This window comes from Microbacterium sp. 22242, from assembly GCF_052045495.1.
GTDB lineage: Bacteria > Actinomycetota > Actinomycetes > Actinomycetales > Microbacteriaceae > Microbacterium.
In genome coordinates this window covers 115,344-171,590 of record NZ_JBQEOZ010000003.1, presented here as the reverse complement: position 1 = coordinate 171,590, position 56,247 = coordinate 115,344, and the positions used below count along the sequence as shown (strand labels likewise).

Genomic DNA, 56,247 nt, shown 5'->3' with positions numbered 1-56,247 from the left:
ACTCCTGGGCGGGCTCGCTCAGCCCCGCCGACTACCGCGCGTTCGTCGCGCCGCACTCGGCCGCCGCCGTGGACGGGATCGACGTGCCGGTGATCCACTTCGGCGTCGGCACCGGACCGTTCCTGGCCGACATGCGCCTGGACGGACGGGCCGACGCGGTCGGCGTCGACTGGCGGCTGCCGCTCGACGAGGCCGCAGCGGTGCTCGGCGACGACGTGACCGTGCAGGGCAACATCGACCCCGCCCTGCTGACCGCGCCGTGGCCCGTGCTGGAGGCGCACGTCCGCGACGTGCTGCACCGTGGCGGGGCCGCGCGCGCACACATCCTGAACCTCGGTCACGGCGTGCCGCCGGAGACCGACCCCGGCGTCCTCACCCGCATCGTGGAACTCGTGCACCTCGTCGGCGCGGAGAGGGCCACCGCGGGAGCCTCACGGTGACCGGGCACCCGGCGCCCGAGCAGCACCCGGCGCCCGAGCTCGCCGAGAAGGCCGGGCGCCTGCACGTCGCGGTGATCGGCGGAGGCGTCGCGGGGCTCGTCGCGGCCGAGTCGATCGCCGCGATCGGAGCGCACGCGACCGTGTTCGAGGCCGAGGAGCACGCGGGCGGCGCGGTCCGCCGCGGCGAGGCGGACGGGCTCGCCTTCGACGCGGGGGCGGAGAGCTTCGCGGTGCGCGGCGGCCATGTGCGGGCGCTGATCGACGAGCTCGGGCTGGGGGAGCTCGTGGCTTCGCCGGAGCCCGGCGGCGCCTGGGTCGCTGGCATCCCGGGCGGGGCCGCGCCGCTGCCGAAGGGCGGCCTGCTCGGCATCCCGGCGAACCCGTTCGCGGAGGACGTGCGCCGCGTGATCGGCTGGGGCGGCACCTGGCGGGCCTGGCTGGACCGGCTCCGGCCACCGCTCACGATCGGCCACGACCGCAGCCTCGGCCGGCTCGTGCGCAAGCGCATGGGCGAGCGCGTGCTGGACCGCCTGGTCGCCCCGGTGAGCACCGGCGTGTACTCGGCGCATCCCGACGACATCGACGTCGACGTCGCCGCCCCGACCCTGAACGCGGCGCTGACCCGCGCCGGATCGCTCTCCGGCGCGGTCACCGAGGTCACCGGCGGAGCGGAGCGCGCCCCCGGCGCGGCCGTGCAGGGGCTGTCCGGCGGCATGTCCGCCCTCGTCGACGCGCTGACCGCCCGCATCGAGCTGCTCGGATCCGAGGTGCGCACGGCCGCCCCGGTGGAGGCGCTGGAGCGCGACGGGGACGGCTGGATCGTGCGGACCGCGGAGGGATCCCTGCGCTCGGGCGAGGACGCCGCAGGCGACCAGGACGGAACGGCGCCCGGCCCGGTGGGCGACCGCGGTGAAGGGGCGCCGGCGATCGACCCCGAGCGCTTCGACGCCGTGATCCTGGCCGCCGACGAGACGACCGCGCGCCGCCTGCTTGCCCCGCACGTGCCCGGCCTCGACGACGTGGCCGCCGGATCGTCCCCGCGGATCGAGATCGTCACGCTGGTGCTGGACGCCCCCGCGCTCGACGCCGCCCCGCGCGGATCCGGCGTGCTCACCGTGCCCGGCTCGCACACGGCCAAGGCGCTCACGCACAGCACGGCGAAGTGGCGCTGGCTGCGCGACGCGGCCGCCGGCCGGCACGTCGTGCGGGTGTCGTTCGGGTCGCAGGGCGAGGATCCCGCCACCGCCGCTCTCGACGACGAGGCCGCCGCCGGGCTCGCCCTCGCCGAGGCCTCGGCGCTGCTGGGCGTGGCACTGCACCCGGAACAGCTGCGCGGCAGCCACCGCGCCCGCTTCGTGCAGGCGCAGCCCTCCGCGGTGCTCGGCGCCGCCGAGCGGCGGGCCGCCGCAGCCGCCGCGATCGCGGCCGTCCCCGGCGTCGCCGCGACCGGCGCGTGGCTGAGCGGCACGGGCCTGGCCCAGGTCGTCCCGCACGCCAGGGCCGAGGCCGAACGCCTCCGGCACGCGCTGCTCTGGGGCTGACCGCCCCGGAGTCGCTCCGGGGCTGACCGCCCGCGCCGGACGCATCGCGGTGCCGGGCGGCGGAACGTGACAGCCCCTGCTCCGGAAGTCAACCCCCTGCGCCCGATAGATGCCGAAAACGGAATACAGGGCTACGCTGGAGGTCCGCAAGGTCGACCACATCGTGAGGAGACCCCATGAAGGGGAAGATCGGACTCGTCGTCGGACTGGGCGTCGGATACGTGCTGGGCACTCGGGCAGGGCGCGAGCGCTACGAGCAGATCAAGAAGCAGTGGCTCAAGGTCTGGAACCGTGAGCCGGTGCAGGCGCAGGTGCACAAGGTGCAGGAATTCGCGAAGTCGCAGGCCGCTGCCGTGCCGCAGGCGCTGTGGAACGCCGGTGTCAAGGTCGTCAAGGCGGCCACCTCCGAGGGCACCCCGGGGCAGCGTGTCGACACGACCATCGCAGCGGGCAAGTCGTCCGCCGAAGAGGTCAAGCGCGTCGTGGAGGAGACCGTCGAGGACGCCGAGAAGAAGCGCACGGGTGGCGCCGGCTCCGGCACGCCCTCCGGGCACGACGGCGAGTGACATGGTCAAGGACTACCGGGATCGCGCCGACGACAGCCTGCTGACGCTCCTCGGCGACCTCCCCGACCTGGTCAGCAGGCTCGTCAAGGCCGAGATCGACGCCGCGAAGACCTGGATCTCGCGGACCGCGAAGGACGCCGGGATCGGCAGCGTGTGGTTCCTCATCGCGCTGTTCTTCCTGTTCTGGACCGTCCCGGTGATCCTCGTGTTCGCGATCGCCGGGCTCTCGTCGTGGTTCCCGGTATGGCTGTCCGCGATCATCACGTTCGGGATCCTGCTGCTCGCGGTCCTCGTATTCGCGGCGCTCGGGATCCTGAAGTTCCGCAAGGTCCTGCGCCGGGAGAACCCCGCCCAGGCCGTCGCCACCGACGTCCGCATCGTGAAGGAGGCCGGCAATGGCCGCTGAGGCTCGAAAGCCCGACGCCGAACTGCCCCGCACCGCGGTGCCGTACGGGATCACCGACCCCGTGCTCGCGGCGCGCGCCGAGTTGAAGGCCGCGCTGCTCGCGATCGAGGAGAAGGGCAACGTCCCCCGCCAGCTGCAGAAGGCCGGGGTCAGAGCCCGTGTCTACGCGCGCCGCAACCCGGTCGGCGCGGCCGGCATCGCCCTCGGCGTCGCGGCCGCGGTCGGCGGCATCGTCTGGGCCGTCGCGCGCAGCATCGCGCGCTGAGCGGGCCGTCACGGCGGATCCGGTTCACAGCCGGAGGGGGCAGACTGGAGGCATGGCCGAAGCTGCTGAGACGCCCGTGCCCGCCCCCGCCGAGAACGGCGCCGACTCGCCCCAGGGTTTCACCCTCTGGGCCGTGTGGCGTCGCAATCCGGTCGCCCCGGTGGTCGAGACCGACGCCACAGAGCTCGAGGACATCGTCGGGCTGATCGAGCAGGGCGGGATCACCGTCCGCGGCTTCTACGACGTCTCCGGACTCAAAGCCGACGCCGATCTGCTGGTGTGGCTGCACGGCCCGAGCCCGGAAGAGCTGCAGAAGGCCCTGCGCCGGCTGCGGCGCACCGAGCTGCTACGCACCCTGCTGCCGGTGTGGAACGTGATGGGCGTGCATCGCGACGCCGAGTTCAACCGCCAGCACGTGCCAGGGTTCCTGCGGGGCGTCGCGGCCAAGGACTGGCTCTGCCTCTACCCGTTCGTGCGCACCCCGGAGTGGTACCTCCTCGACGAGGACGAGCGCCGCCGCATGCTCGCCGACCACGGACGCAAGGGCGCCGCCTTCCGCGGCGTCATCGCGAACACCGTCGCCGCCTTCGCGCTCGGCGACTACGAGTGGCTGCTGCCGCTGGAGGCGGACGAGCTCACCGAGCTCGTCGACCTCATGCGCGACCTGCGCTACACCGACGCCCGGCGGTACGTGAAGGAGGAGGTGCCGTTCTACACGGGCCGTCGCCTGCGCTTCGACGAGATCGCCGAGGTGCTGCAGTGAGCGGTGCCCCCGCGGGCCCCGCGATCCGGCTCGGCACCCGGCGCAGCGCGCTCGCGCTCGCGCAGTCGGGACAGGTCGCGAAGGCCCTGGAACAGGCGTCGGGCCGCCCCGTCGAGCTGGTGTCGATCACGAGCGAGGGCGACACCAACCGCGCGTCGCTGTCCGAGATCGGCGGACAGGGCGTGTTCGCCACCGCCCTGCGCGAGGCGCTGCTGCGCGGCGAATGCGATCTGCTCGTGCACTCCCTGAAAGACCTGCCGACCCAGGTCCCGGATCGGCTCACGATCGCCGCGATCCCGGCCCGCGCCGACGCCCGTGACGTCGCGATCACCCGGGACGGCGTCGCGCTGCACGAGCTGCGCAGCGGATCCGCGATCGGCACCGGATCCCCGCGCCGCATCGCCCAGGTGCACGTGCGCAACCCGCGCCTGCACACGGTCGACCTGCGCGGCAACGTCGACTCGCGGCTGAAGCGCGTGGCCGACGGCGATCTCGACGCCGTGATCCTCGCCGCCGCCGGGCTGAGCAGGCTCGACGGCGACCCCCTCGGCGGCCTGCAGGGCGAGCTGCTCGGCCTGACCGAGTGGCCGACCGCACCGGGGCAGGGCGCGCTCGCCGTCGAGACGACCGCCGACGCCCCGGCCGAACTGCGCGCGGCCCTCGCCGCCCTGGACGACGAGCCCACCCGCATCGCCGTGACCGCGGAACGGGCCGTGCTGGAGGGGCTGGACTCCGGATGCCAGGCGCCGATGGCCGCCCACGCGGTCGTCGAAGGCGACGTTCTCCGCGTCCGCGCCGTGGTCTACGCGCCGCACGACGGCTGGCGGATCGGGATCGACGTCGCGGAAACCCTGAACGCGGGGTATCTGGACGAGGAGTATATTCGTCAGCACGGCAGTGGCAACGGCGCGGACTCTGCCGATGGTGCAGACCCGATCAGCGCAGCGCGCAGAATCGGGTTGTCTGTTGCCCATCGGCTGCTCGAACGTGGGGCGGCTGATCTCCTCCCCCGCTCCTGAAGCCGATGACCATGACTGAATCGAAGCAAGAAGCCAAGCCGCTCACCGGCTGGCGCGTGCTCGTGCCGCGCGGCGGCCCGTGGGGCGACAGCGTCGCCGCGAGCCTGCGCTCCCAGGGCGCCGTCCCCGTAGTCGCCCCGCTGATCAACTTCGCGCCCACCACCGACCAGGCCTCTCTCGACGAGGCGCTCGCGCAGCTCGCGGCGGGCGAGTACGACTGGCTCACCATCACGAGCGCCACCACCGTCGACGTGCTCTTCGCACACCGCGCCGAGATCCCGGCCAGGACGAAGATCGCCGCGGTGGGCGAGACCACCGCGGCGGCGCTCGCCGCCGTCGGCTACCACGTCGACCTCGTCCCCGAGGACGACAACTCGGCCGAGGGCATGGCCCGGCAGATCATCGCGCTGGAACCCGAGCCCCGGCGCATCCTCACCCTGCGCAGCGAGATCGCCAAGCCCGTGCTCACGAGGTCGCTGATCAAGGCGGGGCACCACGTCTCCAGCGTCGTCGCGTACCGCACCGTCGGAGTCCCCGTGACCGAACGGATCCTGCGCGACGTGCAGAACGGCCGGATCAACGCGATCCTGGTGACCAGCGGATCGGTCGCGGCGCAGGTGCGCGAGCAGTTCCCGGACATCCCCGACACCACACTGCTCGCGGCGATCGGACCGCGCACCGCGAAGGACGCCAAGAAGGCGGGCCTGCCGATCTCGGTGATCGCCGACCGGCAGACGATCGACGCGCTCATCGACGCCGTCTCGCACTTCACCCTCCCGCACGCCGCCGACGAGTTCGCGCCGTGACCGGCGGTCTCGGCATGTCGGCCGGCTTTCCCGACGTGCGTCCGCGCCGGCTGCGGCAGTCCGCGCCGGTGCGTGCGCTGGCCCGTGAGACGGACCTGCTGCCGCGCCACCTGGTGCTCCCCGCGTTCGTGCGCGAGGGGCTCACCGAGCCGGTGCCGATCGGATCCATGCCCGGCGTCATGCAGCACTCGCTCGACTCGCTGCGCCGCGCCGCGGTCGAGGCGGCGGAGGCGGGCGTCACCGGCGTGATGCTGTTCGGCGTCCCCGCCGTGCGCGACGCCACGGGATCCGGTGCGGACGACCCCGACGGGATCCTCAACGTCGCGACCGCCGCGCTCGCCGCGGAGGTCGGCGATGCGCTCGTGGTGCAGACCGACCTCTGCCTCGACGAGTTCACCGACCACGGCCACTGCGGCGTGCTCGCCCCTTCGACGGGCTCAGGGACCGACCCCGTCATCGACAACGACGCCACGCTCGAGCGTTACGTCGCGATGGCGCTCGCGCAGGCCCGCGCCGGATCCCAGCTGCTGGGGCTGAGCGGCATGATGGACGGCCAGGTCGCCGCCGTGCGGCACGCGCTGGACGCCGAGGGCTTCCAAGACGTGCTGCTGCTCGGCTACGCCGCCAAGTACGCGAGCGCGTTCTACGGCCCGTTCCGCGAGGCCGTCGACTCGCAGCTGCAGGGCGACCGCCGCACCTACCAGCTCGACCCGGGCAACCGGCGCGAGGGCGTGCGCGAGGCCCTGCTCGACGAGGCCGAGGGCGCCGACATCGTCATGGTGAAGCCCGCGATGGCGTTCCTGGACGTGCTCCGCGAGGTGCGCGACGCCGTCCGGGTGCCGGTGTGGGCGTACCAGGTGTCGGGCGAGTACGCGATGATCGAGGCCGCCGCCCAGAACGGCTGGCTCGACCGCGAGCGCACGATCCTGGAGTCGCTGCTGTCGATCCGCCGCGCCGGCGCCGACGCCGTGCTGACCTACTGGGCGACCGAGGCCGCCCGCTGGATCGCCCGGGGCTGAGCCGTCGCTGAGGAGGCGGGCACAGGATCCTCCGGGAGAATGGATCCATGACCGACCGCAATGACGACCTGTTCGACGCCGCCCGCGCGGTGATCCCCGGAGGGGTGAACTCGCCCGTGCGCGCCTACGGCTCCGTGGGCGGCACGCCGCGGTTCCTCGCTCGCGCCGAGGGCGCCACGGTCACCGACGCGGCGGGAGCCCGCTACCTTGATCTCGTCGCCTCCTGGGGTCCGGCCCTGCTCGGGCATGCGCACCCCGAGGTCGTCGCCGCCGTGCAGGAGGCCGCCACGCGCGGCCTCTCCTTCGGCGCGCCCACCGAGGGCGAGGTCGAGCTCGCCGCCGTCATCGCCGGCCGCGTGCGCGTGGGGGAGTCCCGGCCCGTCGAGCGGGTTCGCCTGGTCTCCACCGGCACCGAGGCGACGATGACCGCGATCCGCCTCGCCCGCGGCGCGACCGGGCGCGACCTCCTGGTCAAGTTCGCGGGGCACTACCACGGGCACTCGGACGGGCTGCTGGCCGCGGCCGGATCCGGCGTCGCGACCCTCGCCCTGCCCGGATCCGCGGGCGTGCCCGCCCCCATCGCGGCGCAGACGCTCGTGATCGACTACAACTCCCCGGAGGCCCTCGCCGCGGTCTTCGCGGAGCACGGCGACCGGATCGCGGCCGTCATCGTCGAGGCGGCCGCCGCGAACATGGGCGTCGTCGCCCCGCAGCCGGGCTTCAACCGGCTGATCGCCGACACAGCGCACGCGCACGGCGCCCTGATGATCCTGGACGAGGTCCTCACCGGCTTCCGCGTGCACCCCGCGGGGTACTGGGGGCTGCAGCAGGAGGCGGGCGAGGAGTACGTGCCCGACATCATCACGTTCGGCAAGGTCGTCGGCGGCGGGATGCCGCTGGCCGCTCTCGGCGGGAGCGCGGCGGTCATGGACCTGCTGGCCCCGACCGGCCCGGTGTACCAGGCCGGGACGCTGAGCGGGAACCCCCTGTCCGTGGCCGCGGGCCTGGCGACGCTGCGCCTGTCCACGCCCGAGGTGTACGCACGGATCGATGCGGCCGCCGACCGGCTCTCCGCCGCTCTGGATCGCGCCCTCGCCGACGCCGGCGTTGAGCACGCGGTGCCGCGCGCGGGCAACCTGTTCGGCGTCGTGTTCGCGGATGCGGCCCCGCGGGACTACGCCGAGGCCCAGGCTCAGCAGGCGTTCCGGTACGCGCCGTTCTTCCACGCCATGCGCGAGCAGGGCGTGGCGCTGCCGCCGAGCGTCTTCGAGGCGTGGTTCCTTACCGCCGCGCACGGAGACGCCGAGCTCGCCGCGATCGAGGCCGCGCTTCCCGCCGCCGCGGAGGCCGCCGCCCGCGCGATCGCCTGACCGATCGGGGACGTGCGGACGCTGCGGCGGACCGTTCTCAGGATGAATTTCCGAGAAGCGCGCGAATCGGCGCGCTGCACGGTCTTCCGGGCGAATCGATCCTGAGAACGGTCGCGCCCGCGCTCCGGAGCACGGGATTGTGGATCTCCGCCAGCCGGATCGTTGCGGTCCTGTGAGATGCCTCCCGGGCGGATCCTCGCCCGACGCTGGCAGACTGGGACCATGGTGACGCTGCTGCTGGACCGGACCCGCCTCGAGGTGGAGCTCTCTCCGCTCGAGCGCGCCGTCTCGTTCCGCCGCGACAACCTGCACATCGAGCGCGACGCGATCGTCAAGGTGCAGCTCACGGATGACGCCTGGACCTGGCTCCGCGGCGTCGGCAGCCCGGGCACGCACGTTCCGCTCGTGCTCGCGGCGGGCACCTGGAAGTCGGCGAACGGCGACGACTTCGTGCTCATCCGACGGCACAAGCCGAGCGTCGTGATCGATCTGGAGGGCGCGGAGTTCCAGCGCCTCGTCCTGACCACCCGGCACGGGCTCTCGCTGGCGCAGGCGCTGCGCCTGGACGCGACCGCCGAGCTCGCCGAGGTGACCGACATCGCCGCGACCGCGTCGATCCCAGTGCAGGGCAGGCCCGGTCGAGCGCCCAAGCCCGCCGTCCGCCCCGCCTGAGGCCGCTCCGCCGGCAGACGCACGAGCGGCGACCGTCCTCAGACGATCGCCGCTCGGATCCGGTGCGGGACGCGGTCAGTGCCCGTGGTGCTCCTGATCGTTGTCGCCCTCGTGCTGCCAGGACTGCTGATCGCCGGACTGCTCATCGCCCGACTGCTGGTCCCCGGACCGCTCGTCGTTGCTCTCGTCGTGCGCCTGCCCGTCGTGAGCCTGCCCGTCGCGGGCGGGCGCGGCCTCGTCCGAGGAGCGCTCCTCCTCGGCGGGGGCGGGCGTGTAGCTCGGCGCGTCGTCGCTGTAGAAGGCCCGGGCGGCGGCCGCCAGCGAGGCGCTGACGGCGGCCGCGCGCGGATCCTCGTCGTGGTGGATCTCGCCCTTGGTCACGTCCTCGCCGGCCAGGTCGTCGTCCTCGTCGTGCGTCTCGTCGAGGATCACCTGGATCTCCTGCGTGCGCCCCTCGGCTAGTGCCGCGAAGATCTCGATCCCGGCGATCTCGGTCGTCTCGATGCTCGGCTCCGGCGAGGCGAACGACGTGCCGTCGCCCTCGTCGTGCCCGCCGGGGGTCGTGCCGATCAGGGCCGTCGGAGCATCATCCTGAGAAGTCCCCTGCCCGTCGCCGGGCTGCTCCTCGGCCGCATCGTGCTCACCCTGCTCGGTGCTCTGATCCTCCGCCGACGGGACGCCGGTGATGAGCTCGTCGAACGACACCGTGCGGGCCTCGTCCGGGACCGTGAGCTCAGCGGTCTCGAAGGATCCGAGCGCTTCGCCCTGGGAGCGGCCCTCGGGAGCACGGGTGATCGCGGGCTGCTCGGAGGAGTCGTCCGTCGCCTGCTCGTCCTCGGCGGGAGCCTGTCCCGGGGTGTACTCCGGAGCGTCGATGGGGGCGGTCAGTGCCACGCCGGCGGCGATGGCCGTGGCCTCGTCGGCGGACTCCGGGGTCTGCTCCGCCGCCTCGGCGTACTCGTCCTGGTCCTGGCCGTGCTCGGCGGACTCCTCGTCGCCGGGCTCGGATGGGCCACCGTGCTCGAACTGGCCGTCGTCCTCGGATGGGCCGTCGTGCTCGGCGTCCTGATGCTCGGCGCCGGCGTCCTGCTCGCCCTCGGGCTCGGCCGCGTCATCGTCGGAACCGTCGTCATCGGACGCGTCGTCGTCGGAACCGTCGTCGTCGGCCGCGTCGTCGGCGGTCTCCGCGTCCTCGAATGCCTCCGGCGCCTCGGATCCGGCGTTGTCCGCACCGGTCTCAGGGGTCGTCGCGTCCTCGGACGACTCGGCGTCCGAGGACTCCTCGGTCCCGTTCGCGTCCTCCGCGACGGCCGGAAGCACCTGCGTGGCGTCGGAGACCTCTCCTTCAGCGGACTCGGGAGCCTCGGCGGACTGCGCGGCGGCGAACTCCGCGGCCTCGCGGCGCGTGGTCGGGACCGGGGCACCGCCCGCCTCGGATCCGCCGAACAGTGCGGCGGCGCCGGCGCCCGCGGCGGCGACGACCGGAGCCGCAGCGACGGCGCCGAACAGGCCCGCGACCGGCTCGGACCCCGCGGCGTCCGCAGGGGCCTCGGATGTCTCCGGGCTCTCCGAACCCTCGGGAGCCTCGGATTCCTCCGCAGCCGGAGCTTCGGATCCCTCCGCGCCGGCATGCTCTGCGTCGACCTCGGCCGCGGGATCGCCCTCGGCGGCCGGGACGGCGGCGGCCGGGGCGGCGACCGTCGGGATCGCGCCGGTCAGCGGGTCGCGACGCCCGTGCACGAGGTCGAGGAAGACCTCCTCCAGGCTCGGGCCGCGCTGCTGCAGCGTGCTCAGCGCGACGCCCGCGCTCACGGCGAGGGCGCCGACCGCGGCGGCGTCGGTGTTGTGCACGGTGAGGCCCGAACGCAGCACGTCGAAGCTCAGGCCGGCGTTCCGCAGCGCCGCGATGAGGCCCTCGCGATCGTCCGCGTCGACGACGACGGATCCCGTCGTGGGATCGGAGAGCTTGCCGATGCTGTCGGCGTACACGAGGCGGCCCTTGGCGAGCACCAGCACGTTGTCGGCGACCTGCTCGATCTCGCTCAGCACGTGCGAGGACACCAGGATCGTGCGGCCCTCGTCCGCGAGGCGGCGCATGAGCAGGCGCATCCAGCGGATGCCCTCGGGGTCGAGGCCGTTCGCGGGCTCGTCGAGCACCAGTGCGCCCGGGTCGCCGAGCAGGGCTCCGGCGATGCTGAGACGCTGGCGCATGCCGAGCGAGTACGCGCCGATCCGGGTCTCGGTCTCGTTCTGCAGGCCGACCAGGGCGAGCACCTCGTCGACGCGGGAGAGCGGGATCCCGTTCGCCTTCGCGGCGATCGTGAGCTGGCGCGGCGCCGTGCGGCGCGGGCGGTAGACAGCCTCCTCCAGCACGGATCCGATCGTGCGCAGCGGGTGCCGCAGCTCGGCGTGCGGGACGCCGCCGACGGTCGCCGTGCCCGACGTGGGGCGGATCTGCCCCAGCATCATGCGCAGCGAAGTGGTCTTGCCGGCGCCGTTCGGGCCGAGGAACGCGGTCACCGCGCCCGGCTCGATCCGCGCGGACAGGTCGTCGACGGCGGTCAGCGCGCCGAAGCGTTTCGTCACGTGCGAGAACTCGAGCACTTGTCCGTCGGTCATCCGCGGCCTCTCGTCGATACGGCAGTACCCGTCTATCTTGTCGGAAACCCCAGGGAAACGCTCGCAGACCCGGTGTATTCCGTCTCAGCGAGCGGCCTGCGGCGTGGCCGGGGAGCGGTAACGTGGCAGCCGTGAGCACCGCCGACGATGTCCAGGGAACCGCTGCCGTCACGACCGCCGAGCCCGAGGTGCTCGTGCGCACCGAAGGCGCGCTCGGCCGGATCACTCTGAACCGCCCGCGGGCGCTGAACGCGCTGAGCGTCGGCATGATCCGGGCCGTGCACGCCGCGCTGGACGCCTGGCGCGACGACTCCGACATCGAGATCGTCTACATCGACGGGGCGGGGGAGCGCGGACTCTGCGCGGGCGGCGACGTCCGCGAACTGCACGCGCAGATCGTCTCGGGTCGCAGCGGCGAGACGGTGGAGTTCTTCCGCGAGGAGTACGCGATGAACGCCGCGATCGCGGAATACCGCAAGCCGATCGTCGCGATCGCCGACGGCATCACCATGGGCGGCGGCATCGGCGTCGCCGGCCACGCCGCGATCCGCATCGTCACCGAGCGCTCGCAGCTGGCCATGCCGGAGGTGCGGATCGGATTCACCCCCGACGTGGGCGGCACCTGGCTGCTCGCCCGGGCACCGGGCCGCCTCGGCGAGTTCCTCGGCCTGACCGGCGGCAGCATGAGCGGATCGGACGCCCTGTCCACCGGGTTCGCCGACTTCTTCGTCCCCTCCGACCGGCTGGAGGCGCTGCGCGACGCGCTCGCCCACCGAGCGGATCCGACCGGTCCGAGCGAGATCGTGATGCTGTTCGACGAGACCCCCGACGCGTCCCGGCTCGCCGCCCAGCGCACCTGGATCGACGAGGCCTTCGCCGCGGACACCGTGCCGGAGATCGTGGCACGCCTGCGCGCGCTCGCCGAGCACGCAGGACCCTCGCGACGGGACGGGGGACCCGCCGCGACCGCCGACCTGCTCGAGTCCCTCGCCCCCACGGCGCTCGCGGTGACCCTCGAGGCCGTGCGCGAGGCCCGCGCGATGGACACGCTGCGCGACGCCCTGGCCGGAGAGTACCGCCGCGTGCTCTGGTTCGTGCAGACCCACCCGGACCTCGTCGAGGGGATCCGCGCCCAGCTCGTGGACAAGGACCGCAACCCGCGCTGGGATCCGCAGACGCTCGCCGAGCTCGCCCCCGACGCCGCCGCCGACGCGCGGAACTACGTCCCTGCCGTGCCGCTCTGGGACTGAGCCCGTCTCGGAAACCCAGCACTGATCGATGCGGCCCGACGCCGCAGGATTCTCAACCGGATCCGGAAATAGCGGCGGGAGCAGGGATTCGTTCGCCCTGAGCGAAGATCGTGGAGGATCCACCCGCAGGGGGATGTGAATGTCGGAGCACCGTGGCAGGGTGTTCTCTGGCCGTTCGACGGCCCATCCCCCTTCTTCCTCCGGGAAGTCCGCTCCCACAAGGAAAGTCCGCCCGTGCTCGGAAAGATCCTCTTCCGCTATCTGAAGCGTTACAAGTGGCTGCTGCTCGGCGTCCTGGTGTTCCAGTTCGGCAGCGCCTTCGCCTCTCTGTACCTGCCGCGGCTGAACGCCGACATCATCGACAAGGGCGTCGCCAACGCCGACACCGGCTACATCTGGTCGCACGGCGCGATCATGCTGGGCGTCTCGCTCGGCCAGATCATCGCGTCAGTGATCGCCACGTTCTTCGCCGCGCGCGCCGCCATGAGCCTCGGCCGCGACATCCGCGCCGACGTCTTCGCCCGCGTGAGCGGCTTCTCCGAGCGCGAGGTCTCGCAGTTCGGCGCCGGATCCCTCATCACCCGCAACACGAACGACGTGCAGCAGGTGCAGATGCTGGCGATGATGGGCTCGACGATGTTCATCACCGCGCCGTTGCTCGCGATCGGCGGCATCATCATGGCGCTGCAGACGAGCCTTCAGCTGAGCTGGCTCATCGCGATCTCGGTGCCCGCGCTGCTCATCGTCGCCGGCCTCATCATCGGCCGCATGGTGCCGCTGTTCCGCAGCTACCAGGGCAGGCTCGACAACGTCAACCGCATCATGCGCGAGCAGCTCACCGGCGTCCGCGTGGTGCGCGCGTTCGTGCGCGAGCGCATCGAGGAGGGCCGCTTCCGCGGCGCGAACACGGACATCATGGTCGTCGGCCGCAAGGTCGGGTCGCTGTTCGTGCTGCTCTTCCCGCTGTTCATGCTGATCCTCAACGTGACCATCGTCGGCGTGATCTGGTTCGGCGGCATCGAGGTGAACAACGGCACAGTCGAGGTCGGCACGTTGTTCGCCTTCATGCAGTACATCGGCCAGATCATGATGGGCATCATCATGTCGAGCTTCATGGCGATGATGATCCCGCGCGCCGCGGTCTCGGCCGAGCGCGTCGGCGAGGTGCTCGACGCCGAGCAGGGCATGACCCGGCCGGAGAACGGCGTGAAGGCCTTCCCGGCTCCGGGATCCGTCGCCTTCGACGACGTCTCGTTCACCTATCCCGGCGCGGAGTCGCCCGTGCTGCACGGCATCAGCTTCGCGGCGCAGCCGGGCGAGACCGTCGCGATCGTGGGATCGACGGGCGCTGGCAAGACCACGCTGATCTCGCTGATCCCGCGTCTGTTCGACGTGACCGGCGGTGCCGCGTACGTCGGCGGCACGGACGTGCGCGAGGCCGACGTCGACGCCCTGTGGCAGAGCATCGGGCTCGTGCCGCAGCGGCCGTTCCTGTTCAGCGGCACGATCGCATCCAACCTCCGGTACGGCCGGGAGGACGCGACCGACGACGACCTGTGGGCCGCGCTCGAGATCGCCCAGGCGAAGGACTTCGTGTCGGAGATGCCGGACGGTCTGGACTCGTCGATCGCCCAGGGCGGCACCAACGTGTCCGGCGGCCAGCGGCAGCGGCTCGCGATCGCCCGCGCGATCATCCACCAGCCCGAGATCCTGGTCTTCGACGACTCGTTCTCGGCGCTCGACCTGACCACGGATGCCCGGTTGCGTCAGGCGCTGTGGCGGGAGCTGCCGCACGTCACCAAGATCGTCGTGGCGCAGCGCGTCTCGACGATCACCGACGCCGACCGCATCGTCGTCCTCGAGGGCGGCACCATGGTCGCGGTGGGCACGCACGAGCAACTGCTGGAGACGAGCGACACCTATAGAGAGATCGTCGAGTCGCAGCTGGGGGTGGACGCATGAGCGCTTCGACAGGCTCAGGGACCGAAGGGACCGAAGGCGTGGACAAGAAGACCGCACGCGCCGAGCGGATGGCGGCGGCGCGCGCGAAGCGCGCCGGCGGCTCCGCGCCGGTCGCCGAGATGACCGACGCCGAGCGTGAAGAGGCCGAGCTGGCCGAGAAGGCCCGCCAGCAGGGCGGCGGCATGTTCGACGGCCCCGCTCCGGGCAAGGCGAACCAGTTCGGGCCGAGCTTCACGCGGATGATCGGGCTGCTCAAGCCCAGCGCCGTGTGGTTCGTGCTGGTCTCGTTCTTCGGCGCGATCGGCGTCGTGCTGTCCGTGGCGGCGCCGAAGGTGCTGGGCAACGCGACGAACATCATCTACGAGGGCGTGATCTCGCTCACCCTGGGCAAGGGCCAGAACGGCCAGCCCGGCTTCCCCGCCGGCACGCCCAAGTCCGAGGTGGTGTCCGCCCTGCGCGCCGCGCACCAGAACCAGTTCGCCGACATGGTCGCGGCGTTCGGCGACTTCCGGGTCGGCGACGGGATCGAGTTCGACGCGCTGCGCTGGGTGATCACCGCGGTGCTCGCGATCTACGTCGGCTCCGCGCTGCTGAGCTGGATCCAGGGTTACGTGATCAACGTGATCATGGTGCGCACGATGTGGCGCCTGCGTGAGGACGTCGAGGCGAAGATCAACCGCCTGCCGCTGTCGTACTTCGACAAGGTGCAGCGCGGTGAGCTGATCTCCCGCGTCACGAACGACATCGACAACATCACCCAGACGATGCAGCAGTCCCTGTCCGGGGCGCTCACCTCGGTGCTCACCGTGGTCGGGGTGCTGATCATGATGTTCTCGATCTCGTGGCAGCTCGCCCTGGTCGCACTCGTCGCGCTGCCGCTCATGGCGGTGATCTTCGGCGTCATCGGTCCGCGCTCGCAGAAGGCGTTCGGGATCCAGTGGAAGAAGGTCGGTCGCCTGAACGCGCGCGTCGAGGAGGCCTTCTCCGGTCACGCGCTCGTGAAGGTGTTCGGCCGGGAGAAGGACGCGCTGGAGAAGTTCCAGGTCGAGAACGAGGAGCTCTACCAGGCCGCGTTCAAGGCGCAGTTCCTGTCGGGCCTGATGATGCCGGCCATGACGTTCATCGGCAGCCTGACCTACGTCGGGCTCGCGGTGCTCGGCGGCCTCATGGTCGCGAGCGGTCAGCTGCGCCTCGGTGACGTGCAGGCGTTCATCCAGTACTCGCAGCAGTTCACCCAGCCGCTCAGCGAGCTGGGCGGTATGGCGGCGGTCGTGCAGTCCGGCACCGCGTCGGCCGAGCGCGTGTTCGAGCTGCTGGATGCGGAGGAGCAGGACCCCGACGTCGAGGACGCCCCCACGGTCACCGACGGCCAGGGTGTCATCGAGTTCCAGCACGTCGCGTTCTCGTACACCGAGGACCGTCCGCTCATCACGGACCTGTCGTTCCGCGTGGAGCCGGGCCAGACCGTCGCGATCGTCGGGCCCACCGGCGCGGGCAAGACCACGCTGGTGAACCTCATCATGCGGTTCTACGAACTCAGCGGCGGGCGGATCCTGCTCGACGGCCAGGACATCGCGGCGATGACCCGCGAGGATCTGCGCTCGCGCACCGGCATGGTGCTGCAGGATCCGTGGCTGTTCGCGGGCACGATCCGGGAGAACATCCGCTACGGCCGTTCGACCGCGACGGACGACGAGGTCATCGACGCCGCCAAGGCGACCTATGTGGACCGCTTCGTGCACGCGCTGCCCGAGGGCTACGAGACGACCCTCGACGAGGACGCCTCGAACGTGTCGGCCGGCGAGCGCCAGCTGATCACGATCGCGCGCGCGTTCGTCGCGCAGCCGTCGATCCTCATCCTGGACGAGGCGACCTCGGCCGTCGACACCCGCACGGAGCTGCTGCTGCAGCACGCGATGGCGGCGCTGCGGCACGGGCGTACGTCGTTCGTGATCGCGCACCGCCTGTCCACGATCCGCGACGCCGACCTCATCCTGGTGATGGAGCACGGCGACATCGTGGAGAAGGGCAACCACGAGGAGCTCATCGCGGCGCAGGGCGCGTACTGGCGGCTGTACCAGTCGCAGTTCGAGCAGGCGGCCAGCGACGTCGACGCCGATGCGGCGCTCGTCACCGGAGCCGTCACCGTCCCGCCGGCCGACGGCTCCGTCGCGCCGGTCCCTGAGCTTGTCGAAGGGGCCGAGGCCGGCGCCGCCGCCGTTCCCGGTTCCGTGGCCGCCCCGGTCGCTCTCGCCGAGCGTGCGACCGAATCGGCCGAGACCCCCTCGATCGAGTTCGAGGACGACATCCGGTCCTGATCCGCACGATCGATCGGATCCCGCCACAGAGCCGCCGTCACCTCCGGGTGGCGGCGGCTCTGCGTTCACGCGACGGCTGGGCTCATGGCGCCGCCGCGCGGGAGTTATTTCCTCGCCAGTCCGAACAGCTCGAGCGGATGGGTGAGGCGCCACCACAGGCTCGGCCCCTGCAGCTCCGTGTGCAGCGCGAGCGGCACGGTGGCGGTGTCGAGCGGTCCCTTCAGCGTGAGGGTGCCGGCCTTGTCCCCGGCCTTCCAGTCGTCGCCGAGCGCGAATCTGGTCGTGGCCGAGGCGGAGGCGCCGTTCCAGAGCACGACGCGGGCGTCAGAGGCGGCGACGACCTGCGTCGTCTCGCCCCACGCGGTGTCGACCGTGCCGAGGGTGGTCCCCTTGGTGACCGTCTGCGGCTGGTTCTTCAGCGCGGCCTCGACGTCGGCGTACAGCTTGCGCGAGGCGTCGACCCTGCCCGCGTCGCTGGTCTCCCCGAGCACGTCCGCATAGATGCGCACGGTGCTGGATCCGTCCGGCACGTCCTTGGCGGACAGCAGGTTGTACTTGGTGTCATCGCCGTCGCCGATGGTGCCGGTCTTGATGCCGATGATGCCGTCGTCGTCGATCAGGCCGTTGGTGTTCTCGACGGTGCCCGCACCGGGCAGCACCACGCTCTTCTGCCGCACGATCTCCGCGATGACCGGGTTCTGCACGGCAAGCTGCCCGAGCTGGATCAGCGCGCGCGGCGTGGAGACGTTGCCGAACGCGAAGCCGGACGGCGTGACGACGGTGATGTCTGTGAGGTCGTGCTGCCGCAGCCACTGGTTGGCGGCGGTCGCGTAGTCCTGGTCCGAGCCCCACACGTCGTGGGCGAGCCGGTCGGCGTAGTTGTTCGCCGAGCCGAGCAGGATCCCCTCCAGCAGCTGGTACTGCGTGAGCGAGCCGCCGGCGGGCACGTCCAGCGCCGACTCGTCGTCGCGCAGGTAGTTCCAGTAGTCGTCGCTGTCGGCCTGGGTGAACTCGAACGTGGCGCCCTGCTCGCCGGGCTTCATCGGCAGCTTGTCGAACGACGCGAGCACGGTCACGAGCTTGGTGATGCTCGCCATCGGCGCCGGCTGCTCGGAGGACGCGATCGTGCCGATGCCCTGGATCGAGACCGCGGCGCTGCCGGACGTGGGCCAGGTCACGGCAGCAGCGGGGGCGGCGGCCGGCTGGAAGGCGACGGCGGAGGCGGTCGGCTTGACCGCGTTCAGCGGCCACGCGGCCGTGGTCGCCCCGTAGGCGACGGCCACCAGCACCAGCCCCGCGATCGGCACGAGCACCCCGGGGCGTGCGAGCGAGCGGCGGGGTGCGTCGGAGAGCAGGGGCGCGGGGGCGGCCGCGCCCGCGGTGCGGGCGGCGCCTTCCTCTGCGAAGCGCTCGATGTCGACCCAGGTGAGGGCGGCGGCCGTGCCCGGATCGGCTGCGCGGGTCGGGGCAGGATCGGCGCCGCGGGTCGGGGACGGGTATGCGACCACGCCCTCCCCGGCGGTCCTATCCGCGGCGGTGCGTCGCCGGTGCCGGCGCGAACCCGCCGTGGCCGGCGCGGAGGCCGCCTCGACGGAAATCGCCTCCGCGGGCGCGGAACCCGCTGCGGCAGGCGCGGAACCGGCCTCGGCAGGCGCGAAAGCCGCCTCGGACGTCTCGGATTCCGTGTCGCCCGCCGCAGGCTCCTGAGGGGAAGCGGAAGGCTCCTCGAGCGCAGCGGGGAGCGCAGCGGGGAGCGCCGCCGCCGTCACCGGTTCCCGCGACGAGGCGGACGACTCGGCCGGGAACAGCGGTCCTCCGAGGGCGGGCTCCGGCGCTTCGGGGAACAGCTTCTCGGGCTCGGTGCGCAGCGGCGGGACGGCGGCGAAGAGGGAGCCGAGAACGGACTGCTCGGACTGCTCGGAGTCCTCGATCGGGGCCTCGAGCACCGCGGTCGCGGAGCCCGTGCCCTCGGCGGCATCGACCGAGACGGGATCGACGGCTGCGTCGCCCGTCTCCGCGCCAGGACGGTCGTCATTGTTCACCCTCCTACCGTAACGGTCCGACGCGGCTTTTTCCGCTCTGCGGAGTCGCGGCAGGGATGGGTCGGGGTTAGGATGGCCGGATCACCACGGGAGTCCGGCGAGCCGGGCTGAGAGGAAGCGACCCGCGCTTCGACCGTCGAACCTGATCCGGATCATGCCGGCGCAGGGAGGAGTTTCCGATGATGCACGTAACAGTGCCCGCGTCCGTTCCCGAGCCCGCCGGGGACAGGACCGCAACCTCCGCCGCGCCGCGCCGCCTGAGCTGGCGGGTCGTCGACATCGTCGTGGCCGCCGTCCTCGGCGTCGCGATCGGTCTGGTCTTCTGGATCTGGAACACGATCGGCTACGCCTGGTTCACGGCCGCAGACGGGATCACCCCGGGCTTCGGCGGGATCGCCGTCGGCATCTGGCTGCTCGGCGGGGTCGTCGGCGGTCTCGTGATCCGCAAGCCCGGAGCCGCGCTGGTCGTCGAGGTCGTCGCCGCGATCGTCTCGATGCTGATCGGCAACATCTGGGGCGTCTCGACCGTGCTCGAGGGCATCGCGCAGGGGCTGGGGGCCGAGCTGGTCTTCGCGATCTTCCTGTACCGGCGGTTCGGCCTGCCGGTCGCCGCGCTCGCCGGGATCGTCTCCGCGCTGGGGTCCTGGCTGTTCGAGATGTTCTACGGCGCATCGCCCAACTTCCTGAAGTCGGCCGAGTTCAACGCGATCTACCTCGGCGCCCTCGTCATCTCCGGTGCGCTGCTGGCGGGCCTCGTCGGCTGGCTGCTGGTGCGCGCGCTCGCCGCGACCGGTGCGCTCAGCCGCTTCGCCGCCGGACGCGAGCTGCGCCGCGAGGTCTGAGATGACCGCGGGGGCCGCCCGCGTCGTCGCGGAGGGCTGGGGATGGCGATACGCAGGGCGGCGCCTCCCCGCCGTGCGCGACGTGTCGTTCACGATCGAGCCCGGTGAGCGCGTGCTGCTGCTCGGCGCCTCGGGAGCGGGCAAGTCCACGCTGCTGACCGGCATGGCCGGACTTCTCGGCGACGCCGAGGAGGGCGAGCGCAGCGGATCCCTGCAGGTCGACGACAGGGAACCGGAGCGGCAGCGCGGCCGGATCGGGCTCGTGCTGCAGGATCCGGACGCCGGCATCGTGCTCTCGAAGGTGGGCGACGACGTCGCCTTCGGCTGCGAGAACCTGGGCGTCCCGGCGGCGGAGATCCCCGAGCGCGTCGGCGCGGCGCTGGACGCGGTCGGCCTGGACGTGCCGCTGGACCGTTCCACGGCCGCGCTGTCCGGCGGTCAGAAGCAGCGGCTCGCGCTGGCGGGCGCGCTCGCGATGCGCCCCGGCCTGCTGCTGCTCGACGAGCCCACCGCGAACCTCGACCCGGACGGCGTCCGGGAGGTCCGTGCGGGGGTGCAGCGCGCGGTAGAGAGCACGGGGGCGACCCTGGTCGTCATCGAGCACCGCACCGAGGTGTGGGTCGACCTGATGACCCGGGTGATCGTGATCGGCGCGGGCGGGGGCCTGCTGGCGGACGGAACCCCCGCCGAGGTGTTCGGCCGTTTCGGCGACGCCCTCGCCGCCGCCGGAGTGTGGGTGCCCGGCCACCCGGTCGACCTGCCGGTGCTTCCGGCGACCCTTGAGCAGGGAGACGGCGCCGGATCCGTCCTGCAGACGCGGGCGCTCGCCATCACTCGGGACCGCCGGAACGCGGTGCAGCGCGGGCTCGAGCTGCACGTCCCCGATGCCGCCGCGACCGTCATCGTCGGGCCGAACGGCGCAGGCAAGTCCACGCTCGCGCTCACCCTCGCCGGGCTCCTCGCGCCCCTGGCCGGCGAGGTGGTCGCGACCGAACGGCTGCGCGGCCGCCGCGGCCTGAACCCGGACCGGTGGACGTCGCGCGAGCTGCTCACCCGGGTCGGCGTGGTGTTCCAGGATCCGGAGCACCAGTTCCTCACGCAGACCGTGCGCGACGAGCTCGTCGTCGGCCCGCGCGCGCTGGGCTGGACGACCGAGCGGATCGACGCGGTCGTGGACGGACTGCTGGAGCGGCTGGGACTGTCCGCGCTCGCCGCGGCGAACCCGTTCACGCTCTCCGGCGGGCAGAAGCGCCGGCTGTCGGTGGCGACCGTGCTCGCGGCCGCACCCGCCGTGATCGTGCTGGACGAGCCGACCTTCGGGCAGGATCGCCGCGGCTGGATCGAGATCGTCGCCCTGCTGCAGGAGGAGATCGCCCGCGGCACCGCCGTGATCGCCGTCACCCACGACGCGGACGTGATCCGCCATCTCGGCGGGCACCGCGTCGCCCTCACTCCGGCGTCCGCCGCCCGCTCCGCGGAGGCTGCCGCATGACCACGGATTTCGAAGCGCGCCGAACGCTCGACAGGTCGGCCGAGCGCAGCCATCTGCGCGCTTCGAAACGGGACCTGCGGGCTCTGAAACGGGGGCCCGCCTGGATCGGCAGGGTCAACCCGGTCACCCGGATCCTGCTCGCGCTGCTGCTGTCCATCCCCCTGTTCGCCTCGATCGACGTCACGAGCGGTCTGGTCGCGATCGGCCTGCAGCTGCTCTGCATCCCGCTCACCGGGCTGCGCCTCGGAACCGTGCTGCGGCGGTTGTCGCTGCTGCTCGTGGTCGCGCCCGTGGCCGGCGTGAGCATGCTGCTCTACGCGGCACCGGGTGGCCGGGTGTTCTGGAGCCTCGGCTTCGCGCACATCAGCGAGGCGTCGATCCAGCTCGCGATCGCGGTGAGCATCCGGGTCGTCGCCCTGGGGCTGCCGACGATCCTGCTGTTCGCGCGCACGGATCCGACCGAGGTGGCCGACGCGCTCGCGCAGGTCGCGCACCTGCCCAGTCGCTTCGTGCTCGGCGTGCTCGCGGGCACGCGCATGCTCGGCCTGTTCGTGGAGGACTGGCGCACCATGGGCCTGGCGCGCCGGGCCAGAGGCGTCGGCGATCGCGGCGTGCTGCGGCGCTTCTTCACGATGTCGTTCGTGCTGCTCGTGTTCGCCGTGCGCCGCGGGACGAAGCTGGCGATGGCGATGGAGGCGCGCGGCTTCGGATCCGACATCCCTCGGACCTGGTCGCGGCCGTCGCGGCTGGGCTGGCGGGACGCGGTCGCGCTCGCCGGGGGCGCGGCGATCATGGCGCTGTCGATCGCGGCGGCGGTCCTGGCCGGGACGTTCCGGTTCGTGTGGTCCTGAGGCCCGGGATCGGCGGGCCGGGGACGGGCCGGAGCTCGCTCAGGGCGCGGCGGGCAGCCACAGGGTCATCCTGACCCCGTCCTCGGGCAGGTGCAGCACCTCATAGCGACGCGCGAGAACCGTCCCGTCGGCGCTGCGGACGTGCGTGATCGCCCCGCGCCGCCGCTGCACGAGGTGCCCGCTCCACCAGGTCTCGAACTGCGGGCTCTGCGCGCGCAACTCGCCGACGAGGGCCACGAGCTCGGGATCCTCCAGGTCGTCCACGTTCGCGGCCCGGAGGTGCGCGACCGCGCCGCGGGCGAGCTCCTCCCATTCCACGAACGTCTGCCGCGCCCGCGGGTCGAGCAGCAGCGAGCGGCAGGTGTTGCGCTGCGCGGGCGGGAGGTCGGCCAGTCCCTCGTGCAGCGCGAGGCCCTCCGGGTTCGCCGCGATCACGGTGCTGAGCCGATCCAGCACGTAGGCGGGGTTCGGGCGCACGGCCTCGACCAGCACCTCCATGCGCGCCGTCAGCGCGCGGGCCTCCGCGCTCGCCCGCATCCCGGCGCGGGTCGGGCTCGGATGGGGCCCCCGCAGCCGGTGCAGGTACTCCCTGGCATCGGCATCCAGGCGCAGCGTCCGGGCGAGCGCCTCGAGCACCGCATCGCTGGGGTGAGTCTCGCGGCCTTGCTCGAGTCGCGTGTAGTAGTCGACGCTGATGCCGGCGGCGGTCGCGACCTCCTCGCGGCGCAGCCCGGTCGTCCTGCGGCGCCCGCCGGCGCGCTCCGAGAGCTCCAGGCGGGTGTCCGTACGACGGGCGCGCAGGAAGTCTCCGAGGGCGTTCGACATCCGCGGCCTCCAGAATCCTGCGCCCGGCGGGGGTGCGGCGCTCCTAGGAAGGATACGGTCTTCCCGGCCTTCGTTGGTATGAGCAGGCTGGGGGAACGACATCCCGAGCAGAGGAGAACCGATGGCGACCGAGACCCCGCAGCTGCGGTACACGCACGGACACCACGACTCGGTGCTGAGATCGCACCGCTGGCGCACGGCGGAGAACTCGGCCGCGTATCTGCTGCCGCACCTCCGCCCCACCGACCGGCTGCTCGACGTGGGGGCGGGGCCGGGCACGATCACGGCGGACCTGGCGTCCCGGGTCGCCGAGGTCGTCGCCACCGAGATCGGCGACGAGGAGCTGTCGCTCGCACGGGCGACGGCTGCCGAGCGCGGCGCCGGCAACATCGTGTTCCGCGTCGCCGATGTGCACGCGCTGGACTTCCCGGATGCGAGCTTCGACGTCACCCACGCGCACCAGGTGCTGCAGCACGTCGCGGATCCGGTGCAGGCGCTGCGCGAGCTCGCCCGAGTGACGAAGCCCGGCGGGATCGTCGCCGTGCGGGACAGCGACTACGGCGGCTTCCAGTGGTGGCCGGAGCTTCCCGCCCTGGACGACTGGCTGGCGCTGTACCGCACCGCGGCCCGCGCCAATGGGGGCGAGCCGGACGCCGGGCGACGGCTGCTGTCGTGGGCGCACGCCGCCGGGCTCACCGACGTCGTCGCCACCTCGAGCACCTGGTGCTACGCGACCGCGGAGGATCGCGCGTGGTGGGGCGGCATGTGGGCGGATCGGATCCTGGACTCGGCGATCGCGCCTCAGCTCGTGGACTCCGGCGCGGCGACCAGGGCGGACCTGGAGGAGATCAGCGACGGGTGGCGGGAATGGGCCGCGCACGAGGACGGCTGGCTCTCCATCCTGCACGGCGAGATCCTCTGTCGCGTCGGCTGACGACGGTCCTGAGGTCTCGGGTGAGGGTATCCCTGTCGGAACACCCTTCGACAGGGACTCCCTCGCGCGGCAGGACAGGAGCAGAGTAGAACTGCTCGCCATCGCCACCGCACCCTGAGGAGGAACACCATGCGCGGAGTCGTCATGCACGCCCCGGGAGACGTCCGGACCGAAGAGCTGGAGATGCCGGTCGTGCGCGAACCCGGCGACGCCGTCATCCGCGTCACCGCCACCTGCATCTGCGGATCCGACCTGTGGCCCTATCGCGGCGCCGAGCCGATCCGCGCCGGCGGGCAGCGGATGGGGCACGAGTACGTCGGAGTCGTGGAGAGCGTCGGGGGAGAGGTGAAGACCGTCCGTCCCCGGGATCACGTCGTCGGATCCTTCGTCGCCTCGGACAACACCTGCGAGATCTGCCGGGCCGGGTATCAGTCCCGGTGCGTGCACCAGGTGATGATGGGGTCGGTCGGGACGCAGGCGCAGTACGCACGGATCCCCCTCGCGGACGGCACGCTCGTGGTGTTCCCGGGGGAGCCGTCGGCCGACCTCCTCCCGTCGCTGCTGGCCGCCTCCGACGTGCTCGGAACCGGGTGGTTCGCCGCGGTCGCCGCCGAGGCGGGGCCGGGCAAGACGGTCGCCGTCGTGGGCGACGGAGCGGTCGGCCTGCTCGGCGTGCTCGCGGCGAGGCAACTCGGAGCGGAGCGGGTCATCGCGATGTCGCGCCACGAGGACCGGCAGGAGCTCGCCCGCCGGTTCGGCGCGACGGACATCGTCGAGGAGCGCGGCGATGAGGGCGTGGCACGCATCAAGGCCCTCACCGGCGGCCTCGGCGCGCACTCGACGATCGAGGCCGTCGGCACCCAGGAGTCGATGCAGCAGGCGATCCGCGCCACCCGCCCCGGCGGCCACGTCGGTTTCGTGGGGGTCTCGCACGACGTCACGCTGGACGGGTCGGAGCTGTTCTTCTCGAGCGTGCACCTGCACGGCGGGCCCGCGCCCGTGCGCCGGTTCCTGCCGGAGCTGGTCGAGTTGATCCTGCAGCGCCGGATCGATCCGGGCGCGGTGTTCGACCTCACCCTTCCGCTTGAGGACGCCGCCGAGGGCTACCGTGCGATGGACGAGCGTCGTGCGACCAAGGTGCTGCTCACCACCGACTGACGGCGCGCCGTCGAGGTCGGCGCGCGGATCGGGTCAGGTCGCGTTCCAGAGGTCGCGGTAGTAGGCGAGGCGCTCCCGATCCGGCTCGACGCCGTACGCGTCGATGAGGGTGTCCTCCCAGCCGGGGCCGTAGTTCCAGCCGGTGCTCATCGACGCCACCGCGATGTCGGCCCACCGGTCCGCGACGCCGAGCGCGGCGAGGTCGACGTGCGCGAAGCCGCGCCCGGCGTCGTCGAGCAGCGTGTTCGGGACGCAGGCGTCGCCGTGGCACACGACCAGGCGGTCGATCGGCGGGGCGTCGTGGAACCGTGCCGGCACGACCACGCCGCGGCGGGCGGCGTTCGCGATCCGCTCCGGCACGCCCCAGCTCCACGGGCACTCGGCGACCGGAAGCGCGTCGTGCAGCGCGCGCAGCGCCCGGCCGACGGCGGGCACCGCGATCTCCGGCAGGGCGATCCAATGCGGATCCACGGCGCTGAGCCCGGGCAGCGCCGCCGTCACCAGCCACTCGTGCGTCTCGTCCTCGCCTGCCTCGAGGACGCGCGGCACGAGGGTCCGGCTCGCCGCCCAGCGCATGCGCTCCGCCTCGTCGCGCATCGACGTCTCGAGGTTGCGCGGGCCGTGCTTGATGTACCGGCCGTCGTCCGTGCGGAAGGTGAGGCCGCCGATGTTGTTCTCCCACACGGGGATGAGCGCGGCGGATCCGGCCAGCTCCCGCACCCGATCCGGGACGGGCACGGCGTCGACGGGGATGGTCACGGTCCCATCCTGCCGTGGGTGGGCGCCGACGCTCAGCCCTGCTGTGCCGGAAGTCGCAGCAGCCGATCGTCTCCGTCACGAGGGGAGCCGCGGCCGTCGGTGTTGTTCGTGAGCACCCAGAGCGTGCCGTTCGGCGCGGCGACGACGTCCCTCAGCCGCCCGAACTCGCCGGCATACACGGCACGCGGAGAAGGATCCGTCGCCCTGGTGTCGAGCGTCCAAAGCCGTTCGCCGCGCAGAGATGCGATGTAGACCACGTCGTCGATGATCGCGATCCCGCTCGGGCTGGAGTCCGCAGGGCGCCACTGCACGACGGGATCGATCGCGTCGGGGGCGCCGGCACGGCCCTCGTGATCGGGCCACCCGTAATCGCCGCCGGGCTGGATGCGGTTCAGCTCGTCCCAGGTGTCCTGGCCGAACTCGCTCGCCCACAGGGTTCCGGCGCTGTCCCAGGCGAGGCCCTGTACGTTGCGGTGGCCGAGGCTGTACACGGCCGTGCCGAACGGGTTGCCCGGGGCGGGCCGCCCCTCGGGCGTGAGCCGCAGGATCTTGCCACCGAGGCAGTCGCGGTCCCGCGCCCTGCCGCGCTGGCCGGCGTCACCGGTGCCGACGTACAGCATCCCGTCCGGTCCGAACGCGATCCGTCCGCCGTCGTGGTTCTGCGCACGGGGGATCCCGTCGAAGACGACCTGGACCGCGCCCGGATCGAACCGCAGAGCACCTGGCGCTCCGGTGAGGGGAACGCGCACCACCCGGTTGTCGTCCGGCGTGGCGTGGTAGGCGTAGAGCCAGCGGGTGCCGCCGTCCTGGTGCACGGCAAGCCCGTTCAGGCCGGCCTCGCCGCCGGAGACCACGCCGGGCACGACGCCGACCTCGCGCAGTCCGCCGTCCGGCGTCGATTCGAGCACCCGCCCGTCGTCGCGCTGCGAGATCAGCGCGCCCGTCCCGAGCGGCACCACCGACCACGGTGCGGCCAGCCCGGTCGCGAGGACCTGCGGTGCGGTGGCGGTGGGCGACGTGGGCGTGATCGTGCCCACGGCGCTGCTCGGGGGCGGAGCGGGCGACGGCGCGCAGCCGTCGAGAGCGAGCGCCACGAGGGTCAGGCCCGCCGCGACGCGGGCTGCGTGCCGGGACGTCCTCTCGCGCATCTCCGCCTCCTCGGCTCCAGCATCCCCCGTGCCGCGGGTCGCCGCCAGGGGAGGAACCGGGATCGCGTGACGCCGCACGCGCACCGGCTCAGGAGCCGAGCTGCGCGCGCAGCGCCTCCTCCAGCACCACGGCGTGATTGTGCTCGGGGTCGTGCGCCGCGTAGACCAGCGTCACCACGGGATGCGGGCGCAGCGTCTCGGCGAGCTCCGCGAGCGCGGGCGCGGTCTCGTGCGCGAGCTCGGCGCGGTAGCGGTCCGCATAGACACCCCAGTCCTCCGCAGGCGCGTGGTGCCAGTCCTCGCGCAGCTGGGTCGAGGGCGCGGTGTCCTTCGCCCACAGATCGATCGCGGCGCGCTCCTTCGAGACGCCGCGCGGCCAGAGGCGGTCCACCAGCGCACGGAAGCCGTCCTCGGCGACGGCGTTGTCATAGGCTCGTTTGCGACGCAGGTCCATGTCGTCAGCCAACACCCGATCCGTCCCGGGAGCGAGCCATGATTTCGGACATCGGTGAGACGCAGAGTCACGTAGGCTGAGACTCAGTTGCACCTTTCGCAGGAACATCGCCGTTTCAAAGGAGAACACGCATGCAGATCCAGGGATCGGGAGCCCTCATCACGGGCGGCGCCAGCGGGCTCGGCCTCGCCACGGCGCGCCGCCTCGCCGCGGCCGGCGCCACCGTCACGATCGTCGACCTGCCCTCCTCGAAGGGCGTCGAGATCGCGGCCGAGCTGGGCGGCGTCTTCGCCCCGGCCGACGTCACCAGCGCCGACGAGGTCTCCGCCGCCGTCGCCGCTGCGCAGCACGCGGCTCCCCTGCGCATCGTCGTCAACTGCGCCGGGATCGCCCCGCCCGCCAAGGTGCTCGACCGCGAGGGCAACCCCGCCGACCTCGCCGCGTTCGAGCGGATCATCCGGATCAACCTGATGGGCACGTTCAACGTGATCTCCCAGGCCGCAGCGGTGATCTCCGCGAACGATCCCACCGACGACGGCGACCGCGGCGTGATCGTGAACACCGCGAGCGTGGCCGCGTTCGACGGGCAGATCGGCCAGCCCGCCTACTCCGCGTCGAAGGGCGGCGTGCACGCGATGACCCTGCCGATCGCCCGCGAGCTCGCCCGCTACGGCATCCGCGTGTGCACGATCGCCCCTGGCATCATGGAGACCCCGATGCTGGCCGGCCTGCCGCAGGCCGCTCAGGACTCGCTCGGCGAGCAGGTGCCCTACCCGGCACGCCTCGGCCGGCCGGATGAATACGCGTCGCTCGTGCAGCAGATCATCGAGAACGGGTACCTGAACGGCGAGACGATCCGCCTCGACGGCGCGATCCGGATGGCACCGAAGTAGTCCCCGCTCACCCACGGGAACGCCAGCTCGACCCACGAACCGAGGAAGACATGACCGACGACAAGCCCCTCGCGGGCAAGACCATCCTGATGTCCGGCGGCAGCCGCGGCATCGGCCTCGCCATCGCGCTGCGCGCGGCGGCCGACGGCGCGAACATCGCGCTGCTCGCCAAGACCGACACCCCGCACCCGAAGCTCGAGGGCACGATCCACACCGCGGCCGAGCAGATCCGCGCCGCGGGCGGACAGGCGCTCGCGATCGTGGGCGACGTGCGCGACGACGAGAGCGTGATCGACGCCGTCATGAAGACGCAGGGCGAGTTCGGCGGCATCGACATCGTCGTCAACAACGCGAGCGTGATCGACCTGTCCGGATCCCTGGATCTGGCCGCCAAGAAGTACGACCTGATGCAGGACGTGAACGTGCGGGGCACGTTCATGCTGTCCCGCGCCGCCGTGCCCGTGCTCAAGGACGCCCCGAACCCGCACATCCTGTCGCTGTCGCCGCCGCTCAACCTCACCCCCCGCTGGCTGGGCGCGCACACCGGTTACACGCTCGCGAAGTACGGCATGACCATGGCGACGCTGGGTCTTGCGGCCGAGTTCGCGAAGGACGGCATCGCCGCGAACACCCTGTGGCCGCGCACCACGATCGCCACCGCCGCCGTGCAGTTCGCGCTCGGCGGCGACCGCATGATGAAGGCCAGCCGCACGCCCGAGGTCTACGCCGACGCCGCCTACGCCGTGCTCACCAAGCCGGCCCGCGAGTACACCGGCCAGACGCTCATCGTGGAGGACGTGCTCGAGGCCGACGGCGTCACCGACTTCTCCGGGTACGCCGCCGTGCCGGGAACGCCCGACGACCAGCTCTTCCCGGACATCTTCCTGGACTGACGGCGGATCCCTCCCGGAGCGTCCGGATCAGCGCCAGGACTCGACGGCGTCCTTGGAATCCTCGAGGCCCAGACCGGTCGCCTCGCGGAGCAGCTTGATCGCGGCGATCTTCTGGTCCGCCGCGATCAGGCCGCCGATCTCGGCGCGCACGTCGGGGGCGAGCCGCGCCATCGCGTCGGCGACGGGCAGCCCGCCCGCGTACCACGGTGCGCCGGCAGGACGAGTGTCGGATCGGACCAGCGACACGGGGACCGCGTCGACGGTGCCGGGCGCGGACGGCACCCATGCGTCGATCTGGTCCTTCGCCTCGCGCAGGGAGAGCCCGGAATGCTCCCGCAGCACCTTGATCGCCGTGATCGGCTGCTGCTTCGCCACCAGGGCGTCGATCTGCGCGATGACGGCGGCCGGCAGCGGATCCGCCGTGCCGACGGCCGACGGCGTGAGCGTCGCGGGATCCACGAGCGTCGCCGGGTCCGCGAGCATCGCAGGGTCCCCGATCGCGCCGAGCGGCTCCGGCGGCTTCGGGCGGATCGTGCGGGACACGCCGATCACCGTGAGCACCAGCGCGACGACCGCGACGGCGAGCAGGATCCAGATCCAGAAGTCCATGTCGCCAGCCTACGGACGCGGGGGTGCCCAGCCCCTTCGCACCTTGCAGGCCCTACCCTGGAGGACATGTCCGAAACCCCTGCGTCCACGCGCTCCGGCGCGCCCTCGAAGCGCACCCAGGTGCGCCCCGCCACCGAGGGCTGGACGCAGAAGAAGGACGCCGAGGGGCGCCCGCTGCTGCAGTTCGCCAGCCCGCGCCGTGGCAAGCCGCCCGTGCACCTCGCCGACCTCACGCCGGCCGAGCGCATCGAGAAGGTGAAGGAGCTCGGGCTTCCCGGGTTCCGCGCCAAGCAGCTCGCCACCCACTACTTCACGCACTACACCTCGGATCCGGCGCACATGACGGATCTGCCCGCCGCGCAGCGCGACGAGCTCGTGGCCGGGATGCTGCCGCCGCTGCTCACCGAAGTGCGGCGCCTCGAGACCGACCGCGGCGACACGATCAAGTTCCTCTGGCGGCTGCATGACGGTGCGCTCGTCGAGTCGGTGCTCATGCGCTACCCCGGCCGGATCACGCTGTGCGTGTCGAGCCAGGCAGGCTGCGGCATGAACTGCCCGTTCTGCGCCACCGGCCAGGCGGGCCTCACCCGCAACATGTCGACGGCCGAGATCGTCGAGCAGATCGTGCGCGCGAACCGCCTCATCGCGGAGGGCGGCCTCGGCGGCAAGAAGGCCGACGACCACTCCATGGAGCGAGTGAGCAACATCGTGTTCATGGGGATGGGTGAGCCGCTCGCGAACTACAAGCGCGTGATGGACGCGGTGCGCAGCATGGTCGCCCCTCAGCCGGACGGCCTCGGCATGAGCGCTCGCGGCATCACGGTCTCGACCGTCGGCCTGGTGCCGGCGATCAACAAGCTCGCCGACGAGGACATCCCGGTCACGTTCGCGCTCTCCCTGCACGCGCCGGACGACCAGCTGCGCGACGAGCTCATCCCGGTCAACTCGCGCTGGAAGGTCGACGAGGCCCTCGACGCCGCGCGCCGCTACTTCGAGAAGACCGGCCGGCGCGTCTCGATCGAGTACGCGCTCATCAAGGACATGAACGACCACCCCTGGCGCGCCGACCTGCTCGCGGAGAAGCTCAACGCGCGCGGCCGTGGCTGGGTGCACGTGAACCCGATCCCGCTGAACCCGACTCCGGGATCCATCTGGACCGCCTCGGAGAAGGACGTGCAGGACGAGTTCGTCCGCCGCCTGAACGACGCCGGCATCCCGACCACGCTGCGCGACACCCGCGGCAAGGAGATCGACGGCGCCTGCGGGCAGCTCGTCGCCACCACCGAGGACGAGGCCGCCGCGGCCGCCATGGCCTGAGCGCGATCCGGCCGAGCCAGTCAGCCGCCGGGCCGAGCCCGAGTCCGTCCAGCCTGATCCCCGCCACCCCACGCGATGGCAGCGCCCCGTGATGTTCGAGTCTGTTCGGTGCTTGTGGCGCCGCGATCCTGTTCGTTAGTGTCGTAAACCTGCACATAACAAGCAGATTCGAGCATTTCCGGCGAGGACACCGACGTCCTCGCCGGCTACCGAGAGGTGTGCGATGACTTCGATGAAACAGCTTCCCGTCGCTCTCGACGACTCGGTGCGCCGACGATGGTGGGCTGCGATCGCGGCCGCGGTGTGCGTGTTCGGCGCCCTCGTCGCGCTGCCGGCGAGCCCGGCTGCGGCCGCCGGCGACCAGTCGCTCGGCGATGCGACCGCCGTCCAGCAGGACGGCGACGCCTACACGTTCACGGCCGGGGAGGCGCGCCTCCGCGTCACGTTCGAGAGCGCCGACTCGGTGCGGGTCGAGCTGGCCCCCACCGGCACGTTCACGGATCCAGCCAACGACGCGCCGAGCGACCCGAGCGACCCGGCGGCCAAGATCGTCGTGGGCGATCTCGGCGGCCACGCCGGCAGCTCCATCGCCACGACCGCGGACGGCTGGAACGTCACGACGCCCAAGGCGACGCTGAGCGTGTCCAGGTCGCCGCTCACGATGTCGCTGAAGGATGCGACCGGCAAGACCCTGTGGGCCGAGACGGCGCCACTGAGCTGGAACGCGGCGGGAATGACGCAGCACCTCAGCCGTGGCGCGAGCGAGCAGTTCTTCGGCGGCGGCATGCAGAACGGCCGCTTCTCGCACCGCGACCAGACGATCGCGATCTCGCGCGACTACAACTGGAATGACGGAGGCAACCCCAACGCGGCGCCGTTCTACCTGTCCAGCAACGGCTACGGGGTGCTGCGCGACACGTTCGCGCCCGGCAGCTACAGCTTCGGCGACCCGGTCGCGACGACGCATGGCGAGCAGCGCTTCGACGCCTACTACTTCGTCGGCGACACCCGGGCGGTGCTCGACGACTACACGAAGCTGACGGGCCGTCCCGCGATGCTGCCGATGTACGGCATGGAGATCGGCGACGCCGACTGCTACCTGCACAACGCCAACCGCGGCGAGCGGCACACGCTGCCGGGATCCACCGCGATCGCGGACGGCTACCAGCAGAACGACATGCCCCTCGGGTGGATGCTCGTCAACGACGGCTACGGCTGCGGGTACGAGCAGCTGCCGCAGGTGCACGACATGCTGCAGGATCACTCCTCCGAGCTCGGGCTGTGGACGCAGAGCGATCTCACGAATCAGAAGGAGGAGGTGCAGGCGGGGGTCCGCGTCCGCAAGACCGACGTCGCCTGGGTCGGACCCGGCTACCGGTTCGCGCTCTCCGCCTGCGAGAAGGCGAAGAGCGGCATCGAGGACAACACGACCGACCGCTCCACCGTCCTCACGATCGAGGGCTGGGCGGGCACGCAGCGCTGCGGCGCGGTGTGGAGCGGCGACCAGTCCGGCAGCTGGGACTACATCAAGTGGCAGATCCCGACCTATGCGGGGACCACGATGTCCGGCCAGCCGAACTCGACCGGCGACATCGACGGGATCTTCGGCGGCAGCGCGGACACCTACACGCGCGACCTGCAGTGGAAGATGTTCCTGCCGACCACGTACGCGATGAGCGGATGGGCGTCCTCCGACAAGCAGCCGTACCGGTACGGCGAGCCGTACACGACGATCAACCGCGACTATCTGGCGCTGCACGAGCGGCTGCTGCCCTACCTGTACACGTATCAGGCGCAGGCGCACGCCACGGGTCTCGGATCCACGCGGCCGCTGTACGTCGACTACCCGGACGACCCGAACACCTGGGGCGACACGGCGAAGTACGAGTTCCTCGCCGGCGACAGCTTCCTGGTGGCGCCGGTGTACTCGGACACGACCGTGCGCGACGGCATCTACCTGCCGAAGGGCACGTGGGTGGACTACTGGAGCGGACGCACCTTCACCGGACCGACCACGGTCGACGGCTACGCGGCACCGCTGGACCGGCTGCCGCTGTTCGTCAAGGCGGGCGCCGTCGTCCCGATGTTCCCGCAGGGCACGCTCGACTGGGCGGCCGGCAAGAAGGCCGGACGGCTCGACGTCGATGTCTACCCCCAGGGTTCGTCGTCGTTCTCCCTCTACGAGGACGACGGCCGCTCCCAGGCCGGCGAGGACGGGAAGAACGCCACGCAGAAGCTGTCCGTCACGGCGCCCGACTCCGGCAGCGGCCAGATCAGCGTCTCCGTGGGCGCGCTCTCGGGCGACTACCCGGGCAAGCCCTCGGCGCGCAGCTACCGGCTGTCGGTGCACACCGACACCGCTCCGTCGACGGTGCGCGTCGCCGGATCCAAGCTCGACCAGGCGTCCTCCGCCGCCGCTCTCGACAAGGGGCAGGGGTACTTCTACGACCAGGCGGCCGGGGTGCTCAGCATCCAGACCGACTCCCGGTCGACCGGATCCTCCTTCGCCGTCGACATCACCGGATCGACGGCGGTCGGCGGGGTGCACCCGGAGAACCGCGCGGTGGACGCGTCACTCTCCGTCGACGCGCTGAGCATCGCGGGCGGCACGACGAAGGCGACGGTCACGGCGACCAACCACACGGGCGCCGACCTCAAGGTCACCTCGACGGCGCTGCAGCTGCCGCAGGGCTGGACGGCCGCGGCGACGGACGCGACGACGAGCACTCTGGTGCCGGACGGCGCGACCTTCACGGTGCCGTTCACGGTGTCGGTGCCGGAGTCGGCCTCGCCCGGTGCGCAGACGGTGTCGGCGCAGGTGGCGTACACCGTGCGGTCGGCGCCATGGACGGTGGGCGCGCAGGCGCAGACGACGGTCGCCTACGCCAGCCTGGCCGCCGCGTTCAACAACACCGGCATCAGCGCGCAGGACGACCCGACCGCCGCGAACATCGACGGCGGCGGCTCGAGCCTGATCGCCGAGCGACTGGCGGCGGCGGGTGCGGGCCGCGGGGCGACGGTGGCCGCGAACGGCTTCTCGTTCACGATGCCGGACGTGCCGCCGGGCACCGCGGACAACGTCGCCGGCGGGGCGCGGACCGTCCCGGTCAGCGGGCAGGGCAACGTGCTCGCGGTGCTCGGCACGGGCACGAGCGGATCCGCGACCGACGCCGTGACCGTGCACTACGCCGACGGTTCGACGAGCGCGGGGAACCTCGGCTTGCCGAACTGGTGCTGCCTGTCGACCACCGCCTACGGGGCGAAGGTCGCCGTGGTGACGAAGGGCAAGAACACCGCGACGGGTCCGGCCTATCCGACGACGGAGTACCGCCTGTACACGAACACGGTCGAGGTCGATGCGGGCAAGCAGGTCGTGGCGGTCACGCTGCCCGGGAACGCCTCGGTGCACGTGTTCGCGCTGACGGTGGGCACCGAGGCGATCGTCCCGCCGCCGATCGCGGACGGTCAGTACGCCCTCTCGGTCGGCTCGGGCGGCGGCCTGCTGACCGCGCCCGGCACCGACACCGCGCAGCTGACGGTGGTCCCGGCAGCCGCCGGGGACGCCAGCCAGAAGTGGGTGGTGACACGGCTCGGCGGCAGCGAGTACACGGTGAAGAACGCGTCCAGCGGCTACTGCGTCGACGTGTTCTCGAGCTCGACGACCGAGGGTGCGCTGGTGGGCCAGTATCCCTGTGGAGGCACCGACAACCAGACATGGGTCCTCTCGAAGGATGCGAACGGTGCGCTGAAGCTCGCGAACAAGAACTCCGGGCTGAGTCTCACCGCCGATCCCGACGGGAAGGTGGTGCAGCGCGCCGACACCGCGGCCACGAGCCAGCGCTGGACGGCGAGCGCGAACTAGCGCGACGGGCAGTGCCGGGGCGGGGCGATCCGAACAGTCGGGTCGCCCCGCCCTCGTCGCTCTCGATCGCTCTCCCCGGATCGTCACCGGCTCGGGGTGCGCAGTCGCCGCAGCCGCCCCGATCCCTCGATGAGCTCGCCCCACGCGTTCACGTCGACCTCGCACTCGGCGACGGCGCAGGTCGGGAACTCCACGAAGGATCCGGTGAGCTCTGCCACCGCGTCGGCCATCCCGGGATTGTGGCCCACCAGCATCGCGACCTCGACCTCGTCGGGGAGACCCGCGGCGATCGCCAGGACGGTGCCCGCGGAGGCGGCATAGAGGGCGGGATCCTCGAGCACCGGGAGGCCGAACGCGGCCGCGTACGCGTCGGCCGTGGCGTGCGCACGAGTCGCGGTGCTCGACACGATGCGCTGCAACCCGACACCCTCGTCGCGCAGGCGCCGTGCCATCACGGGGGCATCGCGACGACCGCGGGCGTTCAGGGGACGGTCGTGATCTCGCAGGTCCGCCACGTCCCAGTCGGACTTGGCGTGGCGTGCCAGCAGCAGGATCCTCATGGTCACAGCGTGCCAGCGCGGAGACGGGAGCGCACGCGCGATCGGAATCGGCGCGCGCGGAGGGGTCGTGCCGCACGGTCCATAGCCGCCGCCTCGGATCCGCTGGGCTCGCTTCCAGGGTTCGTGCATCGGTTGCTCAGGCGGCTTTTCGTACCGTGGAGGGATGTCCTATTCCGCTCACAGACCCGGCCGCATGGATTCCCAGGGCCGGATCTCCTTCGACGTCGATGGACAGAACGACCCCGCGAGCACGATCGAGGACCCGCTCTACTTCGTGCGCGACTACACGCCCGAGGGTGCCACGGCGCCGATCGACGAGGTCGACGACCCCTTCATCAGCGAGGCCGCGACCGCCCCGATCGCGCCGCCCCGTGCGCCCGAGCCGGCCGCTGCGGCGGAGCCCGTGACCGTGCCCGCGCTCGTCGCCGCCCCTGAGCCCGCCGCCGCTCCGGAGCCGGTCGCCGTCCCGCGCCCGCGCCGTGCGCCGAAGCCGCCGAAGCCCGCGAAGCGGCCGCGCCCGCCCCGTCCCGACGGCTGGTTCCTGCGCAAGCTCGCGATCCTCGGCGGCGCCGACGGTCCGATCCTGGATCGCGTGCCCAGCGAACAGCCGCGCTTCGTGCAGATGTTCTTCGTGCTCGCCGGCACCGCCCTGGTCTCGGCGCTGTCGATGCTGTTCGCGCTCACCACGGGCGTGCAGGTGCTGGTCTGGATCGCCGCGCCGCTCGCGATCGTGTGGGCGCTGCTGATCTTCAACCTGGACCGCTTCCTGACCTCCACCATGCGCTCCACGCGCAAGATCGGCCGCCTCATCGGCCTGGCCATCCCGCGTGTGCTGATGGCCGCGATCATCGGCTTCGTCGTCGCGGAGCCGATCGTGCTGCAGGCGTTCCACAACGACATCGCCCGCGAGGTCACCACGACCAACCTGGCCCAGGCGCAGGGCGACCAGAAGGCCGTCGCCAACGGGCCGGAGAAGAAGGCGCTCGACGCCGCGTCGCAGCGCCTCGCCGACCTGCAGAACCAGGCCGCCACCGGCATCGTGAAGGGCACGTCGAGCGACTCCGCCTCGCAGAAGGCCGCGCAGGACACCGTGAGCAAGGTCACCTCGCAGATGGCCGATCAGCAGAAGGTCATCGACCAGGCCCGTGCGCTCTACCAGTGCGAGCTCACCGGCCAGGGCGCCGGCACCGTGCCCGGCTGCACCGGGGTGCAGGGCAACGGCGCCAGCTCCGATGCCGCGAAGGCGCAGCTCGACCAGGCCCAGCAGACCTACGACGCGCTCGCCGCACAGCTGCGCCAGGCCAACACCGACCTGCAGTCCGCGGACAGCTCGTCGAAGACCGCGACCTCCGCGTCCGAGGCGCAGAACCGCACCCAGGCGAAGGATCAGCTCCCCACCGCCGAGCAGGCGTACAAGACCGCCCTCGACGCCTACAACGCCCGCGCCGCCTCCGTGGCCGGCACCAACGCGAACGCGATCGGGCTGCTGAGCCAGATCTCCGCGCTCGACCGGCTCTCCGCCAAGGAGCCCGTGCTCGGCTTCGCGCACTGGCTGATCGCGGCGCTGTTCTTCATGATCGAGCTGCTGCCGGTGATCGTGAAGATCCTCACCAGCTACGGCGACCCGTCGCTGTACGAGAAGGCCGAGGCGATCGCGAAGCAGGTCGAGCTCGACCGCGTCACCTCGCGCGGATACCGCGACCGTGCCGCGATCATCGCCGAGGAGGCGAAGGAGCGCGCGTTCGCCGACGCGCACGAGGCGGAGGTCACGGCCGCCGCAGCGGACGCCCGTCCCGAGACGACCCCTGCCGCGGCCGCGCCGACGGCGCACACCGCCCCGGCTCCGCCCGCCGTGTCGTCCTGGCCGGTTCCCGCCCACCCCGGCGCCGCATCAGCGCATCCGTCCCCGGCCTCGGCGCACCCGGACCCCGCGTTCACGCACCCGACCGCCGGACCCGCGGCTCGGCCAGAGGTCGCCAGGGTCTGACCCGCGAGGCCGGAGGTCGCCCGGGTCTGACCCGCGACCGCGCCCATCGGGCCGCGGCGCTCCGTGTGACGGAATGCGACGGGCGTTCTGCCGATGTTCCCTCTCCCGCCGGCCGACTGTGACCGGACACGCTTACGCTGGAGTCATGGTCAACTATCGATACCTGGGCAACAGCGGTCTGAAGGTCTCCGAGATCACCTACGGCAACTGGGTCACCCATGCCTCGCAGGTCGGGGACGACGCCGCCGTCAAGACCGTGCACGCCGCGCTGGACGCCGGCATCACCACGTTCGACACCGCGGACACCTATGCGAACACCGCCGCGGAGGTCGTGCTGGGCAGGGCGCTGGAGGGCCAGCGCCGGGAGAGCCTGGAGATCTTCACCAAGGTCTACTTCCCGACCGGCCCCAAGGGCCCGAACGACACCGGCCTCAGCCGCAAGCACATCCTGGAGTCGATCAACGGATCGCTGAAGCGCCTCGGCACCGACTACGTCGACCTCTACCAGGCGCACCGCTTCGACTACGAGACACCGCTCGAGGAGACGTTCCAGGCGTTCGCCGACGTCGTCCGTCAGGGCAAGGCGCTCTACATCGGCGTGTCCGAGTGGACGGCCGAGCAGCTCCGCGAGGGGCATGCGCTCGCGTCGCAGCTCGGCGTGCAGCTCATCTCCAACCAGCCGCAGTACTCGATGCTGCACCGCGTGATCGAGGGCAAGGTCGTCCCCGCGTCCGAGGAGCTCGGGATCTCGCAGATCGTCTGGTCGCCGATGGCGCAGGGCGTGCTGAGCGGGAAGTACCTGCCCGGTCAGCCGGTGCCGGAGGGGTCGCGGGCGACGGATCCGCACTCGGGTGCGCAGTTCATCCAGCGCCTCCTGCAGGACGACATCCTCGAGGCCGTGCAGCGGCTGAAGCCGATCGCCGCCGAGGCGGGGCTGACGATGCCGCAGCTCGCGATCGCGTGGGTGCTGCAGAACAAGAACGTGGCGGCGGCGCTGGTCGGCGCCTCCCGTCCGGAGCAGCTCGCCGACACGGTCAAGGCGTCCGGAGTCGTGCTCGACGCCGACACGCTCGCCGCGATCGACCAGGCGCTCGGCTCGGTCGTCAACGCCGACCCGGCGGACACCTACGAGGTCTCCCCGAAGCAGCGGCTGGTCTGAGGCGGCTCCGCGCTTTCACCGTTCTCAGGATGGATTCGACGCCGACGCCCGTGTGCACGTCAACACGGGCTTCCGGTGAAGATTCCTCCTGAGAACGGTGCGGCCGTTGCCGTCCGCCGGTCGGCGGGATCAGTCGATCGTGATGTCGACCTGGAGGTCGTTCGCGATCCGCTCGAGGTCTGCGCGCAGGGCGGCCGGATCCGCGGCCGCGGGCACGGTCGCCACCACCGACGCCTCGAACAGCCGGCCGCCGGCCATCGCGGCGTCACGGGTCTCGCTGGTCATGCTCTCGATGCTCAGGGCGTGCGCGTTCAGCACGGCCGAGATCTCCCGCACGATGCCGGGACGATCGTTGCCGAGCACCTGGACCGAGATCAGGCGGTGCTCTCCGGCGTGAGCGGCGACCGCGGCGGATCCCGTCCCGGTCCCCGGGTGCACCGCGATCGTCATGAGCCCGTCCAGCCCGTGCAGGGACGCGCGCAGCTCCTCCACGCGATCGACCGGCACCGACACCTGGATCACGCCGGCGAACGTTCCCGCCAGCTCGGCCAGCCGGCTGTTCTCCCAGTTCCCGCCATGCTCGCCGACGATGTGCGCGACGGTGGCGACGAGGCCAGGGCGGTCGGATCCGACGACGGTGAGGATGAGCGTGGTCATGCGGCCAGCGTAGCTTTCGCGCGCCGGGTGGTCACCCACGGATCGCCGCGGCCCGGCCCGTCCCCGGTCGATCAGTCCTCGGTCCACTCCCCGGAGGCGAGGAAGCGCTCCATGCGCGCGCGATGCGGTGCGAGGTCCCAGCCTTGCGCGGCGACCCACTCGTCGGAGTAGTACGTGTCGAGGTAGCGTGTGCCGCTGTCGCAGATGAGCGTGACGACACTGCCCTGCTCGCCACGGGCGCGCATCCTGGCGATCAGCTGAAACGCGCCGACGAGGTTCGTGCCGGTGGATCCGCCGGCCCAGTGCAGCGTGCGGCTGCGCAGCAGGCGGATCGCCGCGACCGAGGCGGCATCCGGCACCGGGAACATCTCGTCGATCACGCCGGGCACGAACGAGGGCTCGACGCGGGGGCGCCCGATGCCCTCGATCCGGCTCTGGCAGCCGGTCGTCACCGACGGATCCCCCGTGCGCCAGCCCTCGTAGAACGCCGAGCCCTCCGGGTCCACCACGGCGATGCGGGTGTGGTGACGGCGGTAGCGCACGTACCGGCCGAACGTGGCGCTGGTGCCGCCGGTGCCGGCGCCGACCACGATCCAGCTCGGGACCGGATGCCGTTCGTGCTCGAGCTGGCTGAACACGCTCTCGGCGATGTTGTTGTTGCCACGCCAGTCCGTCGCGCGCTCGGCGTACGTGAACTGGTCGAGGAAGTGCCCGCCGCACTCCGCCGCGAGGCGTTCGGCCTCCGGCGCCATCTCCGGTGAGGAGTCGACGAAGTGGCAGCTGCCGCCGTAGAACTCGATGAGATCGATCTTCTCCTGGCTCGTGGAGCGCGGCACGACGGTCACGAACGGCAGTCCGAGCATGCGGGCGAAGTACGCCTCGGAGACGGCGGTCGAGCCGCTCGACGCCTCCACCAGGGTCGTGTTCTCGCGGATCCTGCCGTTCACCAGCCCGTACAGGATCAGCGACCGGGCCAGACGGTGCTTGAGGGAGCCGGTGGGGTGCACGGACTCGTCCTTGAGGTACAGGTCGATGCCCCACTCGGCCGGCAGCGGGAACACGTGCAGATGGGTGTCGGCGCTGCGGTTCGCATCCGCCTCGAGCAAGGCGATCGCGGATCCGGTCCAGTCGGAGGTCATGCTCTCGAGGGTAGCCGGGGCGGCGTGAGGACGCGGGGGCGGCAGCGGCGACGCGAACGCGGCGGGGTCAGACCTCGGGGCCGTCGTTGTAGCGCTCGAGGAGGGCGGCGAACACGGCGATCTCCTCAGGGGACCACTGCTTCATCCGGGCTGCGGTGACGGCGCGGATCTCGTCGGCGCGCTCGGCGAGCAGGCGCTCCCCGGCGGGGGAGAGGCGCAGCGGCTGACCGCGGCGGGATCCGCTCTGGCCGTCCGCGACCTCCTCGATCAGGCCGGCGGCCGCCAGGGATCCGATCTGCCTCGACACGGTCGATCGGTTGAAGCCGAAGTGCTCGGCGATGTCGACGGCGCGGGCGCCGGGGTGGTCGGCGAGCAGGCGCAGCAGCGACTGATCCACCGGCGATACCGGGGTGTCCCGGCGGACGCGTGCCGAGCCGCGCCGCGCGATCGTCGTCAGCGCGGTGTGCACGCGCTCGATCGCGGCGACGCGAGCGGCCGGCGGCGGTTCCGAGGACATGGCACCACTCTACGAGCAACCGTTGCGCAGTGCAACATGCAGATGTAAGATGCATAGTGCAACATGAGAGAAGAGGCCCGATGCCCGCCGAGCAGCATTCCGTCCCACCCGTCCTGCGAGCCATGACCCAGAGCCGGCCGCGGCCGTCGTCGAGGATCCCGTCTGCGGCCGCGTGGCGGTCGATCGGCGCGCACCTGATGATTCCGCTGTTCCTGGCCGTGGGCATGGCGTTCGCCTACCTCGGTGCGTTCCACGCCCCGTCCCCGAACCACGTCCCCGTCGCGGTCGTGGGAGAGGGGCCGCAGACGTCTGTGTTCGCACAGGCCATGAACGACAGGGCCGATGGCAAGCTCGCCGTGCGCACGGTCGCCGACGCAGCGGACGCCAAGCGACTCATCGTGGAGCAGAAGATCGTGGCGGCGTACGCGGTCGACGGCACGCACGCGACCCTGTACGTGTCGAAGGCGGCGTCCGAGGCGGGGGCGTCGGTCGCGCAGACCGTGTTCCTCCCGCTCGCGTACCAGCAGCACCTGCCCGTCGAGGTCGTCGATGTGCGCCCCGGCACCGCACAGGATCCGGGTGGTCAGACGCTGTTCTTCCTGCTCGTGGCGCTGAGCGTCGGCGCCTACGCGAGTGCGGTCGCGATCGCCGCCGCCACCGCGAAGCTCGCTGCGGGCTGGCGGATCGGCATCGGCGCGGTCGTCGCGCTGGTGATCTCCGCCATCGGCGTCGTCATCGCCGGAGGCGTCTATCACGCGCTGAACGGGAACGAGTGGAACATCTGGCTGCTCGGCGCGCTCTACGTCTTCGGGATCGTCTCGATCGGGATCGGGCTGCACCCGTTCCTCGGCAAGTGGACCACCCCGATCCTCACCATGCTCTTCGTGATGCTGAACTTCACCAGCTCGGGCGGTGTCTACCCCGCGTCGCTCGCGCCGCCGATCTTCTCCGCGCTGAACAGCTTCTGGAACGGCGCGGCCTGGCTCGACGCGGCGCGGAACCTCACCTACTTCCCCGGTCAGAACATCGGCTTCGACGCGCTCCGGCTGTCGCTGTGGGCCGTCGCCGGGCTCGCGCTCATCGCCGTCTCGATGATCGCGGAGCGCTCCCGGCGGGCCCTCGCCGACGAGACGCGCGATGCGCAGAGCGCCGAGACGGATCTCGTCGTCGCCGGCTGAGGGACTGGAGATCCGGCCAGGCGTCAGGCCCCGGCGCGGCGGGCCCGGTAGGCGGCGACCGCGTTGCGGTTCGCGCACGCCGTGGAGCAGTAGCGCTTGGAGCGGTTCCGGGAGAGGTCGAGCGCGACCGCGTCGCAGGAGTCGTCCGCGCACACCGAGATGCGGGATCCCTCCTCGGCGCGGATGACGTCGATCAGTGCCATCGCGGTCTCCACCAGGACGCGCTCGGCGAGAGGCGCGTCGTCCGCGATCGCGTGCAGGTGCCAGTCCAGCGCGCCATGGCGGGTGAGGCGCGGAGTCAGGGTGACGCCGGCCAGGGCGTGGTTGACGGCGACGGCCATGTCGTCGCGGGGGGCGAGGAGCATGGTGCGCAGCTGCGGCCGGATCTCGCGCAGTCCGGCGAGCTCCCGCTGGTCGCGGTCGATCCGCCCCGTGTAGCCGAACTGTCCGAGGAACACCGCCTCGTCGCTCAGGGAGACGAGCGCATCGGGATCCTCCGCCGAGTTCACGAGCCAGACAGCGGCCCGGAGGGTGTCCTCGGTGTCATCGGTGAAGATCATGTTGACAGCTTACAGCGCCGGCGGGTAGCGTCACATGTCGTGAGCAGCGTGGCAAATGACACCCGTTCCGTCGGCGTTCGTTCCGGCCTCGTCTTCGCGATCGGTGCGGCACTCTCTTTCGGGATGAGCGGCGCCTGGGCGCGCGGGCTCATGGATGCCGGCTGGAGCCCGGGGGCCGCCGTCACCGTGCGCATGTGGGTGGCCGCGCTCGTGCTGCTCGTGCCGACGCTGCTCGCCCTGCGCGGATGCTGGGGCGCGGTGCGGAAGAACGCCGGACTGGTCCTCGTCTACGGCCTGCTCGCCGTCACCGCGGCGCAGCTGTGCTTCTTCCAGGCGGTCGCCGTCATGGACGTGGGCATCGCGCTGCTCATCGAATACACGGCACCCATCGCCGTCGTGCTGTGGCTGTGGGTGCGGCGCGGAGAGCGTCCCGGGCGTCGCGGTCTGCTCGGCGCCGCCCTGGCCTTCCTCGGCCTGGTGCTCATGCTCGAGATCTTCACGGGCGCCAGGCTCGATCCCGTCGGGCTCCTCTGGGCGCTGGGTGCGATGGTCGGTGCCGCGACGTACTTCCTGCTCTCGGGCAAGGACGAGACCGGTCTGCCGCCGATCGCGCTCGCCGGCCTCGGCCTGCTGATCGGCGCCGTCGGCCTGAGCGTCGCCGGCGCGACGGGGATCCTGCCGATGGTGTGGAACACCCACGATGTCGCATACCGGTTCGGCCTTCTGCCGTGGTTCGTGCCCGTGCTCGGCGTCGGCGTCATCGCCACGGCCCTCGCCTACGTCCTCGGCATCGTCTCCACGCGCAGGCTGGGATCGCGCTTCGCGTCGTTCGTGGCGCTCTCCGAGGTGATCGCGGCGCTGCTGTTCGGGTGGCTGTTCCTGGGGCAGCTGCCCGATGTGGTGCAGGCCCTCGGCGGCGTGCTCGTGCTCATCGGCGTCGTGCTCGTCAAACTCGGCGAGCCGGCGGCCGACGGCGCGGATCGCGAGGTCCTCACGGAGCCGGTGGCGACGGTGCACTGACCCGTCAATGTATACGAAGGGAGAGTCGGCGCCGGGAAGATAGCCTACCGGGTGATTTTGTGTATACACTGGCGGCATGAGCATCGTGGCGGAGGGCATGCGGGCCGGAGAGTTCGCCTACCGCACCCTGCTCGAGGAGATCCAGTCCGGGTCCCTCCCCGCCGGCGCCGTGCTCGCCGAGGTCGAGCAGGCCGAGCGGCTGGGCGTCAGCCGCACTCCGCTGCGCGAGGCGCTGCGCCGCCTGGCCGCGGACGGGCTCGTGGAGCAGCTCTCGCCGCGCATCACCGTGGTCGCGGCGATCGACGCCGACGACATCCGTGATCTGTTCGTGCTGCGCCGCGCGCTCGAGGAGACCACGGCGCGCGCCGCCGCCGGCGCGGAGGAGCGCGCGGAGTTCGCCGAGCTCGCCGCCCGTTTCGCAGACGCGGCCGAAGCGCTCGGCGACGACGAGGGCCGCACCCGGTACTACGCGCTCCTCGACCGCTTCGACGAGGCGCTCGACGCCGCCGTCGGCAACGACTACCTCAGCGCCGCGCTGCGCACCGTGCGCACCCACCTCGTCAGGGTGCGCCGGATGGCGCGCGACAAGCCCGCCCGCCTCGCCGCGAGCGCAGGCGAGCACCAGCTGATCGCCGAGGCGATCGGATCCGGCGACGGCGACCTCGCCGCGCACGCCACCCACGTCCACCTGCACAACGCGCTGGCGAGCATCCTGGACTCGCTCGCCGGCGCCGATCCCGACAGCAGCACCAACCCGCCCGGAAAGAAGGCCAGCGCATGACCGTGAACCACCACCTCCGCGTGCACCGCAGCGACGAGCAGCTCCCCCGGGAGGGACAGCTCGCCTGGCGCATCGCCGAGATCGCCGCCGACCCGGTCGACGTCGACGCCGACGTCGTCGACATGATCATCAACCGCCTGATCGACAACGCCGCGGTCGCCGCGGCCTCGCTCACCCGCGCGCCGGTGAGCGCCGCCCGGCAGCAGGCGCTGGACCACCCGGTCTCGGTGAACGGATCCGGATCCACGATCTTCGGCTGCCCGCTCGAGCGCCGCACCAGCCCGGAGTGGGCCGCGTGGGCGAACGGCGTGGCCGTGCGCGAACTCGACTACCACGACACCTTCCTCGCCGCCGAGTACTCGCATCCGGGCGACAACATCCCGCCGATCCTCGCCGTCGCGCAGCACGCGGGATGCGACGGGCGCGCGCTGGTGCGCGGCATCGCGACGGGCTACGAGATCCAGGTCGACCTGGTCAAGGCGATCAGCCTGCATGCGCACAAGATCGACCACGTCGCCCATCTCGGTCCGTCCGCGGCGGCCGGCATCGGCACGCTGCTCGGCCTCGACGTCGAGACCATCTACCAGGCCGTCGGCCAGGCGCTGCACACCACCACCGCGACCCGGCAGAGCCGCAAGGGCGAGATCTCCACGTGGAAGGCGCACGCCCCGGCCTTCGCCGGCAAGATGGCGGTCGAGGCCGTGGACAGGGCGATGCGCGGCGAGACCTCGCCGAGCCCGATCTACGAGGGCGAGGACGGGGTCATCGCGTGGATGCTGGACGGGCCCGACGCCTCCTACGAGGTGCCCCTCCCGGCCAACGGCGAACCCAAGCGCGCGATCCTCGACACGTACACCAAGGAGCACTCGGCGGAGTATCAGGCCCAGGCGTGGATCGACCTCGCCCGCAAGCTGCATGACGAGCGTCCCGCCCTTCGACAGGCTCAGGGACCGGATCAGTGGGCCGACATCGACTCGATCGTGATCCACACCAGCCACCACACGCACTTCGTGATCGGATCCGGCGCGAACGACCCGCAGAAGTACGATCCGCAGGCGTCCCGGGAGACGCTCGACCACTCGATCCCGTACATCTTCGCGGTCGCCCTGCAGGACGGCACCTGGCACCACGTGGACTCCTACACGCCCGAGCGCGCGCAGCGCGAGGACACCGTGGCGCTCTGGCACAAGATCACCACGGCGGAGGATCCGGAGTGGACCCGTCGGTACCACTCGATCGACCCGGCGGAGAAGGCGTTCGGCGGACGGGTCGAGATCCGCCTCGCGAACGGCGAGACCGTGACGGACGAGATCGCGGTCGCCGACGCACACCCTCTCGGCGCCCGCCCGTTCGCGCGCGAGGACTACATCCGCAAGTTCCGCACCCTCACCGAGCCGGTGCTCGAGCCCGCCGAGATCGAGCGCTTCCTCGCCCTCGTGCAGCGACTGCCCGAGCTGACGGCCGCGGAGGTCGCGGAGCTGTCGATCGTCGCCGGCCCCGGCGGGCTCGCGATGGCGCCCGCGCCCAAGGGCCTGTTCTGAGTTCGACCGTGTTCCGAACTCAGTCGATGTGGCGCTCTGCGGCGCGTATCGCCGCCGATCGGCTCGATCCGACTGAGTTCGACACACCGAAGGGAGACTGACCATGCTGTACGCCGCCACTCCGGCCGCCGAGAAGCGCCGGATCCTGCGCGAGCGGCTCGCCGCGGGGGAGCTGCTGCGCTTCCCCGGCGCGTTCAACCCGCTCTCCGCCCGGCTCATCGAGCGGAAGGGCTTCGACGGGGTCTACATCTCGGGAGCCGTGCTCTCCGCGGACCTCGGTCTGCCCGACATCGGCCTCACCACGCTCACCGAGGTCGCCGGCCGCGGGCAGCAGATCGCCCGGATGACCGAACTGCCGGCCATCATCGACGCCGACACCGGCTTCGGCGAGCCGATGAACGTGGCCCGCACGATCCAGACGCTCGAGGACGCAGGGCTCGCCGGCACGCACGTCGAGGACCAGATCAACCCGAAGCGCTGCGGCCACCTGGACGGCAAGGCCGTGGTCGACGAGTCCACCGCGACCAAGCGCATCCGTGCGGCGGTCGACGCCCGGCGGGACCCGAACTTCCTGATCATGGCGCGCACCGACATCCGCGCGGTCGAGGGGATGGATGCGGCCGTCGACCGCGCGAAGGCTCTTGCCGACGCCGGGGCTGACGCGATCTTCCCCGAGGCCATGCGCGAGCTCTCCGAGTTCGAGCGGATGGCCTCGGAGCTCGACGTGCCGATCCTCGCGAACATGACCGAGTTCGGCAAGAGCGAGCTGTTCACCACCGCGCAGCTGAAGGACGCCGGGGTGAGCATCGTGATCTGGCCGGTCTCGATGCTGCGGATCGCGATGGGTGCGACCGGCCGTGCGCTGGATACCCTGAACGACGAGGGGCGGCTGACCTCGAAGCTCGGCGAGATGCAGCACCGGGCGGATCTGTACGACCTCATCGACTACGAGTCCTACAACCACTTCGACACGAACGTCTTCACCTTCACCATCGAGAAGTGAATGCGCAACAGCGACCCCAGGCATTGCGAAGGAGCAGCATCATGAGCGACCCCGACATCAAGAAGGGCCTCGCGGGCGTCGTCGTCGACACGACGGCGATCTCGAAGGTCAACCCCGACACGAACTCGCTGCTGTACCGCGGCTACCCCGTGCAGGAGCTCGCCGCGACCCAGCCGTTCGAGGCGGTCGCCTACCTGCTCTGGAACGGCGAGCTTCCCACCGCGGAGCAGCTGGCTGACCTGCGTGCGGCCGAGCGGCAGCACCGCGCGCTCGCCGACAACGTCAAGGCGGCGATCGACCTGGTGCCCGTCGAGGCGCACCCGATGGACGAGCTCCGCACCGCGGTGAGTCTGCTGGGCGCCTCGGACGCGACCGGATCCGGATCGGTCCTGGACGCGAGCGGCACGCCGGAGCAGAACCTCGACCGCAGCGTCCGGCTGTTCGCCGCGCTGCCGGCGATGGTCGCGTACGGGCAGCGCCGCCGCCGCGGCGAGGACATCGTCGCCCCCCGCGACGACCTGGACTACTCCGCGAACTTCCTCTGGATGACCTTCGGTGAGGAGCCGGATCCGGTCGTCGTGGACGCGTTCAACCAGTCGATGATCCTGTACGCGGAGCACTCGTTCAACGCCTCCACGTTCACGGCCCGGGTGATCACCTCGACCCTCAGCGACCTCTACTCGGCCGTCGTCGGTGCGATCGGCGCGCTCAAGGGACCGCTGCACGGCGGCGCGAACGAGGCCGTGCTGCACATCTTCGACGAGATCGGCGATGCCTCCGACGTCCAGGCCTGGCTCGACAAGGCGCTGTCCGAGAAGCGCAAGATCATGGGCTTCGGGCACCGCGTCTACAAGAACGGCGACTCGCGCGTGCCCACCATGAAGGCCGCGCTCGATTCGCTCGTCGAGCACTACGACCGTCCCGAGGTGCTCGAGCTGTACACGACGCTCGCCGACGAGTTCACGGCCCGCAAGGGGATCCACCCGAACCTGGACTACCCGTCCGGGCCGGCCTACAACCTGATCGGGTTCGACACGCTCACCTTCACACCGCTGTTCGTGGCCTCGCGGGTGACCGGCTGGACCGCGCACATCATGGAGCAGGCCGCCTCGAACGCCCTGATCCGCCCGCTCTCGGCCTACGACGGCCCCGACGAGCGGCACGTCGAGGCGTAACCGGCCTTCCTGCTGTCGCTGCGACCGGGGTCGCCGCGGCCGCGGCTGCCGCTGCGCACTCAGCTCTCGCGCAGCACCGCCGCGGCCTGGCGGGCGGCGCCGAGCGCGACGTATTCGCCGGGCTCCGGCACCTCGACGGGCAGGCCGAGGACGTCCGGGGCGATACGGCGGACGGCCTCGGACTGCGCGCCGCCGCCGATGAGCAGCGCCCGTTCGAGTGGGACGTCGAGGGCGCGCAGCGCGTCCAGGCCGGCGCCGAGACCGCGCAGCATGCCCTCGACCGCGGCGCGGGCGAGGTTCGGGCGGGTCGTCGACGCCAGCGTCATCCCGCTCAGCGACGCGGTCGCGTCGGGCAGGTTCGGGGTGCGCTCGCCCTCGAAGTAGGGGAGCAGGGTCAGCCCGTCCGCCCCGGGGGAGGCGTGCAGGGCCAGCTCGCTGAACTCGTCGTGCGTGACGCCGAGCAGCGCCGCCGTCGCGTCGAGCACGCGGGCTGCGTTCAGCGTAGCGACGAGCGGCAGGAAGTTGCCCGACGCGTCCGCGAAGCCGGCCACGGTGCCGGACTCGTCGAAGAGCGGCGTGCGGCTGACCGCGCACACCGTCCCCGAAGTGCCGATCGACACCACCACGTCGCCCGGCTCCGCACCCAGCCCGTAGGCGGCGGCGGCGTTGTCGCCGGCGCCCGGGGCGACGCGGCGGCCGGCCGGATCCTGCACCGACTCCGAGGGATCCAGCACCCGCGGCAGGATCGCGTCGTGTCCGAGCGCGGCCACGAGCAGGTCGCGGTCATAGGATCCGTCGGCGGGGTTCCAGTAACCGGTGCCGCTCGCGTCCGACCGGTCGGTGACCAGCTCCTCGAGCACGGGCCCGAGCGGCGAAGCGCCTGCCGGCCCGTAGCCGCGCAGCCGCCAGGTCAGCCAGTCGTGCGGCAGTGCGACGGCCGCGACCCGTGCCGCGTTCTCCGGCTCGGCGTCGCGCAGCCAGCGCAGCTTGGTGATGGTGAAGGACGCGACGGGGACGACCCCGGTGCGCGCGGCCAGCTCGGCCGCGCCGAACTCGGCGATCAGGTCCTGGGCGGCCTGCGCGGAGCGGGTGTCGTTCCACAGCAGCGCGTCACGGATCACGGATCCGGAGGCGTCCAGCGCCACCATGCCGTGCTGCTGCCCGCCGATCGACCACGCCTCGACGTCCTCGATCCCGCCGGCGTCGGCGATCGCCGCGTCCAGCGCCCGCCACCACGCCTCAGGGTCGACGGAGGTCCCGTCGGGGTGCGCGGCGCGTCCGCTGCGCACGACGGATCCGGATCCGGCGTCGACGATCACGACCTTGCAGGACTGCGTGGACGAATCCACGCCCATCACGAGCGGCACGGGAGTTTCCTTTCGCGGGGTTCTACGTATCGAGGCCCCTCCGTGGCATCGAGGCCCCCTCCGAGCAACGCGTCTGCGAGGGGGCGTCGGCGCCAGGAGGGGGCGTCGATGACGAGCGTGGACTCAGCGGGCGCCGAGGAGGTGCTCGGTCGCGAGCTGCTGCAGGCGCACGAACCCGAAGCCCTTGCCGCCGAAGTACGCGTCCGCGTCGAAGTCCTCGTAGGCGGAGCGGTCAGCCAGGAAGTCGTCGTACGTCTCGCCCTGGTTCAGGGTCGGCGTGGCGAGCTCGTCGACGCGGGCGGCGGCCAGCGCCTCCTGCACCTCGGGGTCGGCGCGGAACGCGGCCGCGCGCTCCTTGAGCAGCAGGTAGGTGCGCATGTTGGCGGCGGCGGAGTCCCACACGCCGTTCTCGTCCTCGGTGCGGCTCGGCTTGTAGTCGAAGTGGCGGGGGCCGTCGTAGGCGGGCACGCCGCCGGGCCCGCCGTTCTCGAGCAGGTCGACGAGCGCGAATGCGTTGTGCAGGTCGCCGTGGCCGAACACCAGATCCTGGTCGTACTTGATGCCGCGCTGCCCGTTCAGGTCGATGTGGAACAGCTTGCCGTGGAACAGCGCCTGGGCGATGCCGGCGGCGAAGTTCAGGCCCGCCATCTGCTCGTGGCCGACCTCGGGGTTGAGGCCCACGAGCTCGGGGCGCTCGAGCGAGTCGATGAACGCCAGCGCGTGGCCGAGAGTGGGCAGCAGGATGTCTCCGCGGGGCTCGTTCGGCTTCGGCTCGATCGCGAACCGGATGTCGTAGCCCTTGTCGGTCACGTAGTCGCCGAGCAGGTTGACCGCCTCGCGGTAGCGCTCCAGCGCGGCGCGGATGTCCTTCGCCGAGTCGTACTCGGCGCCCTCGCGGCCGCCCCACATCACGAAGGTCTTCGCCCCCAGCTCGGCGCCCAGGTCGAGCTGGCGGAACACCTTGCGCAGCGCGTACCGGCGCACGGCGCGGTCGTTCGAGGTGAAGCCGCCGTCCTTGAAGACGGGCGCGCTGAACAGGTTGGTGGTGACCATCGGCACGATCAGGCCGGTGTCGGCGAGCGCGCCCTTGAGGCGATCGATCTGCGTCTGCCGCTCGGCGTCCGTGGATCCGAACGCGAACAGGTCGTCGTCGTGGAACGTGAGGCCGTAGGCGCCGAGCTCGGCGAGCTTCTCGACCGCGTGCACGACGTCGAGCGCCGGACGGGTCGGGCCGCCGAAGGGGTCGGCGCCGTTGTAGCCGACGGTCCAGAGTCCGAACGAGAACTTGTCCTCGCGGGTGGGGGTGAGTGACATGAGGGATCCGCCTTCAGCGACGTCGGTGAAATGTTGTCGCACAAAACATATCAGGGGATCCGGGCGGCCGCAACGCCCGGAACCGCAGGATCAGTGCGGGGGCGCAGCGTCGAGTTCGGCGGCGGGGATCGCTAGCCTGGAGTCCCACGGGTCCAGGAAGCGAGACGACGCATGAACGAACGCGCCACGACCGTCGAGGGGGTGCGGCGCACGAATCTCGCCGAGGTGCTGCGGCTGGTGCACCACCAAGGTCCGCGATCCCGTGCCGTCATCACGGCCGAGACGGGGCTCAACCGCTCGACGGTCTCCGACCTCGTGGGCCGGCTGGTCGAGGCGGGGCTGGTCGAGGAGCGCGAGCCCGACCCCACGCGGCGAGTGGGCCGCCCGTCCCCTGTCGTCGTGCCCAGCCCCGATGTCGTCGCGATCGGCGTCAACCCCGAGATCGACGCGATCGAGCTCGGGGCCGTCTCGCTGGGCGGCGACGTGCGCGAGCGCGTGCGGATCCCGGCGGAGAAGCCGGGCGTCGCGGAGGTCGTCGAGGTCGTCGCCCGCGTGGTCGAGGACTGGCGCAGCGGTGTGCTGAGCGGATGCCGCATCGCCGGGATCGGCGTCGCGGTGCCCGGACTCGTGCGGGCCTCCGACGGCCTGGTCCGACTCGCTCCGCACCTCGAGTGGCGCGACGCCGACCTCGCCGGTCCGCTCGCCCTGGCGCTGGGGACCGACGTCTTCGTGGGCAACGACGCGTCGCTCGGCGCGCGCGCGGAACGGCTGTTCGGCGCGGCGCGGGAGCACGAGGACGTCGTCTATCTCAACGGCGGCGCCAGCGGCATCGGCGGCGGGCTCATCCTGCACGGCCGGCTCATCGGCGGCATCGGCGGCTACGCGGGGGAGTGGGGTCAGACCGCCGCGAGCGTGGCGGACGCCGCCGATCGACGCGCCGAGGGCGGGGTGCTCGAGGACGAGGTGAACCGGGCCCGCCTCGTGCAGGCGGCACGCCTCGGGGTGCCGGACGAACGAGAACTGCGCGACGCCCTCGCCGTATCCGAGGACCGGGAGGTGCGCGACGAGGTGGCGCGGCAGCGTCGGATCCTGGCCGCGACGCTCGGGAACGCGGTGAACGTGCTGAACCCGTCGATGATCGTGCTGGGCGGATTCCTCGGCACGCTCCGCGATCTCGATCCGCACGGCTTCGACGACGAGGTGCGCCTGCGGGCGCTCGCCGCGCCCGCAGAGGATCTCACGTTCTCCACCGCGGCGCTCGGCGCCGATCGCCTGCTGATCGGCGCCGCCGACGCCGCGTTCGAGCGGCTCCTGGCCGACCCGCTGGGCTGAGCCGGGAGCCGGGAGCCGGGAGCCGGGAGCCGGGGGCCGGGGGCCGGGGGCCCGGGGGGCCAGCGGACGACGGTGCCGCTCGCGCGTCAGAACCGGGCGGCGAGCCACTCCGTCTGACGCAGCCACTGCGCGATCTGCCCGCCCTCGTGACCGTTGAACGGGTAGACCTCGATCTCCGCGTCCTCGGCGGCGAGGTGGTTGTACGCGGCGAACACGCTGGAGGGCAGCACGACCGCATCCATCAGGCCGACCGAGAACAGCGCAGGAGCGGTGATCCGCCGGGCGAAGTTCACCCCGTCGAAGTAGGACAGGGTCTCGAACACGGCGTCCACCCGGTCGCGGTGCACGGCGAGGTAGCGCTCGATCTCGCGGAACGGGTGCTCCGGCGTGAGCTCGACGGATCGGCGGAAGTGGCAGAGGTAGGGCACGTCAGGCATGACGGCGCGCACGCCCGGGTGCAGCCCCGCCGCCGCCAGGGAGATGCCGCCGCCCTGGCTGGCGCCGGTCACCGCGATCCGCCCGGAGTCCACGAAGGGGAAGCCCTGCACCGCGTCGATGAGCAGTGCGGCGTCGGTGAAGAGCCGGCGGTAGTAGTACTCCTCGCGGCTCGTGATGCCCCGGGTCATGTAGCCGGGGGTGGCGCTGTCGGAGCCGTGCGGATCCGGGGTGTCGCCGCCGGATCCCCAGGTCCCGCCCTGCCCGCGCGTGTCCATCAGGACGTGCACGTAGCCGGCGGCCGCCCAGCGCAGGTGCTCGCCGGGGATGCCGCGCCCGCCGCCGTAGCCGATGTACTCGACGACGGCGGGGAAGCGTCCTTCGCCGCGCGGTCGCGTCACCCAGCCGCGGATCCGCTCCCCGCCGAAACCGGAGAACGCGAGGTCCTCCACCACGATCTCGGTGATCGGCGTGACAGTCGGCGCACGCTCAGGTGCGACGGCGAGTTCCCTGGACTCGGCGAGCGTGCGGCTCCAGAAGTCATCGAAGTCGTCGGGCTCGGCGACGTGCGGGCGGAAGGTGCGGAGGTCGTCGAGGGGCAGGTCGGTGAGAGGCACGGGTGACATGCTAACGCGCTGAAGCACGCGCGGTCACCTCTGCGCGGAAGCGTTTCGACATCCACCTTGCATCCATCGCGACTTCGCGCCTATCCTAAGTCGAAGCGCTTCGATGGCCGGTTCCTGAGCCTGATTCCGGAGGCGCGCGACAGGACTTCGACCCAATGGCGAGTGGAGAACACCCGATGACGGATGCGGCGATCATGCTCACTGGAATGGACCGATCGCAGAGGGAGGGTGCAGAGGCGCCGTCGAGCGGAGCGAGGCGATGACGGTGACGACGGGGGCGCCGACCGGCGTCGCCGCCACGGTGGCGCTGGACGGGTCCCCGCTCAGGCAGAGCCGCAAGAACCGCAAGCGGGCCGGTGGCCGCACCTCGTTCACGATGTTCCTGTGCATCGTGCCGTTCCTGGTGCTGGTCTTCCTCTTCTCGTACTTCCCGCTCTGGGGCTGGATCTACTCGCTCTACGACTACCGGCCGGCGCTGGGCCTGGAGGGCAGCGAGTTCGTCGGCCTGCAGTGGTTCCAGCTGCTGGTGAGCTCGCCCACGCAGCTGCAGGAGATCGGCCAGGTGCTGATCAACACCCTTGCGATCAGCTTCCTGGGCATCGCGACCTCGATCCTCCCGCTCGCCTTCGCCGTATTCCTCAACGAGGTCCGCGTGCCGTGGTTCCGCAACGCCGTGCAGACGCTCACGACGCTGCCGAACTTCATCTCCTGGGTGCTCGTCTACATGATCGCCTTCTCGCTGTTCTCCAGCAGCGGCGTGGTCAACGGGGTGCTCAACGACGCCGGCCTGATCACCGCGCCGGTCAAGTTCCTCGACTCGGACCAGAACGTGTGGCTGACCATGACGCTCTGGTCGATCTGGAAGGGCCTGGGCTGGGGCGCGATCATCTACCTCGCCGCCATCGCCGGCATCGACCAGTCGCTCTACGAGTCGGCCCGCATCGACGGTGCGGGGCGCTTCCAGCTGATGTGGTACATCACCGTGCCGCAGCTCATGCCGACCTACCTGGTGCTGCTGCTGCTCTCGGTGGCGAACCTGCTCAACAACGGCATGGAGCAGTACTTCGTGTTCCAGAACGCCTTCAACAAGGACCACATCCAGGTGCTCGATCTGTACGTCTACAACATCGGCATCACCGGCAACAGCCTGTCCATGGCGACTGCGATCGGCATGCTCAAGAGCATCATCTCGGTCGCCCTCCTGCTCACCGTCAACGGCGTCGCGAAGCGCGTTCGCGGCCAGGCCATCGTCTGAGAAAGGGACTCCCATGACCACCATGTCCACGGGCATCCGCCGGCGCGGGGCCGGAGACCTGTTCTTCGCGATCGTCAACTACACGGTCTTCGTCCTGCTGGCGTTCCTCTGCGCCTACCCGTTCTACTTCCTGATCATCAACTCGATCAGCGCGAACGACGCCTCGGCCCTGGGGAACGTGCGCTGGATGCCGGAGGGGATCCATTTCTCCAACTACGCCGAGGTGTTCCAACTGAACGGCCTGCCGATGGCGGCCGTGGTCACCATCGGCCGCACGGTCATCGGCACCGTCGCGACGGTGCTCGCCTCCGCGTTCCTCGGCTTCATGTTCTCGCAGAACAAGATGTGGGGCCGGAAGTTCTGGTACCGCTTCGTCATCATCACTATGTACTTCAGTGCGGGCCTGATCCCGGTCTTCATCGTCATGAAGACCCTCGGGCTGACGAACAACTTCTGGGTGTACGTGCTGCCGTTCGTCGTGCAGCCGTTCTTCATCATCCTGGTCAAGACCTACGTCGAGGCGATGCCCGAGTCGCTGCAGGAGGCGGCCGAGATGGACGGCGCGAACATCGTGCAGATCTTCTTCCGGATCTACCTGCCGAACATGACCCCGATCCTCGCGACCGTCGCGATCTTCTCGGCGGTGGCGCAGTGGAACTCCTTCCAGGACACCCTGATCTACGTCACCGACCAGAGCCTGTACACGCTGCAGTACCTGCTCTACATGTTCATCAACCAGGCCAACAGCCTGGCCCAGGCCGCGCAGAACTCCGGCGGGAACCTCACGAGCATCATCTCGGCGGCGACCAGCCAGACGCCCACCTCGATCCGGATCACGGTCTCGGTGATCGTCGTGCTGCCCATCATCTTCATCTACCCCCTGTTCCAGCGCTTCTTCGTGAAGGGCATCATGCTGGGCGCCGTCAAGGGCTGAGGGCGCCGGGACTCCCGAATGCACCAAGAAAGGAAAGCAATGAAGCTGAAGAGGAAGATCGCGGCCGTCGCGGTCGCCGTGGTCGCCGCGGGGCTGCTGGCCTCGTGCACGGCCGGTGGCGGCGCGCAGAAGACCGCGGCCATCGACTCCTTCCCGAAGAAGTGGGACAAGGAGATCACCGTCGACGTGTTCGACGGTCTCGCGAACTACATGGGCGTGCAGGGCGGCTGGTTCGCCGACATGGTCAAGAAGAAGTTCAACATGAAGCTGAACATCATCGCGCCCAACGTCGCCGGCGGAGGCGACACGCTCTACAACACCCGCGTCTCGGCGGGCAACCTCGGCGACCTCATCATCACGGACAAGGGCCAGAAGCTCGACGAGCTCGTCAAGGGCGGGCTCGTCCTGGACAGCACTCCGTACTACGGCGCGATGACGAACGTGAAGAAGTTCGACACCGCCGTCAGCAAGCTCAACGAGGGCAAGAAGGGCGAGTACGCCTTCCCGACCTCGGTCTCCTCGCTCAAGCCCACCGAGCCCAGCGAGGGCATCGACCCGACGTTCGGCCCGTTCATCCGCTGGGACCTGTACGCCAAGCTCGGCTACCCGAAG

The 56,247-nt window shown here is 71.5% G+C and carries 50 protein-coding genes and 1 riboswitch (2 of these 51 running past the window's edge); of the genes, 35 read left to right on the top strand and 15 right to left on the bottom strand.

Features of this window, described 5'->3' with window-relative positions:
* The 11 genes from hemE to ACTJJZ_RS04055 all read left to right on the top strand — a co-directional run.
* On the top strand, positions 1-440 hold the 3' end of the coding sequence (gene hemE / locus ACTJJZ_RS04105) for a uroporphyrinogen decarboxylase (RefSeq protein WP_440719903.1). It extends 619 nt beyond the left edge of the window; only the last 440 of its 1,059 coding nucleotides appear in the window; its start codon lies off the left edge, out of view; the stop codon is at positions 438-440.
* On the top strand, positions 437-1,981 hold the full coding sequence (locus ACTJJZ_RS04100) for a protoporphyrinogen/coproporphyrinogen oxidase (RefSeq protein WP_440719902.1): 1,545 nt from the start codon (positions 437-439) through the stop codon (positions 1,979-1,981). The genes hemE and ACTJJZ_RS04100 overlap by 4 nt, the downstream gene beginning before the upstream one ends.
* Positions 1,982-2,157: 176 nt before the next feature.
* The gene (locus tag ACTJJZ_RS04095; RefSeq protein WP_440719901.1) at positions 2,158-2,547 is read left to right on the top strand and encodes a hypothetical protein; all 390 of its coding nucleotides are present in this window, start codon (positions 2,158-2,160) and stop codon (positions 2,545-2,547) included.
* Between the two features lies 1 nt (position 2,548).
* Positions 2,549-2,953 (top strand): phage holin family protein, encoded by a 405-nt coding sequence (locus ACTJJZ_RS04090; protein ID WP_440719900.1) that lies wholly within the window; start codon positions 2,549-2,551, stop codon positions 2,951-2,953.
* Positions 2,943-3,218 (top strand): hypothetical protein, encoded by a 276-nt coding sequence (locus ACTJJZ_RS04085; RefSeq protein WP_440719899.1) that lies wholly within the window; start codon positions 2,943-2,945, stop codon positions 3,216-3,218. The genes ACTJJZ_RS04090 and ACTJJZ_RS04085 overlap by 11 nt, the downstream gene beginning before the upstream one ends.
* Positions 3,219-3,270: 52 nt before the next feature.
* Positions 3,271-3,981: a hydrogen peroxide-dependent heme synthase gene (hemQ, locus tag ACTJJZ_RS04080; RefSeq protein WP_440719898.1), complete on the top strand. Its 711-nt coding sequence runs from the start codon at positions 3,271-3,273 to the stop codon at positions 3,979-3,981.
* On the top strand, positions 3,978-5,000 hold the full coding sequence (hemC, locus tag ACTJJZ_RS04075) for a hydroxymethylbilane synthase (protein ID WP_440719897.1): 1,023 nt from the start codon (positions 3,978-3,980) through the stop codon (positions 4,998-5,000). The genes hemQ and hemC overlap by 4 nt, the downstream gene beginning before the upstream one ends.
* A 5-nt stretch (positions 5,001-5,005) precedes the next feature.
* Positions 5,006-5,806 (top strand): uroporphyrinogen-III synthase, encoded by an 801-nt coding sequence (locus ACTJJZ_RS04070; RefSeq protein WP_440719896.1) that lies wholly within the window; start codon positions 5,006-5,008, stop codon positions 5,804-5,806.
* Positions 5,807-5,820: 14 nt separating this feature from the next.
* A complete protein-coding gene (hemB, locus tag ACTJJZ_RS04065; protein WP_440720064.1) occupies positions 5,821-6,825 on the top strand; it encodes a porphobilinogen synthase in 1,005 nt (334 codons plus the stop codon).
* Between the two features lie 47 nt (positions 6,826-6,872).
* A complete protein-coding gene (locus ACTJJZ_RS04060; protein WP_440719895.1) occupies positions 6,873-8,195 on the top strand; it encodes a glutamate-1-semialdehyde 2,1-aminomutase in 1,323 nt (440 codons plus the stop codon).
* Positions 8,196-8,417: 222 nt separating this feature from the next.
* The gene (locus tag ACTJJZ_RS04055) at positions 8,418-8,867 is read left to right on the top strand and encodes a hypothetical protein (protein WP_440719894.1); all 450 of its coding nucleotides are present in this window, start codon (positions 8,418-8,420) and stop codon (positions 8,865-8,867) included.
* 75 nt (positions 8,868-8,942) lie between these two features.
* On the opposite strand, the gene ACTJJZ_RS04050 is transcribed toward ACTJJZ_RS04055, so the two are convergent.
* Complete coding sequence (locus ACTJJZ_RS04050; RefSeq protein WP_440719893.1) at positions 8,943-11,486, bottom strand: ATP-binding cassette domain-containing protein; 2,544 nt, start codon at positions 11,484-11,486, stop codon at positions 8,943-8,945.
* Between the two features lie 131 nt (positions 11,487-11,617).
* On the opposite strand from ACTJJZ_RS04050, the gene ACTJJZ_RS04045 reads away from it, so the two are divergent.
* The 3 genes from ACTJJZ_RS04045 (at position 11,618) to ACTJJZ_RS04035 (ending at position 17,016) form a co-directional block, all read left to right on the top strand.
* On the top strand, positions 11,618-12,736 hold the full coding sequence (locus ACTJJZ_RS04045) for an enoyl-CoA hydratase/isomerase family protein (protein WP_440719892.1): 1,119 nt from the start codon (positions 11,618-11,620) through the stop codon (positions 12,734-12,736).
* Positions 12,737-12,970: 234 nt separating this feature from the next.
* Entirely contained in the window at positions 12,971-14,698 is a 1,728-nt protein-coding gene (locus tag ACTJJZ_RS04040; RefSeq protein WP_440719891.1) for an ABC transporter ATP-binding protein, read from the top strand.
* 68 nt (positions 14,699-14,766) lie between these two features.
* Positions 14,767-17,016, top strand: a complete 2,250-nt coding sequence (locus ACTJJZ_RS04035) for an ABC transporter ATP-binding protein (RefSeq protein ID WP_440720063.1) — start codon at positions 14,767-14,769, stop codon at positions 17,014-17,016.
* 104 nt (positions 17,017-17,120) lie between these two features.
* On the opposite strand, the gene ACTJJZ_RS04030 is transcribed toward ACTJJZ_RS04035, so the two are convergent.
* Complete coding sequence (locus tag ACTJJZ_RS04030) at positions 17,121-19,058, bottom strand: D-alanyl-D-alanine carboxypeptidase family protein (RefSeq protein ID WP_440719890.1); 1,938 nt, start codon at positions 19,056-19,058, stop codon at positions 17,121-17,123.
* 76 nt (positions 19,059-19,134) lie between these two features.
* A riboswitch (TPP riboswitch) is annotated at positions 19,135-19,244 on the top strand.
* Here ACTJJZ_RS04030 and ACTJJZ_RS04025 point away from each other — a divergent pair.
* The 3 genes from ACTJJZ_RS04025 (at position 19,241) to ACTJJZ_RS04015 (ending at position 22,243) form a co-directional block, all read left to right on the top strand.
* On the top strand, positions 19,241-19,900 hold the full coding sequence (locus ACTJJZ_RS04025) for an ECF transporter S component (RefSeq protein ID WP_440720062.1): 660 nt from the start codon (positions 19,241-19,243) through the stop codon (positions 19,898-19,900). (Overlaps the previous riboswitch by 4 nt.)
* A gap of 1 nt (position 19,901) precedes the next feature.
* Complete coding sequence (locus ACTJJZ_RS04020; RefSeq protein ID WP_440719889.1) at positions 19,902-21,392, top strand: ABC transporter ATP-binding protein; 1,491 nt, start codon at positions 19,902-19,904, stop codon at positions 21,390-21,392.
* Positions 21,389-22,243: an energy-coupling factor transporter transmembrane component T family protein gene (locus ACTJJZ_RS04015; RefSeq protein WP_440719888.1), complete on the top strand. Its 855-nt coding sequence runs from the start codon at positions 21,389-21,391 to the stop codon at positions 22,241-22,243. The genes ACTJJZ_RS04020 and ACTJJZ_RS04015 overlap by 4 nt, the downstream gene beginning before the upstream one ends.
* A gap of 39 nt (positions 22,244-22,282) precedes the next feature.
* Here the strand turns inward: ACTJJZ_RS04015 and ACTJJZ_RS04010 are convergent, their stop codons facing one another.
* A complete protein-coding gene (locus tag ACTJJZ_RS04010; RefSeq protein ID WP_440719887.1) occupies positions 22,283-23,068 on the bottom strand; it encodes a helix-turn-helix transcriptional regulator in 786 nt (261 codons plus the stop codon).
* Between the two features lie 121 nt (positions 23,069-23,189).
* Here ACTJJZ_RS04010 and ACTJJZ_RS04005 point away from each other — a divergent pair, with 121 nt between their 5' ends.
* Positions 23,190-24,002, top strand: coding sequence for a class I SAM-dependent methyltransferase (locus ACTJJZ_RS04005; protein WP_440719886.1), 813 nt, complete (start codon positions 23,190-23,192; stop codon positions 24,000-24,002).
* 129 nt (positions 24,003-24,131) lie between these two features.
* Positions 24,132-25,160: a zinc-dependent alcohol dehydrogenase family protein gene (locus ACTJJZ_RS04000; protein WP_440719885.1), complete on the top strand. Its 1,029-nt coding sequence runs from the start codon at positions 24,132-24,134 to the stop codon at positions 25,158-25,160.
* A 33-nt stretch (positions 25,161-25,193) separates the two neighbouring features.
* On the opposite strand, the gene ACTJJZ_RS03995 is transcribed toward ACTJJZ_RS04000, so the two are convergent.
* The 3 genes from ACTJJZ_RS03995 to ACTJJZ_RS03985 all read right to left on the bottom strand — a co-directional run bounded on the left by ACTJJZ_RS03995 (position 25,194) and on the right by ACTJJZ_RS03985 (position 27,533).
* Complete coding sequence (locus ACTJJZ_RS03995) at positions 25,194-25,919, bottom strand: phosphotransferase (protein ID WP_440719884.1); 726 nt, start codon at positions 25,917-25,919, stop codon at positions 25,194-25,196.
* A gap of 32 nt (positions 25,920-25,951) precedes the next feature.
* Positions 25,952-27,067 carry a PQQ-dependent sugar dehydrogenase gene (locus ACTJJZ_RS03990; protein WP_440719883.1) on the bottom strand — a complete coding sequence of 372 codons (1,116 nt, stop codon included), beginning with the start codon at positions 27,065-27,067 and terminating at the stop codon, positions 25,952-25,954.
* Positions 27,068-27,155: 88 nt separating this feature from the next.
* Positions 27,156-27,533 carry a DUF488 domain-containing protein gene (locus ACTJJZ_RS03985; protein WP_440719882.1) on the bottom strand — a complete coding sequence of 126 codons (378 nt, stop codon included), beginning with the start codon at positions 27,531-27,533 and terminating at the stop codon, positions 27,156-27,158.
* Positions 27,534-27,652: 119 nt separating this feature from the next.
* Between ACTJJZ_RS03985 and ACTJJZ_RS03980 the strand changes: the two genes are divergently transcribed.
* Positions 27,653-28,414, top strand: coding sequence for an SDR family NAD(P)-dependent oxidoreductase (locus ACTJJZ_RS03980; RefSeq protein WP_440719881.1), 762 nt, complete (start codon positions 27,653-27,655; stop codon positions 28,412-28,414).
* 50 nt (positions 28,415-28,464) lie between these two features.
* The gene (locus ACTJJZ_RS03975; RefSeq protein ID WP_440719880.1) at positions 28,465-29,307 is read left to right on the top strand and encodes an SDR family oxidoreductase; all 843 of its coding nucleotides are present in this window, start codon (positions 28,465-28,467) and stop codon (positions 29,305-29,307) included.
* Positions 29,308-29,334: 27 nt separating this feature from the next.
* Here the strand turns inward: ACTJJZ_RS03975 and ACTJJZ_RS03970 are convergent, their stop codons facing one another.
* Positions 29,335-29,916: a ribosomal protein L7/L12 gene (locus ACTJJZ_RS03970; protein ID WP_440719879.1), complete on the bottom strand. Its 582-nt coding sequence runs from the start codon at positions 29,914-29,916 to the stop codon at positions 29,335-29,337.
* A gap of 66 nt (positions 29,917-29,982) precedes the next feature.
* Between ACTJJZ_RS03970 and rlmN the strand changes: the two genes are divergently transcribed.
* Positions 29,983-31,233, top strand: a complete 1,251-nt coding sequence (rlmN, locus tag ACTJJZ_RS03965) for a 23S rRNA (adenine(2503)-C(2))-methyltransferase RlmN (protein ID WP_440719878.1) — start codon at positions 29,983-29,985, stop codon at positions 31,231-31,233.
* Positions 31,234-31,456: 223 nt separating this feature from the next.
* Positions 31,457-35,095, top strand: a complete 3,639-nt coding sequence (locus ACTJJZ_RS03960) for an RICIN domain-containing protein (protein WP_440719877.1) — start codon at positions 31,457-31,459, stop codon at positions 35,093-35,095.
* 83 nt (positions 35,096-35,178) lie between these two features.
* On the opposite strand, the gene ACTJJZ_RS03955 is transcribed toward ACTJJZ_RS03960, so the two are convergent.
* Positions 35,179-35,655: a SixA phosphatase family protein gene (locus ACTJJZ_RS03955; RefSeq protein WP_440719876.1), complete on the bottom strand. Its 477-nt coding sequence runs from the start codon at positions 35,653-35,655 to the stop codon at positions 35,179-35,181.
* Between the two features lie 193 nt (positions 35,656-35,848).
* On the opposite strand from ACTJJZ_RS03955, the gene ACTJJZ_RS03950 reads away from it, so the two are divergent.
* Together ACTJJZ_RS03950 and ACTJJZ_RS03945 are read left to right on the top strand one after the other, a co-directional pair.
* On the top strand, positions 35,849-37,642 hold the full coding sequence (locus ACTJJZ_RS03950) for a DUF4407 domain-containing protein (protein ID WP_440719875.1): 1,794 nt from the start codon (positions 35,849-35,851) through the stop codon (positions 37,640-37,642).
* 145 nt (positions 37,643-37,787) lie between these two features.
* Entirely contained in the window at positions 37,788-38,801 is a 1,014-nt protein-coding gene (locus tag ACTJJZ_RS03945) for an aldo/keto reductase family protein (protein WP_440719874.1), read from the top strand.
* 129 nt (positions 38,802-38,930) lie between these two features.
* Here the strand turns inward: ACTJJZ_RS03945 and ACTJJZ_RS03940 are convergent, their stop codons facing one another.
* The 3 genes from ACTJJZ_RS03940 to ACTJJZ_RS03930 form a co-directional block, all read right to left on the bottom strand.
* Entirely contained in the window at positions 38,931-39,458 is a 528-nt protein-coding gene (locus ACTJJZ_RS03940; protein WP_440719873.1) for a glycine cleavage system protein R, read from the bottom strand.
* Between the two features lie 71 nt (positions 39,459-39,529).
* Positions 39,530-40,597, bottom strand: coding sequence for a PLP-dependent cysteine synthase family protein (locus ACTJJZ_RS03935; RefSeq protein WP_440719872.1), 1,068 nt, complete (start codon positions 40,595-40,597; stop codon positions 39,530-39,532).
* 67 nt (positions 40,598-40,664) lie between these two features.
* Positions 40,665-41,114 carry a MarR family winged helix-turn-helix transcriptional regulator gene (locus tag ACTJJZ_RS03930; RefSeq protein WP_440719871.1) on the bottom strand — a complete coding sequence of 150 codons (450 nt, stop codon included), beginning with the start codon at positions 41,112-41,114 and terminating at the stop codon, positions 40,665-40,667.
* A gap of 80 nt (positions 41,115-41,194) precedes the next feature.
* On the opposite strand from ACTJJZ_RS03930, the gene ACTJJZ_RS03925 reads away from it, so the two are divergent.
* The gene (locus ACTJJZ_RS03925) at positions 41,195-42,292 is read left to right on the top strand and encodes a hypothetical protein (protein WP_440719870.1); all 1,098 of its coding nucleotides are present in this window, start codon (positions 41,195-41,197) and stop codon (positions 42,290-42,292) included.
* Positions 42,293-42,315: 23 nt separating this feature from the next.
* Here the strand turns inward: ACTJJZ_RS03925 and ACTJJZ_RS03920 are convergent, their stop codons facing one another.
* A complete protein-coding gene (locus ACTJJZ_RS03920; RefSeq protein WP_440719869.1) occupies positions 42,316-42,852 on the bottom strand; it encodes a CGNR zinc finger domain-containing protein in 537 nt (178 codons plus the stop codon).
* Between the two features lie 39 nt (positions 42,853-42,891).
* Here ACTJJZ_RS03920 and ACTJJZ_RS03915 point away from each other — a divergent pair, with 39 nt between their 5' ends.
* From ACTJJZ_RS03915 to ACTJJZ_RS03895, 5 genes are all read left to right on the top strand, one after another.
* The gene (locus ACTJJZ_RS03915) at positions 42,892-43,872 is read left to right on the top strand and encodes an EamA family transporter (RefSeq protein ID WP_440719868.1); all 981 of its coding nucleotides are present in this window, start codon (positions 42,892-42,894) and stop codon (positions 43,870-43,872) included.
* 97 nt (positions 43,873-43,969) lie between these two features.
* Positions 43,970-44,653 (top strand): GntR family transcriptional regulator, encoded by a 684-nt coding sequence (locus ACTJJZ_RS03910; protein WP_440720061.1) that lies wholly within the window; start codon positions 43,970-43,972, stop codon positions 44,651-44,653.
* Positions 44,650-46,194 (top strand): MmgE/PrpD family protein, encoded by a 1,545-nt coding sequence (locus ACTJJZ_RS03905; protein WP_440719867.1) that lies wholly within the window; start codon positions 44,650-44,652, stop codon positions 46,192-46,194. Before ACTJJZ_RS03910 ends, ACTJJZ_RS03905 begins: the two co-directional genes overlap by 4 nt.
* A gap of 103 nt (positions 46,195-46,297) precedes the next feature.
* Complete coding sequence (gene prpB / locus ACTJJZ_RS03900) at positions 46,298-47,197, top strand: methylisocitrate lyase (protein WP_440719866.1); 900 nt, start codon at positions 46,298-46,300, stop codon at positions 47,195-47,197.
* Positions 47,198-47,238: 41 nt separating this feature from the next.
* A complete protein-coding gene (locus ACTJJZ_RS03895; RefSeq protein WP_440719865.1) occupies positions 47,239-48,372 on the top strand; it encodes a bifunctional 2-methylcitrate synthase/citrate synthase in 1,134 nt (377 codons plus the stop codon).
* Positions 48,373-48,431: 59 nt separating this feature from the next.
* Here ACTJJZ_RS03895 and xylB read toward each other — a convergent pair whose 3' ends face one another.
* Together xylB and xylA are read right to left on the bottom strand one after the other, a co-directional pair.
* Positions 48,432-49,739 carry a xylulokinase gene (xylB, locus tag ACTJJZ_RS03890; RefSeq protein ID WP_440719864.1) on the bottom strand — a complete coding sequence of 436 codons (1,308 nt, stop codon included), beginning with the start codon at positions 49,737-49,739 and terminating at the stop codon, positions 48,432-48,434.
* A gap of 123 nt (positions 49,740-49,862) precedes the next feature.
* On the bottom strand, positions 49,863-51,053 hold the full coding sequence (gene xylA / locus ACTJJZ_RS03885) for a xylose isomerase (RefSeq protein WP_440719863.1): 1,191 nt from the start codon (positions 51,051-51,053) through the stop codon (positions 49,863-49,865).
* Between the two features lie 171 nt (positions 51,054-51,224).
* On the opposite strand from xylA, the gene ACTJJZ_RS03880 reads away from it, so the two are divergent.
* Positions 51,225-52,385: an ROK family transcriptional regulator gene (locus ACTJJZ_RS03880; protein ID WP_440719862.1), complete on the top strand. Its 1,161-nt coding sequence runs from the start codon at positions 51,225-51,227 to the stop codon at positions 52,383-52,385.
* 86 nt (positions 52,386-52,471) lie between these two features.
* Here the strand turns inward: ACTJJZ_RS03880 and ACTJJZ_RS03875 are convergent, their stop codons facing one another.
* Positions 52,472-53,437, bottom strand: a complete 966-nt coding sequence (locus tag ACTJJZ_RS03875; RefSeq protein ID WP_440719861.1) for an acetylxylan esterase — start codon at positions 53,435-53,437, stop codon at positions 52,472-52,474.
* 268 nt (positions 53,438-53,705) lie between these two features.
* Here ACTJJZ_RS03875 and ACTJJZ_RS03870 point away from each other — a divergent pair, with 268 nt between their 5' ends.
* The 3 genes in view from ACTJJZ_RS03870 to ACTJJZ_RS03860 are tightly spaced (at most 39 nt apart) and all read left to right on the top strand, a layout consistent with a single transcriptional unit that may run on beyond the window.
* Positions 53,706-54,701, top strand: coding sequence for an ABC transporter permease subunit (locus ACTJJZ_RS03870; RefSeq protein WP_440719860.1), 996 nt, complete (start codon positions 53,706-53,708; stop codon positions 54,699-54,701).
* A gap of 13 nt (positions 54,702-54,714) precedes the next feature.
* Positions 54,715-55,635: a carbohydrate ABC transporter permease gene (locus tag ACTJJZ_RS03865; protein ID WP_440719859.1), complete on the top strand. Its 921-nt coding sequence runs from the start codon at positions 54,715-54,717 to the stop codon at positions 55,633-55,635.
* A gap of 39 nt (positions 55,636-55,674) precedes the next feature.
* Positions 55,675-56,247, top strand: partial view of an ABC transporter substrate-binding protein gene (locus ACTJJZ_RS03860; RefSeq protein WP_440719858.1) — the 5' portion only. 1,179 nt of this gene lie beyond the right edge of the window; only the first 573 of its 1,752 coding nucleotides appear in the window; the start codon lies at positions 55,675-55,677; its stop codon lies off the right edge, out of view.

What these genes read in the sequence shown, in the direction of transcription:
- ACTJJZ_RS04095 (WP_440719901.1), top strand. Translation starts at nt 2,158, where the DNA reads ATGAAGGGGAAGATCGGACTCGTCGTCGGACTGGGCGTCGGATACGTG.
- ACTJJZ_RS04090 (WP_440719900.1), top strand. Translation starts at nt 2,549, where the DNA reads ATGGTCAAGGACTACCGGGATCGCGCCGACGACAGCCTGCTGACGCTC.
- ACTJJZ_RS04085 (WP_440719899.1), top strand. Translation starts at nt 2,943, where the DNA reads ATGGCCGCTGAGGCTCGAAAGCCCGACGCCGAACTGCCCCGCACCGCG.
- hemQ (WP_440719898.1), top strand. Translation starts at nt 3,271, where the DNA reads ATGGCCGAAGCTGCTGAGACGCCCGTGCCCGCCCCCGCCGAGAACGGC.
- ACTJJZ_RS04070 (WP_440719896.1), top strand. Translation starts at nt 5,006, where the DNA reads ATGACCATGACTGAATCGAAGCAAGAAGCCAAGCCGCTCACCGGCTGG.
- hemB (WP_440720064.1), top strand. Translation starts at nt 5,821, where the DNA reads ATGTCGGCCGGCTTTCCCGACGTGCGTCCGCGCCGGCTGCGGCAGTCC.
- ACTJJZ_RS04060 (WP_440719895.1), top strand. Translation starts at nt 6,873, where the DNA reads ATGACCGACCGCAATGACGACCTGTTCGACGCCGCCCGCGCGGTGATC.
- ACTJJZ_RS04055 (WP_440719894.1), top strand. Translation starts at nt 8,418, where the DNA reads ATGGTGACGCTGCTGCTGGACCGGACCCGCCTCGAGGTGGAGCTCTCT.
- ACTJJZ_RS04050 (WP_440719893.1), bottom strand. Translation starts at nt 11,486, where the DNA reads ATGACCGACGGACAAGTGCTCGAGTTCTCGCACGTGACGAAACGCTTC.
- ACTJJZ_RS04035 (WP_440720063.1), top strand. Translation starts at nt 14,767, where the DNA reads ATGGCGGCGGCGCGCGCGAAGCGCGCCGGCGGCTCCGCGCCGGTCGCC.
- ACTJJZ_RS04025 (WP_440720062.1), top strand. Translation starts at nt 19,241, where the DNA reads ATGCACGTAACAGTGCCCGCGTCCGTTCCCGAGCCCGCCGGGGACAGG.
- ACTJJZ_RS04020 (WP_440719889.1), top strand. Translation starts at nt 19,902, where the DNA reads ATGACCGCGGGGGCCGCCCGCGTCGTCGCGGAGGGCTGGGGATGGCGA.
- ACTJJZ_RS04015 (WP_440719888.1), top strand. Translation starts at nt 21,389, where the DNA reads ATGACCACGGATTTCGAAGCGCGCCGAACGCTCGACAGGTCGGCCGAG.
- ACTJJZ_RS04010 (WP_440719887.1), bottom strand. Translation starts at nt 23,068, where the DNA reads ATGTCGAACGCCCTCGGAGACTTCCTGCGCGCCCGTCGTACGGACACC.
- ACTJJZ_RS04005 (WP_440719886.1), top strand. Translation starts at nt 23,190, where the DNA reads ATGGCGACCGAGACCCCGCAGCTGCGGTACACGCACGGACACCACGAC.
- ACTJJZ_RS04000 (WP_440719885.1), top strand. Translation starts at nt 24,132, where the DNA reads ATGCGCGGAGTCGTCATGCACGCCCCGGGAGACGTCCGGACCGAAGAG.
- ACTJJZ_RS03990 (WP_440719883.1), bottom strand. Translation starts at nt 27,067, where the DNA reads ATGCGCGAGAGGACGTCCCGGCACGCAGCCCGCGTCGCGGCGGGCCTG.
- ACTJJZ_RS03980 (WP_440719881.1), top strand. Translation starts at nt 27,653, where the DNA reads ATGCAGATCCAGGGATCGGGAGCCCTCATCACGGGCGGCGCCAGCGGG.
- ACTJJZ_RS03975 (WP_440719880.1), top strand. Translation starts at nt 28,465, where the DNA reads ATGACCGACGACAAGCCCCTCGCGGGCAAGACCATCCTGATGTCCGGC.
- ACTJJZ_RS03970 (WP_440719879.1), bottom strand. Translation starts at nt 29,916, where the DNA reads ATGGACTTCTGGATCTGGATCCTGCTCGCCGTCGCGGTCGTCGCGCTG.
- rlmN (WP_440719878.1), top strand. Translation starts at nt 29,983, where the DNA reads ATGTCCGAAACCCCTGCGTCCACGCGCTCCGGCGCGCCCTCGAAGCGC.
- ACTJJZ_RS03960 (WP_440719877.1), top strand. Translation starts at nt 31,457, where the DNA reads ATGACTTCGATGAAACAGCTTCCCGTCGCTCTCGACGACTCGGTGCGC.
- ACTJJZ_RS03955 (WP_440719876.1), bottom strand. Translation starts at nt 35,655, where the DNA reads ATGAGGATCCTGCTGCTGGCACGCCACGCCAAGTCCGACTGGGACGTG.
- ACTJJZ_RS03950 (WP_440719875.1), top strand. Translation starts at nt 35,849, where the DNA reads ATGGATTCCCAGGGCCGGATCTCCTTCGACGTCGATGGACAGAACGAC.
- ACTJJZ_RS03945 (WP_440719874.1), top strand. Translation starts at nt 37,788, where the DNA reads ATGGTCAACTATCGATACCTGGGCAACAGCGGTCTGAAGGTCTCCGAG.
- ACTJJZ_RS03940 (WP_440719873.1), bottom strand. Translation starts at nt 39,458, where the DNA reads ATGACCACGCTCATCCTCACCGTCGTCGGATCCGACCGCCCTGGCCTC.
- ACTJJZ_RS03935 (WP_440719872.1), bottom strand. Translation starts at nt 40,597, where the DNA reads ATGACCTCCGACTGGACCGGATCCGCGATCGCCTTGCTCGAGGCGGAT.
- ACTJJZ_RS03930 (WP_440719871.1), bottom strand. Translation starts at nt 41,114, where the DNA reads ATGTCCTCGGAACCGCCGCCGGCCGCTCGCGTCGCCGCGATCGAGCGC.
- ACTJJZ_RS03925 (WP_440719870.1), top strand. Translation starts at nt 41,195, where the DNA reads ATGCCCGCCGAGCAGCATTCCGTCCCACCCGTCCTGCGAGCCATGACC.
- ACTJJZ_RS03920 (WP_440719869.1), bottom strand. Translation starts at nt 42,852, where the DNA reads ATGATCTTCACCGATGACACCGAGGACACCCTCCGGGCCGCTGTCTGG.
- ACTJJZ_RS03910 (WP_440720061.1), top strand. Translation starts at nt 43,970, where the DNA reads ATGCGGGCCGGAGAGTTCGCCTACCGCACCCTGCTCGAGGAGATCCAG.
- ACTJJZ_RS03905 (WP_440719867.1), top strand. Translation starts at nt 44,650, where the DNA reads ATGACCGTGAACCACCACCTCCGCGTGCACCGCAGCGACGAGCAGCTC.
- prpB (WP_440719866.1), top strand. Translation starts at nt 46,298, where the DNA reads ATGCTGTACGCCGCCACTCCGGCCGCCGAGAAGCGCCGGATCCTGCGC.
- ACTJJZ_RS03895 (WP_440719865.1), top strand. Translation starts at nt 47,239, where the DNA reads ATGAGCGACCCCGACATCAAGAAGGGCCTCGCGGGCGTCGTCGTCGAC.
- xylA (WP_440719863.1), bottom strand. Translation starts at nt 51,053, where the DNA reads ATGTCACTCACCCCCACCCGCGAGGACAAGTTCTCGTTCGGACTCTGG.
- ACTJJZ_RS03880 (WP_440719862.1), top strand. Translation starts at nt 51,225, where the DNA reads ATGAACGAACGCGCCACGACCGTCGAGGGGGTGCGGCGCACGAATCTC.
- ACTJJZ_RS03870 (WP_440719860.1), top strand. Translation starts at nt 53,706, where the DNA reads ATGACGGTGACGACGGGGGCGCCGACCGGCGTCGCCGCCACGGTGGCG.
- ACTJJZ_RS03865 (WP_440719859.1), top strand. Translation starts at nt 54,715, where the DNA reads ATGACCACCATGTCCACGGGCATCCGCCGGCGCGGGGCCGGAGACCTG.